Source organism: Streptomyces sp. NPDC097129 (assembly GCF_055668065.1).
Map to the genome: position 1 here is coordinate 395,604 of NZ_JBVOQE010000006.1, position 55,606 is coordinate 451,209.

The 55,606-nt window shown below is 71.7% G+C and carries 53 protein-coding genes and 1 pseudogene (1 of these 54 running past the window's edge); 26 read left to right on the forward strand and 28 right to left on the reverse strand.

Annotation, left to right across the window (positions count from 1 at the left end):
- Together AC0B9F_RS20240 and AC0B9F_RS20245 are read right to left on the reverse strand one after the other, a co-directional pair.
- On the reverse strand, positions 1-451 hold the start of the coding sequence (locus AC0B9F_RS20240) for a ricin-type beta-trefoil lectin domain protein (RefSeq protein WP_472004456.1). 1,079 nt of this gene lie to the left of the window's left edge; only the first 451 of its 1,530 coding nucleotides appear in the window; the start codon lies at positions 449-451; its stop codon lies beyond the left edge, outside the window.
- 132 nt (positions 452-583) lie between these two features.
- Positions 584-1,453, reverse strand: coding sequence for an RNA polymerase sigma factor SigF (locus AC0B9F_RS20245; protein WP_472004460.1), 870 nt, complete (start codon positions 1,451-1,453; stop codon positions 584-586).
- 249 nt (positions 1,454-1,702) lie between these two features.
- Between AC0B9F_RS20245 and AC0B9F_RS20250 the strand changes: the two genes are divergently transcribed.
- Entirely contained in the window at positions 1,703-2,104 is a 402-nt protein-coding gene (locus tag AC0B9F_RS20250) for an STAS domain-containing protein (RefSeq protein ID WP_472004463.1), read from the forward strand.
- A gap of 217 nt (positions 2,105-2,321) precedes the next feature.
- Positions 2,322-2,804 (forward strand): ATP-binding protein, encoded by a 483-nt coding sequence (locus tag AC0B9F_RS20255; protein ID WP_472004465.1) that lies wholly within the window; start codon positions 2,322-2,324, stop codon positions 2,802-2,804.
- 680 nt (positions 2,805-3,484) lie between these two features.
- Here the strand turns inward: AC0B9F_RS20255 and AC0B9F_RS20260 are convergent.
- Entirely contained in the window at positions 3,485-5,023 is a 1,539-nt protein-coding gene (locus tag AC0B9F_RS20260; protein WP_472004467.1) for a peptide MFS transporter, read from the reverse strand.
- Between the two features lie 657 nt (positions 5,024-5,680).
- Here AC0B9F_RS20260 and AC0B9F_RS20265 point away from each other — a divergent pair.
- Complete coding sequence (locus tag AC0B9F_RS20265; RefSeq protein WP_020940464.1) at positions 5,681-6,358, forward strand: response regulator transcription factor; 678 nt, start codon at positions 5,681-5,683, stop codon at positions 6,356-6,358.
- Between the two features lie 146 nt (positions 6,359-6,504).
- Positions 6,505-7,782, forward strand: a complete 1,278-nt coding sequence (locus AC0B9F_RS20270; protein ID WP_472004469.1) for an ATP-binding protein — start codon at positions 6,505-6,507, stop codon at positions 7,780-7,782.
- A gap of 108 nt (positions 7,783-7,890) precedes the next feature.
- Here AC0B9F_RS20270 and AC0B9F_RS20275 read toward each other — a convergent pair whose 3' ends face one another.
- The gene (locus AC0B9F_RS20275) at positions 7,891-8,388 is read right to left on the reverse strand and encodes a GtrA family protein (RefSeq protein WP_472004470.1); all 498 of its coding nucleotides are present in this window, start codon (positions 8,386-8,388) and stop codon (positions 7,891-7,893) included.
- A gap of 174 nt (positions 8,389-8,562) precedes the next feature.
- Here AC0B9F_RS20275 and AC0B9F_RS20280 point away from each other — a divergent pair, with 174 nt between their 5' ends.
- From AC0B9F_RS20280 to AC0B9F_RS20305, 6 genes are all read left to right on the forward strand, one after another.
- Positions 8,563-9,702 carry a 5-(carboxyamino)imidazole ribonucleotide synthase gene (locus tag AC0B9F_RS20280; protein ID WP_472004472.1) on the forward strand — a complete coding sequence of 380 codons (1,140 nt, stop codon included), beginning with the start codon at positions 8,563-8,565 and terminating at the stop codon, positions 9,700-9,702.
- A gap of 20 nt (positions 9,703-9,722) precedes the next feature.
- Complete coding sequence (gene purE / locus AC0B9F_RS20285) at positions 9,723-10,220, forward strand: 5-(carboxyamino)imidazole ribonucleotide mutase (protein ID WP_472004589.1); 498 nt, start codon at positions 9,723-9,725, stop codon at positions 10,218-10,220.
- Positions 10,221-10,224: 4 nt separating this feature from the next.
- Entirely contained in the window at positions 10,225-11,403 is a 1,179-nt protein-coding gene (locus AC0B9F_RS20290; RefSeq protein WP_472004474.1) for a dipeptidase, read from the forward strand.
- A gap of 79 nt (positions 11,404-11,482) precedes the next feature.
- Positions 11,483-11,755 (forward strand): type II toxin-antitoxin system Phd/YefM family antitoxin, encoded by a 273-nt coding sequence (locus tag AC0B9F_RS20295; RefSeq protein WP_472004476.1) that lies wholly within the window; start codon positions 11,483-11,485, stop codon positions 11,753-11,755.
- The gene (locus AC0B9F_RS20300) at positions 11,752-12,015 is read left to right on the forward strand and encodes a Txe/YoeB family addiction module toxin (protein WP_472004477.1); all 264 of its coding nucleotides are present in this window, start codon (positions 11,752-11,754) and stop codon (positions 12,013-12,015) included. Before AC0B9F_RS20295 ends, AC0B9F_RS20300 begins: the two co-directional genes overlap by 4 nt.
- A gap of 116 nt (positions 12,016-12,131) precedes the next feature.
- Entirely contained in the window at positions 12,132-13,253 is a 1,122-nt protein-coding gene (locus tag AC0B9F_RS20305; RefSeq protein WP_472004478.1) for a dipeptidase, read from the forward strand.
- Positions 13,254-13,350: 97 nt separating this feature from the next.
- Here the strand turns inward: AC0B9F_RS20305 and AC0B9F_RS20310 are convergent, their stop codons facing one another.
- Together AC0B9F_RS20310 and AC0B9F_RS20315 are read right to left on the reverse strand one after the other, a co-directional pair.
- A complete protein-coding gene (locus AC0B9F_RS20310; RefSeq protein ID WP_472004479.1) occupies positions 13,351-13,743 on the reverse strand; it encodes a VOC family protein in 393 nt (130 codons plus the stop codon).
- Between the two features lie 41 nt (positions 13,744-13,784).
- Complete coding sequence (locus AC0B9F_RS20315; protein WP_472004591.1) at positions 13,785-14,144, reverse strand: VOC family protein; 360 nt, start codon at positions 14,142-14,144, stop codon at positions 13,785-13,787.
- A gap of 105 nt (positions 14,145-14,249) precedes the next feature.
- On the opposite strand from AC0B9F_RS20315, the gene AC0B9F_RS20320 reads away from it, so the two are divergent.
- Positions 14,250-14,756, forward strand: coding sequence for a CGNR zinc finger domain-containing protein (locus tag AC0B9F_RS20320; RefSeq protein WP_472004481.1), 507 nt, complete (start codon positions 14,250-14,252; stop codon positions 14,754-14,756).
- An 85-nt stretch (positions 14,757-14,841) separates the two neighbouring features.
- On the opposite strand, the gene AC0B9F_RS20325 is transcribed toward AC0B9F_RS20320, so the two are convergent.
- Positions 14,842-16,185, reverse strand: coding sequence for a UDP-glucose dehydrogenase family protein (locus tag AC0B9F_RS20325; protein WP_472004483.1), 1,344 nt, complete (start codon positions 16,183-16,185; stop codon positions 14,842-14,844).
- Positions 16,186-16,385: 200 nt separating this feature from the next.
- Between AC0B9F_RS20325 and AC0B9F_RS20330 the strand changes: the two genes are divergently transcribed.
- Positions 16,386-17,543 (forward strand): acyl-CoA dehydrogenase, encoded by a 1,158-nt coding sequence (locus AC0B9F_RS20330; protein WP_472004485.1) that lies wholly within the window; start codon positions 16,386-16,388, stop codon positions 17,541-17,543.
- A 221-nt stretch (positions 17,544-17,764) separates the two neighbouring features.
- On the opposite strand, the gene AC0B9F_RS20335 is transcribed toward AC0B9F_RS20330, so the two are convergent.
- The 7 genes from AC0B9F_RS20335 to AC0B9F_RS20365 form a co-directional block, all read right to left on the reverse strand.
- Positions 17,765-18,232 carry a hypothetical protein gene (locus tag AC0B9F_RS20335; RefSeq protein WP_472004487.1) on the reverse strand — a complete coding sequence of 156 codons (468 nt, stop codon included), beginning with the start codon at positions 18,230-18,232 and terminating at the stop codon, positions 17,765-17,767.
- An 85-nt stretch (positions 18,233-18,317) separates the two neighbouring features.
- Positions 18,318-18,542, reverse strand: coding sequence for a DUF397 domain-containing protein (locus AC0B9F_RS20340; RefSeq protein WP_472004489.1), 225 nt, complete (start codon positions 18,540-18,542; stop codon positions 18,318-18,320).
- 512 nt (positions 18,543-19,054) lie between these two features.
- On the reverse strand, positions 19,055-19,885 hold the full coding sequence (locus tag AC0B9F_RS20345; protein WP_472004491.1) for a helix-turn-helix domain-containing protein: 831 nt from the start codon (positions 19,883-19,885) through the stop codon (positions 19,055-19,057).
- Positions 19,882-20,415, reverse strand: a complete 534-nt coding sequence (locus AC0B9F_RS20350; protein ID WP_472004493.1) for a DUF6879 family protein — start codon at positions 20,413-20,415, stop codon at positions 19,882-19,884. Before AC0B9F_RS20350 ends, AC0B9F_RS20345 begins: the two co-directional genes overlap by 4 nt.
- On the reverse strand, positions 20,399-20,590 hold the full coding sequence (locus AC0B9F_RS20355; protein ID WP_472004592.1) for a hypothetical protein: 192 nt from the start codon (positions 20,588-20,590) through the stop codon (positions 20,399-20,401). Before AC0B9F_RS20355 ends, AC0B9F_RS20350 begins: the two co-directional genes overlap by 17 nt.
- Positions 20,591-20,678: 88 nt before the next feature.
- The gene (locus AC0B9F_RS20360; protein ID WP_472004496.1) at positions 20,679-20,873 is read right to left on the reverse strand and encodes a DUF397 domain-containing protein; all 195 of its coding nucleotides are present in this window, start codon (positions 20,871-20,873) and stop codon (positions 20,679-20,681) included.
- A gap of 11 nt (positions 20,874-20,884) precedes the next feature.
- Complete coding sequence (locus tag AC0B9F_RS20365) at positions 20,885-21,739, reverse strand: helix-turn-helix domain-containing protein (protein WP_472004500.1); 855 nt, start codon at positions 21,737-21,739, stop codon at positions 20,885-20,887.
- Between the two features lie 232 nt (positions 21,740-21,971).
- Between AC0B9F_RS20365 and AC0B9F_RS20370 the strand changes: the two genes are divergently transcribed.
- Entirely contained in the window at positions 21,972-22,415 is a 444-nt protein-coding gene (locus tag AC0B9F_RS20370) for an ATP-binding protein (RefSeq protein ID WP_472004503.1), read from the forward strand.
- Between the two features lie 231 nt (positions 22,416-22,646).
- On the opposite strand, the gene AC0B9F_RS20375 is transcribed toward AC0B9F_RS20370, so the two are convergent.
- Complete coding sequence (locus AC0B9F_RS20375) at positions 22,647-23,204, reverse strand: acyl-CoA thioesterase (protein ID WP_472004506.1); 558 nt, start codon at positions 23,202-23,204, stop codon at positions 22,647-22,649.
- Between the two features lie 119 nt (positions 23,205-23,323).
- Here AC0B9F_RS20375 and AC0B9F_RS20380 point away from each other — a divergent pair, with 119 nt between their 5' ends.
- Positions 23,324-24,610 carry an LCP family protein gene (locus AC0B9F_RS20380; protein ID WP_472004509.1) on the forward strand — a complete coding sequence of 429 codons (1,287 nt, stop codon included), beginning with the start codon at positions 23,324-23,326 and terminating at the stop codon, positions 24,608-24,610.
- A gap of 67 nt (positions 24,611-24,677) precedes the next feature.
- Here AC0B9F_RS20380 and AC0B9F_RS20385 read toward each other — a convergent pair whose 3' ends face one another.
- Complete coding sequence (locus AC0B9F_RS20385; RefSeq protein ID WP_472004511.1) at positions 24,678-25,037, reverse strand: four-helix bundle copper-binding protein; 360 nt, start codon at positions 25,035-25,037, stop codon at positions 24,678-24,680.
- Between the two features lie 158 nt (positions 25,038-25,195).
- Positions 25,196-26,698: an LCP family protein gene (locus tag AC0B9F_RS20390; protein ID WP_472004513.1), complete on the reverse strand. Its 1,503-nt coding sequence runs from the start codon at positions 26,696-26,698 to the stop codon at positions 25,196-25,198.
- Between the two features lie 127 nt (positions 26,699-26,825).
- Here AC0B9F_RS20390 and AC0B9F_RS20395 point away from each other — a divergent pair, with 127 nt between their 5' ends.
- On the forward strand, positions 26,826-27,884 hold the full coding sequence (locus AC0B9F_RS20395; protein ID WP_472004515.1) for a glycosyltransferase family 2 protein: 1,059 nt from the start codon (positions 26,826-26,828) through the stop codon (positions 27,882-27,884).
- A 33-nt stretch (positions 27,885-27,917) separates the two neighbouring features.
- Here the strand turns inward: AC0B9F_RS20395 and AC0B9F_RS20400 are convergent, their stop codons facing one another.
- The 5 genes and pseudogenes from AC0B9F_RS20400 to AC0B9F_RS20420 all read right to left on the reverse strand — a co-directional run bounded on the left by AC0B9F_RS20400 (position 27,918) and on the right by AC0B9F_RS20420 (position 35,190).
- Positions 27,918-29,645 carry an LCP family protein gene (locus AC0B9F_RS20400; protein ID WP_472004517.1) on the reverse strand — a complete coding sequence of 576 codons (1,728 nt, stop codon included), beginning with the start codon at positions 29,643-29,645 and terminating at the stop codon, positions 27,918-27,920.
- A 135-nt stretch (positions 29,646-29,780) separates the two neighbouring features.
- Entirely contained in the window at positions 29,781-31,352 is a 1,572-nt protein-coding gene (locus tag AC0B9F_RS20405) for an LCP family protein (RefSeq protein ID WP_472004593.1), read from the reverse strand.
- A gap of 141 nt (positions 31,353-31,493) precedes the next feature.
- On the reverse strand, positions 31,494-33,311 hold the full coding sequence (locus tag AC0B9F_RS20410) for an LCP family protein (protein ID WP_472004519.1): 1,818 nt from the start codon (positions 33,309-33,311) through the stop codon (positions 31,494-31,496).
- A 240-nt stretch (positions 33,312-33,551) separates the two neighbouring features.
- Positions 33,552-34,021 (reverse strand): annotated as a pseudogene (locus AC0B9F_RS20415) (LCP family protein); the annotation flags it as partial.
- 410 nt (positions 34,022-34,431) lie between these two features.
- On the reverse strand, positions 34,432-35,190 hold the full coding sequence (locus tag AC0B9F_RS20420) for a TIGR03089 family protein (RefSeq protein WP_472004521.1): 759 nt from the start codon (positions 35,188-35,190) through the stop codon (positions 34,432-34,434).
- Between the two features lie 150 nt (positions 35,191-35,340).
- Between AC0B9F_RS20420 and AC0B9F_RS20425 the strand changes: the two genes are divergently transcribed.
- Together AC0B9F_RS20425 and manB are read left to right on the forward strand one after the other, a co-directional pair.
- Positions 35,341-36,732 carry a peptidoglycan recognition protein family protein gene (locus tag AC0B9F_RS20425; protein WP_472004523.1) on the forward strand — a complete coding sequence of 464 codons (1,392 nt, stop codon included), beginning with the start codon at positions 35,341-35,343 and terminating at the stop codon, positions 36,730-36,732.
- A gap of 67 nt (positions 36,733-36,799) precedes the next feature.
- A complete protein-coding gene (gene manB, locus AC0B9F_RS20430) occupies positions 36,800-37,882 on the forward strand; it encodes a mannose-1-phosphate guanylyltransferase (protein WP_472004525.1) in 1,083 nt (360 codons plus the stop codon).
- 189 nt (positions 37,883-38,071) lie between these two features.
- Here manB and AC0B9F_RS20435 read toward each other — a convergent pair whose 3' ends face one another.
- Genes AC0B9F_RS20435 through AC0B9F_RS20450 form a run of 4 tightly spaced genes read right to left on the reverse strand, consistent with a single transcriptional unit; the run spans position 38,072 to position 41,931 of the window.
- Positions 38,072-39,076: a DNA-3-methyladenine glycosylase family protein gene (locus AC0B9F_RS20435; RefSeq protein WP_472004526.1), complete on the reverse strand. Its 1,005-nt coding sequence runs from the start codon at positions 39,074-39,076 to the stop codon at positions 38,072-38,074.
- Positions 39,077-39,124: 48 nt separating this feature from the next.
- The gene (locus tag AC0B9F_RS20440; protein WP_472004527.1) at positions 39,125-40,435 is read right to left on the reverse strand and encodes a coenzyme F420-0:L-glutamate ligase; all 1,311 of its coding nucleotides are present in this window, start codon (positions 40,433-40,435) and stop codon (positions 39,125-39,127) included.
- Positions 40,432-41,391, reverse strand: coding sequence for a 2-phospho-L-lactate transferase (gene cofD / locus AC0B9F_RS20445; protein ID WP_472004529.1), 960 nt, complete (start codon positions 41,389-41,391; stop codon positions 40,432-40,434). The genes AC0B9F_RS20440 and cofD overlap by 4 nt, the downstream gene beginning before the upstream one ends.
- A gap of 33 nt (positions 41,392-41,424) precedes the next feature.
- The gene (locus tag AC0B9F_RS20450; RefSeq protein ID WP_472004531.1) at positions 41,425-41,931 is read right to left on the reverse strand and encodes a cysteine dioxygenase; all 507 of its coding nucleotides are present in this window, start codon (positions 41,929-41,931) and stop codon (positions 41,425-41,427) included.
- A 700-nt stretch (positions 41,932-42,631) separates the two neighbouring features.
- Between AC0B9F_RS20450 and AC0B9F_RS20455 the strand changes: the two genes are divergently transcribed.
- The 3 genes from AC0B9F_RS20455 (at position 42,632) to AC0B9F_RS20465 (ending at position 48,290) form a co-directional block, all read left to right on the forward strand.
- Positions 42,632-42,895 (forward strand): WhiB family transcriptional regulator, encoded by a 264-nt coding sequence (locus AC0B9F_RS20455; RefSeq protein WP_361639037.1) that lies wholly within the window; start codon positions 42,632-42,634, stop codon positions 42,893-42,895.
- A gap of 203 nt (positions 42,896-43,098) precedes the next feature.
- Entirely contained in the window at positions 43,099-46,779 is a 3,681-nt protein-coding gene (locus tag AC0B9F_RS20460) for a glycosyltransferase family 2 protein (protein ID WP_472004532.1), read from the forward strand.
- The gene (locus AC0B9F_RS20465) at positions 46,776-48,290 is read left to right on the forward strand and encodes a DUF5719 family protein (RefSeq protein ID WP_472004534.1); all 1,515 of its coding nucleotides are present in this window, start codon (positions 46,776-46,778) and stop codon (positions 48,288-48,290) included. Before AC0B9F_RS20460 ends, AC0B9F_RS20465 begins: the two co-directional genes overlap by 4 nt.
- A 69-nt stretch (positions 48,291-48,359) precedes the next feature.
- Here the strand turns inward: AC0B9F_RS20465 and AC0B9F_RS20470 are convergent, their stop codons facing one another.
- On the reverse strand, positions 48,360-48,809 hold the full coding sequence (locus tag AC0B9F_RS20470) for a metallopeptidase family protein (protein ID WP_472004594.1): 450 nt from the start codon (positions 48,807-48,809) through the stop codon (positions 48,360-48,362).
- 295 nt (positions 48,810-49,104) lie between these two features.
- Here AC0B9F_RS20470 and AC0B9F_RS20475 point away from each other — a divergent pair, with 295 nt between their 5' ends.
- From AC0B9F_RS20475 to AC0B9F_RS20500, 6 genes are all read left to right on the forward strand, one after another.
- Positions 49,105-49,527 (forward strand): DUF3499 domain-containing protein, encoded by a 423-nt coding sequence (locus AC0B9F_RS20475; RefSeq protein WP_363263239.1) that lies wholly within the window; start codon positions 49,105-49,107, stop codon positions 49,525-49,527.
- Positions 49,528-49,682: 155 nt separating this feature from the next.
- Complete coding sequence (locus tag AC0B9F_RS20480) at positions 49,683-51,047, forward strand: phosphomannomutase/phosphoglucomutase (RefSeq protein WP_472004536.1); 1,365 nt, start codon at positions 49,683-49,685, stop codon at positions 51,045-51,047.
- A 515-nt stretch (positions 51,048-51,562) separates the two neighbouring features.
- Entirely contained in the window at positions 51,563-51,733 is a 171-nt protein-coding gene (locus tag AC0B9F_RS20485) for a Trm112 family protein (RefSeq protein ID WP_007382472.1), read from the forward strand.
- A gap of 52 nt (positions 51,734-51,785) precedes the next feature.
- Positions 51,786-52,913, forward strand: coding sequence for an SIS domain-containing protein (locus AC0B9F_RS20490; RefSeq protein ID WP_472004538.1), 1,128 nt, complete (start codon positions 51,786-51,788; stop codon positions 52,911-52,913).
- A 72-nt stretch (positions 52,914-52,985) separates the two neighbouring features.
- On the forward strand, positions 52,986-54,137 hold the full coding sequence (gene manA, locus AC0B9F_RS20495; protein WP_472004540.1) for a mannose-6-phosphate isomerase, class I: 1,152 nt from the start codon (positions 52,986-52,988) through the stop codon (positions 54,135-54,137).
- 159 nt (positions 54,138-54,296) lie between these two features.
- Entirely contained in the window at positions 54,297-55,277 is a 981-nt protein-coding gene (locus tag AC0B9F_RS20500) for a cation diffusion facilitator family transporter (RefSeq protein WP_472004541.1), read from the forward strand.
- A 7-nt stretch (positions 55,278-55,284) separates the two neighbouring features.
- Here AC0B9F_RS20500 and AC0B9F_RS20505 read toward each other — a convergent pair whose 3' ends face one another.
- Positions 55,285-55,473 (reverse strand): hypothetical protein, encoded by a 189-nt coding sequence (locus AC0B9F_RS20505; protein ID WP_472004542.1) that lies wholly within the window; start codon positions 55,471-55,473, stop codon positions 55,285-55,287.
- Between the last annotated feature and the right edge of the window lie 133 nt (positions 55,474-55,606).

Below are 55,606 nucleotides of genomic sequence, written 5' to 3' on the forward strand. Positions count from 1 at the left end.
CCGTCTCCCGCTCCAGGACGCCGTACCAGATCAGCCCCTGGGCGCGCGGGGGCAGGGAGCGGAAGGCGGGGAGCATCGCGGGGGCGGGCCCGTGCGGGCCGGAACTGCTCACGACGAGCAGGAAAGAGGGGTCGAGGCCGCCCGCGCGTTCGTCCGCGGACCAGGCGCCGGCGAGCCGGACGGTGAGCAGCAGCAGGTGGTGCCGCCACGGTACGGCGGGGTCGATGCCGCGCGCGGTCTCACGGGCCGCGTGCGCGAACGCCTCCGCCGCCAGCTGCCGGGCCGCCGCGTCACCGGCCGCGCACAGGCGTGCGTAGTCCAGGACACGGGCCAGATGGCGGTGGCGCAGCTCCCGCAGGGCGGGGTAGGCGGTCGCCGTCCCGGTGCGCAGCAGCTCCGTCAGACGTGCGTCGGACGCGTCCGCGTACCACTCCGCCCCGGCCCGAGCCATCCGCCGCCTCCTCGCGCACGTTCGCGACCTACCGTCCGGTAGGGGGCGACCGTAGTGCATGGAGAGGGCGCAGGGGACCCGGGGAGAAGAAGTTTCCCCGGGTAACCCCTGTGAACGCCGTGGAAGGTCCTGTCACTCCTCGACGGTGAGGCCCTTGCGCAGCCGAACCAGCGTCCGCGACAGCAGACGCGAGACGTGCATCTGGGAGATGCCGAGTTCCTCGCCGATCTCCGACTGGGTCAGGCCGGCGACGAACCGCAGGGAGAGGATCTGCCGGTCCCGCGGCGCGAGCTCGGCGATCAGCGGCTTCAGCGACTCGATGTACTCGATGCCCTCGAGCCCGTGGTCCTCGTAGCCGATGCGGTCCGAGAGCGAGCCCTCGGCGTCGTCGTCCTCCGGCTGGGCGTCCAGCGAGGAGGCGGTGTACGCGTTGGACGCGGCCATGCCCTCGACGACCTCGTCGTTGGACAGGCCGAGGCGCTCGGCCAGCTCCGCGACCGTCGGGGCGCGGTCCAGCTTCTGGGCCAGCTCGTCACCGGCCTTGGCCAGGTCGAGGCGCAGTTCCTGGAGCCGCCGCGGAACGCGCACGGACCAGGACGTGTCACGGAAGAAGCGCTTGATCTCCCCGATGATGGTTGGCATCGCGAAAGTCGGGAACTCCACGCCCCGGGACATCTCGAAGCGGTCGATCGCCTTGATCAGGCCGATGGTGCCGACCTGGATGATGTCCTCCATCGGCTCACTGCGGGAGCGGAAGCGGGAGGCGGCGAACTTGACGAGCGCGAGGTTCAGCTCGACGAGAGTGTTGCGTACGTACGAGTATTCGTGCGTGCCTTCTTCGAGGGACTCCAGCCGCTCGAAGAGGGTCTTGGACAGGGCCCGCGCGTCGACGGGACCCACCTCGTCGTAAGGGGGGATCTCCGGGAGTGCGGAAAGAATGTCCTCCGGAGGGGGTGTCGACGTCGTCGTCCGGGTATGCGAGGCGTCGAGCCGGGGTGACATGTGGTCCTCCATCGTTCTCGGCATATGGCTGCCGAAGCCAGTACGTGCACTGCGGTGTGCGGCGCCTCCAAAGCCGGCCGTGTCGGTTGCGTGTTCCCACTAGGCCTACCCGGTCCTGAGGAACGATCGCAAGTGCGTTTCGTTGGGGTATGTCCGTTTGTGTGCGGTTGTTCGGGTGTCGGGTCCCGTGGAGAAGGCGTAATGTTCGAGGTCGTCAGTCAGCAGCCACGACCTCGGGAGTAACACGGCATGGACCGCGGGACGGTCGGCAGCGCACAGTCGGGCCGGCTTCTGGTGGAGGTGCGGGAAGAGGGCTCCAGTGCCGTCGTGACGGCGGCGGGTGAACTGGACCACCACACCGCCGAACTGCTGCGCGAGCCCCTTGAGGACTGCCTCGGGAAGGGCTTCAGCAGGCTGGTCGTCGACTGCTCGCGCCTGGAGTTCTGTGACTCCACGGGCCTCAACGTGCTCCTCGGCGCCCGCCTGAAGGCGGAGGCCGCCGGGGGCGGAGTACATCTGGCGGGAATGCAGCCGGTGGTGGCCCGTGTGTTCGAGATCACAGGAGCGGAAGCGGTCTTCACCGTGCACGACTCGGTCGAGGACGCGCTGGCCGGTGGCAGCGGCTCCGCGCCGCCGGGCGCCGCCGACTGACCGACCCTCCCGCGCGGTGCCGTCCGGGCCGCGACCCGGGGTACGTGTACGCCACACCCGCCGCGCCGAACCGGGGGGTGTTCCGTCCGCCGGCTCGGGCAGGAGACATCCTGAACCTGTCGACCGCTCGGCGGAACCATCCCCCGCCGAGCCACGTAGTGAGTCGTGAACCGAAGTCTTGAATCCTGAACTGGTGAATCGGTGAGGTGAAGCGCTGATGAGCACCACCCGGCCTTGTTCGCCGGGCGACCGCGGCCCGGAGCCCAGCGGCGCTTCCGGGGCGTCGGCGGGCCGTCAGGTCCGCACGCTGAGCTTCGACGACCAAAGCGGCGTCGTCCCGCTCGCCCGTGATTTCGCCCGCCAGGCGCTGTACGCGTGGGGGTGGCTGCCGGCCGCGTCCGCGGACCAGCGGGCCGCGGCCGAGGACGTGCTGCTCGTCGTGTCCGAACTGGTCACGAACGCGTGCCTGCACGCCGAGGGGCCGGACCGGATGGAACTCACCTGCGACAACAAGGTGATCCGCATCGAGGTGGCCGACCGGGGGACGGGCCAGCCGGCCCCCCGCACCCCCCACCGCGCCGGCCGCCCGGGCGGCCACGGCATGTTCATCGTCCAGCGCCTGTGCCTCGACTGGGGCGTCGTCCGCCTCCCGGGAATCTCCGGCAAACGAGTCTGGGCAGAACTGGGCGCCCCAGCGTAGGGCTCCGCCGACCTGCCCTTCCCCCACCGTCGGCTGCCCGCCGGGCGTCGCCGCGGGCTGCGCGCCCGGCGTTTCCTGGCACCCGGCGCTGTGCCCGGCCGGGGCTGAGCCACGCAGCCGGGCGCTGACGGGGCACCACCCGCGCTGAGTCCCCCCTGCTCAAAGAGCTTGGGGAAGGCACGCATGCCCGCGGCTCAAGCGGACGAGCGGCCCGCCGACAGCTAGCTACGCAGAACGGCGCCCGCGGCTGCGCACGCACGCGTGGCGGCCCGCACCCGCGGGGGAAGGCACGACGGCCCGCCCCCCGCAACGCACGCGCGGCGGTGCGCACCCACGGGCGGAAGCGACGACGGCCCGCACCCGCTGACGGCGGGAAGGGGACGGGGTGGGGGGTGTCCGCCCGCAGCGGCCGGCACCGGGCAACGGCATGCTCGTCGGGAACGGGCGGCCGGACCGAGGACGGACACCCCCCACCCCGGCCCCGACTCACAACGAACGGCAGGCGCGACGCACGCCACGACGAGACCGCAACGGGCCGCCGCAGGCACCAAGGGGGCGCGGGGAACTGCGCGACCAGCCACAACGAAACCCGCAGACGAAACCCGCAGACGAAACCCGCAGACGAACAACAAACGCCGAAGGCCGCCGCAGGATGCGACGGCCCTCGGCAGACGAAGACGTCAGCGAACGTCCCCCATCAGCGCCTTCACCTTGCGCCGGTACATGTACACCGCGACCCCGGCCAGCGCAGCGAGAACCGCCTCGCCGAGCACCGCACCCGTGCCACTCAGGTCCACACCCGCCACCGCCGGGTTGGACAGCAGCGACGTGATCGAGTCGCCCGCGGTGACCGCGAGGAACCACACGCCCATCATCTGGCTGGCGTACTTCGCCGGCGCCATCTTCGTCGTGACCGACAGGCCGACCGGCGAGATGCACAGCTCACCCACGGTCTGGATCAGGTAGATCCCGACCAGCCACATCGGCGTGACCTTGGTGCCGTCGGACGCCATGCCCAGCGGCAGCAGGAAGAAGAAGAACGACACACCGATGAAGAACAGCCCCGCCGCGAACTTCGCGACCGTGCTGGGCTCCTTGTCCTTCCGGTTCAGCCACAGCCAGAACCAGGCGATGACCGGCGCCAGCGCCATGATGAACACCGGGTTCAGCGACTGGTACCAGGAGGACGGGAAGCTGAAGCCGAACAGCGAGTCCGCCGCCTTGGTCTCACCGAAGGCCTGGACCGTGGAACCACCCTGGTCGTAGATCATCCAGAACGCGGCGGCCGCGACGAAGAACCAGATGTACCCGGTCATCTTCGACTGCTCGACCGTCGACAGCTCCTTGTCCCGCTTGATGCGCAGCAGCACACCCGCCGGGATGATCAGACCGATGACGGTGAGCGGGATCATCGCCCAGTTCAGCGTGAAGTGACCGGTGAAGCCGACGATGCCGTAGAAGACGGCGGCGACGGCCAGCCACATCAGGCCCTTGCGCAGCCAGGTCGCGCGCTCCTCGGCCGCGAGCGGCTTGGGGACGACGTTGCTCTCCGGGCTGAGGTTGCGGGTGCCGAGCAGGAAGGCGGCGAGGCCGATGGCCATGCCGACGGCGGCGAGGCCGAAGCCGATGTGCCAGTTCACTTCCTGGCCGACCGTGCCGATGATCAGCGGCGCGAAGAAGGCACCCATGTTGATGCCCATGTAGAAGATCGTGAAGCCACCGTCCCGGCGCGGGTCGTCCGGACCGTCGTAGAGGTGGCCGACCATCGTGGAGATGTTGGCCTTCAGCAGACCGGAGCCGAGGGCCACCAGCGCGAGGCCCGCGAAGAACGGCGCCTGGCCGCCGGGCAGCGCCAGCACGAGGTGACCGGCCATGATGGTGACCGCCGCGATGGCCACCGTCTTGCGGGGGCCCCAGACGCGGTCGCCGAGCCAGCCGCCGGGCATGGCGAGCAGGTACACCATCGACAGGTAGACGGAGTAGATCGCCGTCGTCGTGGCCAGGTCCATGCCCAGGCCACCGCCCATGCTGCCCTTCTTGGCGTCGGGGCCGCCGGAGAGCAGATAGACGACGAGCAGAGCCCTCATGCCGTAGAAGCTGAAACGCTCCCACATCTCGGTCATGAAGAGAGTGGCCAGTCCGCGGGGGTGGCCGAAGAAGGTCTTCCCGGAACCGGGGGTACCCGGCTGGACCGAGGCCTTCGTCAGGCTGGACGCCATGGTCGTTCCTTGCTGGTCGGGACGCGCGGTTGGGGGTCCCCGCTGCTCGGCGGAGCCGAACGTGGGGGAGTTGCGCGCCCGGTGGGGGCAGGCCGGCACCGGCGCGGTCGGCCCGCCACCCCCACGCCCAGGGGGAGCCCGCTCCGGATCACGGAGCGGAGACGGCGACCACCGGGATCCACGCCTCGACACGCGTTGTCGCGCCCGAGGCCCGGCCACAAGTCATTCCTTTCAAGGCCGGCCGCAGCCGACCCGCACACAAAGAAGACCTTCAGCGTCAAATGCCGCCAAAGGTCCCCGCAGTGCTACAGGCGTTGATTCACCATACGGCAGGACACCGCCCGGTATGGAAGGACTTGAGACGCGGATCACAGACGACCGAGGAACCGCAAGCCCCGTCTCGGCAGTCGATACCAGGATGGCATCCGCAGGTCGCAGGCACTGACACCGGGTCCGACCCGCCGGGAACCACACCCGAACCCACCCGGACCCCGCACCCGGAAACCACCCGGACCCCGCACCCGGAAATCACCCGAACCCCGCACCCCGAACCCGCCCGGACCCCCGCAGCCGGCCCGTGTCCGGGTTGTCCGAAGGTAAGAGCTTCGCATGGCGATCTCACCTCGGGCGTTGCGCCGGGCGGACTACCATCACCTCATGACCCGTGTACTGCTCGCCGAGGACGACGCGTCCATCTCGGAGCCGCTGGCCCGTGCCCTGCGCCGGGAAGGGTACGAGGTCGAGGTGCGCGAGGACGGACCCACCGCGCTCGACGCCGGAATGCAGGGCGGCGTCGATCTGGTCGTGCTGGACCTCGGACTGCCCGGCATGGACGGCCTGGAGGTGGCGCGCAGACTGCGTGCCGACGGGCACACCGTGCCGATCCTGATCCTCACCGCCCGCGCCGACGAGGTCGACACGGTCGTCGGCCTCGACGCTGGCGCAGACGACTACGTCACCAAGCCGTTCCGCCTCGCCGAGCTGCTCGCCCGGGTCCGCGCCCTGCTGCGGCGCGGCGCCGCGGAGCCGCAGCAGCCGCCCGCCACGCACGGCGTGCGCATCGACGTCGAGTCGCACCGCGCGTGGATGGGCGACGAGGAGCTGCAGCTCACGGCGAAGGAGTTCGACCTGCTGCGGGTGCTGGTGCGCGACGCGGGCCGGGTCGTCACGCGTGACCAGCTGATGCGCGAGGTCTGGGACACCACCTGGTGGTCGTCGACCAAGACCCTCGACATGCACATCTCCTGGCTGCGCAAGAAGCTCGGCGACGACGCGGCGAACCCGCGGTACATCGCGACGGTGCGCGGCGTGGGCTTCCGCTTCGAGAAGAGCTGACCGCACCGCTTCGAGAAGAGCCCGCACCGCTTCGAGCAGAGCTGACCCGCACAGGACGCAGTCGCACGCGCCGAGCCGCACCGGACTCAGCCCGCCCCGGACCCAGCCGCCCGCCGCACCGCTATGACCAGGTGAGTTAAGAGGACATGCGCCGCCGACTGATCCAGTCCACGCTCGCCGTGGTGCTCGTCGTGATCGCCGTCTTCGGCGTGTCACTCGTGATCGTCGAGACGCGGACGATCAGCAACACCGCGCAGGAGCGGGTGGACTCCGAGGCGCTGCGGCTGGCCAGCGTGGTGGACAGCCGGCTGCTCAGCGCGGCGGACGTCACCCCGCAGATCCTCCACGGCCCGGGCATGCAGGACCGCTACGCCGTGGTCCGCATCCCCGGGCGGGCGCCGATCGAGATCGGCACCAAGCCCGAGGGTGACGTCATCCGCTCCAAGGAGCAAAAGGGCGAGGAAGGCGAGACCGTCGTCGTCGAGGAGCCGCGCTCCACGGTGACGAGGGAGGTCGGCCGCACCCTGCTGATCATCGGCCTGGTCGCGCTGCTCGCGGTGGTGGCGGCGGTGCTGCTGGCGATCCGCCAGGCGAACCGGCTGGCGTCCCCGCTGACCGACCTCGCCGAAACGGCCGAGCGGCTCGGCTCCGGTGACCCGCGCCCGCGGCACAAGCGGTACTCCGTGCCCGAGCTGGACCGGGTCGCCGATGTGCTGGACTCCTCCGCCGAACGCATCGCCCGGATGCTCACCGCCGAGCGGCGGCTGGCCGCGGACGCCTCCCACCAGCTGCGTACGCCGCTGACCGCGCTGTCGATGCGGCTGGAGGAGATCACCCTCACCGACGACCTGGACACGGTGAAGGAGGAGGCGAACGTCGCGCTGACCCAGGTGGAGCGGCTGACGGACGTGGTCGAACGGCTGCTGACGAACTCCCGCGACCCGCGCACCGGGTCCGCCGTCGCCTTCGACCTGGACGAGGTCATCCAGCAGCAGGTCGCCGAGTGGCGCCCCGCCTACCGCAGCGCCGGCCGGGCCATCGTCAGCTCGGGCAAGCGGCATCTGCAGGCGGTGGGCACCCCGGGTGCGGTGGCGCAGGTGCTGGCGGCGCTGATCGAGAACTCTTTGATGCACGGCGGCGGCACGGTCGCGCTGCGCACACGGGTCACCGGCAACCAGGCGGTGATCGAGGTGACGGACGAGGGTCCGGGCGTCCCGTCGGAGCTGGGCGCGCGCATCTTCGAGCGCACGATCAGCGGCCGCAACTCCACCGGGATCGGCCTGGCCGTCGCCCGCGATCTCGCGGAGGCCGACGGCGGCCGTCTGGAGATGCTGCAGGCGTCCCCACCGGTCTTCGGCCTGTTCCTCTCCCGCAGCCAGCCCCACAAGAAGCCGGCCCCGGACGACGAGCCGACGGTCCGCTGACGTACCCGCCGACCGGTGACGTACGCCGCTGACCGGTGACGTACCCGGCCGACCGTTGACGTACCCCGCCGACCGTACGCCGCCGACCGTTGACGACCCCGGGCGGGGTCAGGCCCGCTGGCGGGGGCGCGGCGGGTGGGTCTGCTCCAGGAGGGCGTCCGCGTCGGTGGCCGCCTCGGGGGCGGGCAGGGCGCGGAAGACCCAGCTGCGGTAGGACCAGAAGCGGAACAGGGTCGCGACGCCGATGCCGAGGAACTTGAAGATGTTGCTCTGCAGCGGGGTGTCCCAGCCGAATCCGTAGGTCGCCGCGTAGAGCACGCCGTTCTCGATCACCATGCCGACCAGGCTGAACAGCAGGAACAGCGTCAGTTCCCGGGTGCGCCCGTTCTTGTCGGCGTCGCGGTAGGTGAAGTACCGGAAGCCGACGTAGTTGAAGACGATCGACACGGCCGTCGCGATGACGCTGGCCCGCACGACCTGCAGATCGGTCGTATGCCGGACGAGGTTGAACACGCCGAGGTTCACGAGCACGCCCGCGGCGCCCACGGCGCCGAACTTGGCGATCTCGCGGACGAGCCGTTGCAGAGGCGAGGTACCGCTTCCCATGGTCGAGCAGGCCCCCGTCCGATACGGTTTCGTCAACCCAGCCATGCTAACCACCCCTAACGGTGGATGCCTGCCAAGTACCCGAGGTGCCCGGTGTGAGGCCCGACCCACAGGTGAGGAGCGGGTGAGAGGCGCGGGATCCGGCCGCCTCCGAGTGGCCGATACCCTAGGGGTGTGACGTTCCCGGTAGTCGGCATGGTCGGCGGGGGGCAGCTCGCGCGTATGACGCACGAGGCGGGCATCCCGTTGGGCATCAGGTTCAAGCTTCTCAGTGACACCCCTCAGGATTCCGCGGCGCAGGTCGTGAGCGATGTCGTCATCGGCGACTATCGCGATCTCGACACGCTGCGCGAGTTCGCGCGCGGGTGCGATGTGATCACGTTCGATCACGAACACGTTCCGACCGAGCACCTCCGGGCCCTGGAGGCGGACGGCATCCCCGTGCGCCCGGGGCCGGACGCGCTCGTGCACGCTCAGGACAAGGGGGTGATGCGCGCCAGGCTCGACGCGATCGGCATCCCGTGCCCACGGCACAGGATCGTCAGCGATCCGCAGGACGTGGCCGACTTCGCGGCGGAGGGCGACGGATTTCCGGTCGTCCTGAAGACCGTCCGCGGCGGCTACGACGGCAAGGGTGTGTGGGTCGTCGACAACGCCGAGGAGGCGCAGGAGCCCTTCAAGGCGGGCGTCCCGGTCCTCGCCGAGGAGAAGGTCGACTACGTCCGTGAGCTGGCCGCCAACGTCGTGCGTTCCCCGCACGGCCAGGCCGTCGCCTACCCGGTGGTCGAGTCGCAGCAGGTGAACGGCGTGTGCGACACGGTCATAGCCCCGGCGCCCGACCTGGAGCAGGGCCTCGCCCTCCAGGCCACCGAGATGGCCCTGACCATCGCCAAGGAACTCGACGTCGTCGGCCACCTCGCCGTCGAGCTGTTCCAGACCCGCGACGGCCGCATCCTCGTCAACGAGCTGGCGATGCGCCCGCACAACTCGGGCCACTGGAGCATGGACGGCGCGGTGACGAGCCAGTTCGCCAACCATGTCCGCGCCGTCCTGGACCTCCCCCTCGGCGACCCGCGCCCGCGCGCCCCGTGGACGGTGATGGTCAACGTCCTCGGCGGCGACTTCCCGGACATGTACTCGGCGTACCTGCACTGCATGGCCCGCGACCCGCAGCTGAAGATCCACATGTACGGCAAGGACGTGAAGCCCGGCCGCAAGGTCGGTCACGTCAACACCTACGGCGACGACCTGGACGACGTGCTGGAGCGCGCCCGTCACGCTGCCGGCTACCTGAGAGGCACCATCACCGAATGAGCCCTGTTGTTGGCATCGTCATGGGGTCGGACAGCGACTGGCCCGTCATGGAGGCCGCCGCGAAGGCCCTCGACGAGTTCGAGATCGCCTACGAGGTCGACGTCGTCTCCGCGCACCGCATGCCCCGCGAGATGGTCGCGTACGGCGAGCAGGCCGCCGACCGCGGTCTGAAGGTGATCATCGCCGGTGCGGGCGGCGCCGCCCACCTGCCGGGCATGCTCGCCTCGGTCACCCCGCTGCCGGTCATCGGTGTGCCGGTGCCGCTGAAGTACCTCGACGGCATGGACTCCCTGCTGTCGATCGTGCAGATGCCGGCCGGGGTGCCGGTCGCCACGGTCTCCGTCGGCGGTGCCCGCAACGCCGGTCTGCTCGCGGCCCGCATCCTCGCCGCGCACGACGAGGACCTGCTGGGCCGCATGCGCGACTTCCAGCAGGACCTCAACGACCAGGCCACCGAGAAGGGCAAGCGCCTGCGGTCCAAGGTCGAGGGAAGCAACGGCTTCGGCTTCGGGAAGTGACGCGATGACGTCCCTGGAGGCAGCCCGGGAACTCCTCGCCGAGTTCCCGGTCGTCGACGGCCACAACGACCTGCCGTGGGCCCTGCGCGAGCAGGTCCGCTACGACCTCGGCGCCCGCGACATCGCCGCCGACCAGTCCGCCCACCTGCACACCGACCTGCCCCGGCTGCGGGCGGGCGGTGTCGGCGCGCAGTACTGGTCGGTGTACGTCCGCTCCGACCTGCCGGACGCGGTGCCGGCCACGCTGGAGCAGATCGACTGCGTACGGCGGCTGGTCGACCGGCACCCCGCCGAGCTGCGCCTGACGCTGAGCGCGGCCGACCTGGAGGCGGCGCGCGGTGAGGGCCGTATCGCCTCGCTGATGGGCGCGGAGGGCGGGCATTCCATCGCCAACTCGCTCGGCACCCTGCGCGGCCTGTACGCGCTCGGGGTGCGGTACATGACGCTCACCCACAACGACAACGTGGACTGGGCGGACTCCGCGACCGACGAGCCGAGGGCGGGCGGGCTGACCGCGTTCGGCCGCGAGGTGGTCCGCGAGATGAACCGGCTCGGCATGCTCGTCGACCTCTCCCACGTGGCGGCGACGACCATGCGGGACGCGCTCGACGCGAGCCAGGCGCCGGTGATCTTCTCGCACTCCTCGTCCCGGGCGGTGTGCGACCACCCGCGCAACATCCCCGACGACGTCCTCGAACGCCTGCCCGCCAACGGCGGCGTGGCGATGGTGACGTTCGTGCCGAAGTTCGTCCTCCAGGCGGCCGTGGACTGGACGGCGGCCGCGGACGAGAACATGCGCGCGCACGGGCTGCACCACCTGGACACCTCGCCCGAGGCGATGAAGATCCATCGCGCGTTCGAGGAGCGCAACCCGCGCCCCGTCGCCACGGTCGCCACGGTCGCCGACCACCTGGACCACATGCGCGAGGTGGCCGGCGTCGACCACCTCGGCATCGGCGGCGACTACGACGGCACGGCGTTCACCCCCGAGGGCCTCGACGACGTCTCCGGCTACCCGAACCTCATCGCCGAACTGTTCGACCGCGGCTGGTCGAGGCCCGACCTGGCCAAGCTGACCTGGCAGAACGCGGTCCGGGTGCTGGGCGCGGCGGAAGACGTGGCCCGCGACCTGCAGACGGTGCGCCCCGCGTCCCACGCGACGATCGAGGCGCTGGACGGCTGAGCGCGAACCTCGTCCGGTACCGGAAAGTCGTACCGGAGCAGTACCATGCTCCCGTACGACTGGACGGAGGGTGCGGCAGATGACCATAAGCGCCAGCGAGGCACGCCGGGATCTGTTCCCGTTGATCAAGCGCGTCAACGACGATCACACCCCGGTCCGCATCAGCTCCAAGGGCGGCGATGCCGTCCTCATGTCCGCCGACGACTACGAGTCCTGGCAGGAGACGGTCTACCTCCTGAGGTCCCCGGCGAACGCCCGGCGCCTCATGGAAGCGGTCGCGCGTGACCGGGCGGGCACCGCCACCGTCGGCAAGTCGCTGGAGGAACTGCGGGACCTGGCGGGCGGCGAGTGAGGAGCGTCCCCTTCGACCCGGACGCCTGGGAGGACTTCCTCTTCTGGCTCGGCTCGGACCGCGGCATGGCGCGCCGTATCACCCGCTTGATCGGCGAGATCCAGCGCGACCCGTTCACCGGCATCGGCAAGCCGGAGCCGCTCAAGGGCGACCTGGCCGGCTACTGGTCCCGCCGTATCGACGACGAGCACCGGCTGGTCTACCGGGCCGACGACAAGGAAGTGAAGATCCTCAAGGCCCGCTACCACTACCACGACTGACCGGGGAAGTCGCCGGCGTACCCCCGAACGCCCCGTCCACCAGGAAGGACGCCCCGCTCCGTGCGACGGTGACCGTACTGCCGTTCTGCCGCCGAGCACGACGTACGGAGACCGTCATGGCCGACCTCCAGGACGAACTGCACGACACGACCGAGATCGGCGGCCTGCCTGTCGAAGACCCCGGCGGCGCCCCCGTCGACGACCCCTTCCCGAAGGCGTACGCCGCCGCGCTGGACGCCGTCGACCGCGTGCGCGCGCTGCTCGCCGAGCACCCCGTCGCCGACGGCTACAGCGCGCTGTCCTGGGTCCTGCGCACGCTGTCCTGGTACGACCTCGAACTGGGCGACAGCTCCGTCGACACGGACGTGCCCCGGCTGCGCGAGGGCCACGTGGGCGCCCTGCTGTGGTCCCTGCACCTGCCCGGGGAGCCGGACGCCGGCCGCGCGCTCGGCGCCACGCTGGAGCAGCTCGACCTGGTCCGCTCCGTCGTCCGCGGCCACCCGGAGGGCCTGCGCCTGGCCCGCACCGCCGGGCAGGTCATCGACGCCCGCAACTGCGGCCGCGTCGCGGTGATCGCCGGCCCGGCCCCGGCCGCCGCCCTCGGCGACTCCGTCGCGATCCTGCGCGTGCTGCACTCCCTCGGCGTCCGCGTCGTCACCCTGGCCGGCACCAGCTGGGCCAGCGAGGCGGGCCTGAGCCGGTTCGGCGAGGAGATCGTCCGCGAGATGAACCGGCTGGGCGTGCTCGCCGACCTCTCCGGCGCGTCCGACGCCACCATCGCCCGCGCCCTGACGCTGTCCCGTACGCCGGTGCTGTGCACCCGATCCGGCGCCCGGGCGCTGTGTCCGCACCCCGACAACCTGCCCGACGAACTGCTCGCCCGGCTCGGCGCGGCCAAGGGGCTGTGCATGGTGCCGCTGGCCGCCGACCGGACCGGGCCGCGGCTGAAGGACGTCGCCGACCACCTCGACCACGTCCGCTCCGTCGCCGGCCCCGAATGCGTCGGCCTGGCCGGCACCTACGACTCCGGCGCGGACCACCCGCAGGACCTCGCCGACCCCTCCAGCTACCCCCGGCTCATCGCCGAGCTGCTCCGCCGCGGCTGGCCGGAAGCCGACCTGGCCCTGCTGACCTGGGGCAACGTCCAGCGCGTGCTCCGCAGCGCCGACTTCGCCGCGCGGACCGCGCAGGAGCGCCGGGAGCCGTCGGCGGCGACGATCGAGGAACTGGACGGGTAGGCCCTGTCGTCCAGACGACAGGGCCCAGGCCCTGCCGCGCGGCCGGAACGACCGCACGGCAGGGCCCCGGCCCCGGTCGGTCCTCGTCGGTCCTCGGTCACTCCTCGGGGATCAGGCACAGGCAGAAGGGATGGCCTGCCGGGTCGGCGTACACCCGGAAGTTGTCGTCGTCGCCCTCCTCCCGCTTCAGCAGCCGGGCCCCCAGATTCAGGACCCGCTTCTCCACGTGGTCGACCTCGTCCCAGGTCGAGCCGGCGTCCAGGTCCAGGTGGAACTGCTGGGCGTTGCGGTCGGAGCGCGGCCACTCCGGCGGGGTGTGGCCCTCCGAACGCTGGAACGCCAGCCGGGGCCCGTCGGGCACCCGGAGCACGACCCAGTCGGCGTCCTGGTCGTCGGGTTCCCCGCCGACGATCTCGGCGTAGAAGCGGGCCAGCGCCCGCGGGTCGGGACAGTCGACGACGACGGAACGCAGACGTGCCACACGGGGCATGGAGACCTCCCTGGTCGGTGGTGCCTCAGCAGGCGCGCAAGTCAGCAGGCGCACAGGCAGAACGGGTGCCCGGCCGGGTCGGCGTAAACCCGGAACGTGCGCGCCCGGTCCTCGGTGTCCAGCGGCCGCGCGCCCAGCTCCAGCACGGCCTTCTCCGCCGCGTCCAGGTCCGGCACGGTCAGATCCAGGTGGAACTGCTGCGAGCGGTCGGCGGACGGCCACTCCGGCGGGACGTACCCCGGCGCTTCCTGGAAGGCCAGCTGCTTCCCGCCCGGCAGCTTCAGGTCCACCCACTCGCCCTGGTCCTCGACGGTGCCGCCCAGCACGGCGGCGTAGAAGCCGGCCAGGGCGCGGGGATCGGGACAGTCCAGAACGACGACTCCCAGCTCGGCGACGGCCATGACGTCCTCCTCGGCATCGGTGACGTTACCCATCTGGTTACTTGTAGAGGCGAGTAACCAGTAACGGTTACTGCATGCTGCCGCACAGGAGGTAACGTCGCAAGCATGAGTGGGAGATCGGTCGCGCCCGGAGGGCTCGCCCTGGTGGAGTCCCTGGTCAACACCCTGGACCTCGCCTCGGGCGGCGACACGCTCGACACGGCCGAGGGCCGGGCGCGCTTCGGGCTCACCGAGGACGACCTGCCGCGCGCCCGCGAACTGCGCGAGTCGCTGCGCGCGACCCTCCTCGCGCACGCCGGGCACCCTCCGCACCGCGAGGTCACCCCGCTCGGCGAACTCCTCGCCGCAGCCCCGCTGCTGGTCGCCGTGGACGAGCGGGACGGCTCCGCCCGGCTGGCCCCGGCGGACTCCGCCCCGCTGCTCTCCCGGGTGGCCGTCGCCGTCGCCGAGGCCCTGGTCGCCGGCACCTGGGGCCGCCTCAAGGCGTGCGAGGCCGTCACCTGCCACTGGGCGTACTACGACCGCAGCCCCGCCGGACGCGGGCGCTGGTGCTCGATGCAGGTGTGCGGAGCGCGCGCGAAGATGCGGCGCTACCGGGCGAAGGGAACGTGAGGGGGCGGCGCGGTGGTGCAGAATGCGACAGGACGCCGGTTCGGCCGACTGAGCCTCGGCCGAACCGGCGTCCTTCGCGCGCGGGCTATGCGGTGGGGCGGCCCATCGCCCGGTACGTCCACCCCGCCCGCCGCCACAGCTCCGGGTCGAGGGCGTTGCGGCCGTCCAGGATCAGCCGGTCCGCCGCGACGGCGCCCAGCTCGTCCGGGTCCAGCTCCCGGAACTCCTGCCACTCCGTGAGGTGCAGCACCACGTCGGCGCCGCGCACCGCGTCCAGCGCGGTGCCGGCGTACCCGAGAGTGGGGAAGATCCGGCGGGCGTTGTCCATGCCCTTCGGGTCGTAGACGGTCACCTGGCCGCCCTGGAGGTGGATCTGCCCGGCGACATTCAGCGCGGGCGAATCGCGTACGTCGTCCGAGTCCGGCTTGAAGGTGGCGCCGAGCACCGCGACCCGCTTGCCCAGGAACGGGCCGCCGCCCAGCGCCTGCCGGGCCAGTTCGACCATCTGCCCGCGCTGGCGCATGTTGATCGAGTCGATCTCGCGCAGGAACGTCAGCGCCTGGTCGGCGCCCAGCTCACCGGCGCGCGCCATGAACGCCCGGATGTCCTTGGGCAGACAGCCACCGCCGAAGCCGATCCCGGCGCGCAGGAACTTCCGCCCGATCCGGTCGTCGTAGCCGATCGCCTCGGCCAGCTTCGCCACGTCGCCGCCGGCGGCCTCGCACACCTCGGCCATGGCGTTGATGAAGGAGATCTTGGTGGCGAGGAAGGAGTTCGCGGAGGTCTTCACCAGCTCGGCCGTCGGGAAGTCGGTGACGACGAACGGGGAGCCCTCGGCGACCGGCGTGGCGTACACCTCGCGCAGCAGCTTCTCCGCGCGCTCGCTGCGCACCCCGACCACGATCCGGTCCGGGTGCAGCGTGTCCTGCACGGCGAAGCCCTCGCGCAGGAACTCCGGGTTCCAGGCCAGCTCGGCGTCCCCGCCGGCCGGCGCGTGCTCCACGAGGTAGGCGGCGAGGCGGTCGGCGGAGCCCACGGGCACGGTCGACTTGCCGACGACGAGCGCGGGACCGCGCAGATGGGGAGCGAGGGAGGCGATCGCGGAGTCGACGTAACTCATGTCACAGGCGTACTCGCCGTGCCGCTGCGGGGTGTTCACGCACAGGAAGTGCACCTCGCCGAACGCGCCGGCCTCGGCCCAGTCCTGGGTGAAGCGCAGCCGCCCGGTGGACCCCTCGATCCCGGCGACGTGCTTGCGCAGCAGCTCTTCCAGCCCCGGCTCGTACATCGGGACCTCGCCCCGCTGGAGCTTGTCGATCTTCTCGGGGACGACGTCGAGGCCGAGCACCTCGAAGCCCAGTTCCGCCATGGCCGCCGCGTGCGTGGCACCGAGATAACCGGTGCCGATCACGGTGATCTTGAGGGCCATGCGTGCTCCCGGGTCGAGGTCGTTCGGTGCGCGTGCCGAGCATAGCCGGGGCGCGCCCGTGGCCCTCACCGGGCGGTTTTCCCTCTGTCGTCCAGGTCACGTTCCCGTGCGGCGTCCAGAGCTCTAAAATTTGAGTTACTTAACGGTAATTAGCGTTGCTATCGCGTCAGTATCACAGCGTCTTTGGAGCGTGAGAGACCTTGGCCGGATCGGCTGACTTCGACCTGTACCGCCCGTCCGAGGAGCACGACATGCTCCGCGACGCCGTCCGCGCGCTGGCCGAGGCGAAGATCGCGCCGCACGCCGCCGCGGTGGACGAGGAGGCGCGCTTCCCGCAGGAGGCGCTCGACGCCCTCGTCGCGAACGACCTGCACGCGGTGCACGTACCCGAGAGCTACGGCGGCGCGGGCGCCGACGCCCTCGCGACGGTCATCGTGATCGAGGAGGTCGCCCGCGTCTGCGCGTCCTCCTCCCTGATCCCGGCCGTGAACAAGCTCGGCTCCCTCCCGGTGATCATCTCCGGCTCCGAGGAGCTGAAGAAGAAGTACATGACCCCGCTCGCCAAGGGCGACGGCATGTTCTCGTACTGCCTCTCCGAGCCGGACGCGGGCTCGGACGCGGCCGGCATGAAGACGCGCGCGGTCCGTGACGGCGACCACTGGGTCCTCAACGGCGTGAAGCGCTGGATCACCAACGCGGGCGTCTCGGACTTCTACACGGTGATGGCGGTCACGGACCCCGCCAAGCGCTCGAAGGGCATCTCCGCGTTCGTCGTCGAGAAGTCCGACGAGGGCGTCTCCTTCGGCGCGCCGGAGAAGAAGCTCGGCATCAAGGGCTCGCCGACCCGCGAGGTCTACCTGGACAACGTCCGCATCCCCGCCGACCGCATGATCGGCGAGGAGGGCACGGGCTTCATGACGGCCATGAAGACCCTGGACCACACCCGCATCACCATCGCCGCGCAGGCCCTCGGCATCGCCCAGGGCGCCCTGGACTACGCCAAGGGCTACGTCCAGGAGCGCAAGCAGTTCGGCAAGCCGATCGCCGACTTCCAGGGCATCCAGTTCATGCTGGCCGACATGGCCATGAAGATCTCGGCCGCCCGCGCCCTGACCTACCAGGCCGCCGCCGCCTCCGAGCGCGGCGACGCCGACCTCACGTACCTGGGCGCCGCCGCCAAGTGCTTCGCCTCGGACGTGGCGATGGAGGTCACCACGGACGCCGTCCAGCTCCTCGGCGGCTACGGCTACACCCGCGACTACCCGGTGGAACGCATGATGCGCGACGCCAAGATCACCCAGATCTACGAGGGCACGAACCAGGTCCAGCGCATCGTCATGGCGAGGAACCTTCCCTAGCAGGGTTTTGCAGGTCAGGCGCTGTTGCGACGGCCCGGCCAGAAAGGCACCTGACCTGCGAAGACACAACGGCCCCCGGTATCGCGCCGGGGGCCGTTCGCATGGGAGCCGCGCTGGGCCACCTCGGTCCGCTCTCGCTCCGCGGGGTCGTGGGCGCCAGGTGCCGGCATCGAGGCGAAGAGGCGCAGCCGGCCGGCGCCCAAGCACGCGCCGGAACCGAATCATGCAACTGGGCAGGCCAGTCCAGCGTTCGCCCGATTCGGGGAACAGGCCACCACTGCCAGGGACAGATACGAGGGACGTTCCAGGTAGAAGCCGTATGACACATCAGAACCCGAGTGCAGTTGCCCAGCAGCAGCGTTTACCAGCCGGGCCAGGAGCGTAGGGTCACGGTCCCTGTCTGACGCGTACCGAGGCGCGTACTCGGCCAGCCGCTCACCGAGCCATGACGCGGCCTCCTTCGCCTCCTCCCATGTGCCACGAACCAAGGAGCGGGGCTTGATCAGCCAGTACGCCGTCTCCAGTGGCGGCAGATCGGAAGCGGGGAACTCTGCGGCTACCTCGCGGTACCGCTGAATCAGTTCCGGCCTGCTTCCGGCAGGGGGCGGCTCAGGATGCGGGGGCCGTCGTAATGCTTCCTGGTCGAAGCGCTCTTTCGGGCCGGTCCATAGATAGCCGTGGTGGTGCACGAGTCGTTCCCGTCCGAGAGGTGCCAGCCGGGCCGGACCCAGGGACTTGGGATGGACCCGGCCCGACTGGCGGGAGGGGGGAGGCTCAGACGTTCAGACTGAAGCGCGCCGGGTCGATACCGGCCGCGTCCAGCTCCTCCGTGGTGAACCGAAGGGGCTGCGCGTCCGGCCGCTTGCTGTCTCCGAGCGCCCAGAGGCCGTCACCGATCCGGGCCAGGGTCACGCACCCCTCCGTACAGGGGCCGCCGCACGCCTTCGCGAACGAGGCCCCGCTGATGTCGAGCGCGTACAGGCCGGTTCCGTTCTGCATCACTGCACCTTCCTGCTCAACTGATCGCGGCCATGACTGACCGCCGCCCGCCCGTTCGGGCGGGAGTTCATGGGACTGGGCGCGCTTCAGCGCTGGGACCAATTGCCGTACTCCGCGCACCCCGCTCACTGGCAGGGCGGCCAGGCTGAAGAGATCAGAGGCGCCAGGTCGTCACTTGCGGACACAGCCGGCCCGACCAGAGTCGAGGGACACCCGTATCGTCATCAGCGGCCGGTCAGCGAAAGGATGCCGGGCCGCTCTCGCCCATCATGCGTGCGTCTCCGCCTGGTGGCGACGAAGCCGCACGTTGCAGTCCGAGACCCCGCTGAAGTCCCCTGTGGATCGCGCGTTGTCACGAGAGACAGACAGGGAGAGACAGAAACGGCAACCAGGCTTGGGAGACGGCTCGCTCGCCACGTCCACCAGGCTGATCACCATTGCGGTCGGCACTGAACCGGTAGTTCTCTCTTCGCTCCTCATGGCGCCATCTTCGGCTGGCCCTGGGTGAGTTTCTAGCCTGTTTCCTGTTCGCGCAGAAACCCGTCGCGGATCTGCTTAACCAGACTCCGCATGTCGTCACCGGACAACGCCACCCGTTCGAACCCCTCGAATTTTTCGACGTACATCGCTACGTCTCGAGGGTCGGACACAGTTAGTTCCGCATGGATGGTTTCTACCGTCACCATACGGTCGTCCTTGATGGAGAACGAATGGCTGGGAAAATCCGTCTGCGGTGTCGACCACGGTACGATCCGGAGGTCAACGCTCGGAAGTCGGGAAACGGAGAGGAGCTTGTCGAGCTGCCCGGCCATCATGAGGGGCGGCAGGACTTTCCATCGCAACACCGATTCCGTGACCACGAAGCGAAGTTCCCTTCCTGGCTCATAGAGAATGCGCTGCCTGGCCAGCCTTGCCCCGACGGTGCGTGCAAGCTGCTCTTCACCGAGTTGCTTCCGTGCAAGCACCGCCTGTACATATTCAGGTGTCTGGAGAAGCCCAGGGACAAGGGCGGGCTGAAAAAGTCGCAGAAGGGTGGTCCTGGCCTCGATGGCCTGAATCTGTTGCTGCTTTCTGTGGTATCCGAGCCGTCGGTACAACCGCCACGCCGTTGCCTCGGTCGCCGCTGCACGAGCCACCGACATGTACTCGGCCTTGACGTCCTGGGAGACCCCTATGGCTGTGAGGATCTGCTCCACGTCCACGACGCTCGGCATGACATTGCCGGTCTCGATCTTCGAGAGCTTCGAGCTGGACATGGCAGCGTCACGGGCCACGGCTTTGGCCTCCTTCCCGGCTGCCCGCCGCAGTGCCCGTAGCGCGGAACCCAGTTCAGCTCTGTTCACTCCCCGTACCGTGCCCACCAATCAGGAAAGGGGATGGCATCGGCGAGTGCCGTGTCGCGGTAGTCCCGGAATGTGGCCAGCCGATCGTGTTCCTCAAGAAGCTCACTGCCGAGGTACTTCCCGGCCTCGTCGTACGACATGACCCCTACCACCCGGTCGTCGAACATCCAGAAGTCAGGCGCACTCGGGATCGGGTTCTGCTGCTCGGTGGTGTCGAGAATGAAGAATTCTTCACCCGCGACCAGGTTCCGCCGATAGCCCCAGGACAGCTCGAACCGGAGGTAGTCCGTCAGCGGGCGGGAGAGAAGGTGGACGCGGTAGACACGCTTGCCGGCTGCAGTGGCATTTCCCACCGTCGTCAGCCATGACGCTGTTTTGAACGATTCCGGAGGTTCCTGGCCCGCCAGGAACGACCGGTAGGCGTCGACTCCACCCGACTGACTGTAGTCGTCCAGTGTTTCCAACCGGAAGGCCTCTCGCTCGAACGAGGTGAACCAGTCGCTCAGGGTGCGCTTAGATGACGTTGTCACGGACCGCCTTCCTGATCAGCTCAACGGGAATTTCGACGAGTGCCTCGTGTGCCGGGATCTCTGCGTGGTGCTCGGTCAGAAGGGCGCCCTGCACGACAAGGGTCCCGCGGTCGGTGGCGTAGAGCGTGGGACATTCGCCGTCTTCACACTCACCCACCAGCCGTGTCAGTTGCACCACTGTCCACTCCTTCTGTCTGTGGGTCAGGTGTCATGTGTGATCGTCCCGTTCGGCAGGGGCTACTCACAAGAGCTTCGAGTTTCCGTTACTGGAAACCGTCACGGCTTGCTTTCGCCGTGTGCGAGAGGAAGTACGTCCAGGCGGCGGGCCCCAGGGCGACGTGGGGGCCGGCCGGGTCTTTGGAGTCGCGGATGTGGATGGTGGCGGGGGTGGTGGCTATCTCGACACAGTTGGAGCCGTCGCCGCTGTAACTGGACTTCCGCCAACGGAGGCGCTGCATGGTCGGTTCCTTCACAGGTCTTGGATTCGGTGGTGGATGAGGTCGCGCGTCCCGGCCGGGTCCAGGGCGCAGGACTCCATACGGTCCAGTACGGCGCGGTACTTACTCAATTGCGCTTCTGCGTCCAGGAACTCGCAGGCGCCATGGTGTGAGTCCAACTGGACCGTGTCGAGCTGGGGGACGGGGCCCTCGACGTAGTCGAAGGACTGCCCGGTGGTCGGGAAGTGGTCCGTGCCGAAGGGGATCACCCGCACGGTGACGTGGGGCAGTTCACTCATGTCGAGCAAATGCTTGAACTGACCACGGGCGACAGCCGGACCGCCGAAGTTCATGCGGAGGGCGGCTTCGTGCACGATCGCCGTGTACGGGGGCGGGTCCACCCTGTGCAGGACGCCTTGCCGTTTCATCCGGTGTGTGAGGCGGTGCTCGATTTCGTACTGACGCATCGTGGGCACCACAGCACGGAAGAGTGCGCGGGCGTGGTCCGTGGTCTGGAGCAGTGCCGGGATGTGGATCAGGAGCGCCACACGGAGCCCGGATGCATGATGCTCGAGTTCAGCCAGGTCGACCAGGGCGATCGGTACGTGGTCGCGGTACTCCTCCCACCAGCCACGGGTGCGTCGGCCCGTCATCGCGGCGAGGGCGTCGATCAAGTTCTCGTCGTCACAGTCGTAGACGCGCGCCATGGAGCGGAGCCGATCTGCGCTGATCGGCGTGCGGCCGGTTTCCATCATGCTGACTCGCGCCTGGTTGACGCCGAGGAGTTCGGCGGCGCCGGTGGCGGTGAGTCCTGCACGCTCGCGGAGTTTACGCAGCTCTGCCCCCAGTCTTCGCTGCCGGAGCGTGGGGCTGTTGGTGGGCGGCACGACGTCTCCTTCCTGACTGCGACGCGGCGTCGCGCTCCCTCACACGAGTGAAGCGTGGATGCTTTTAGGGGATTCCGTTAGATGCATCTAACCATCGGCTCTACTGTTGTCCCGTACCGCCCAACTCGCCCCGCCCATAAGCCGGAAGCGCACCAACCCAGGCAATGCCACCGCCCAGTACGGCAGTTGAGCGAGACCACACCCCCTTCCCTGTCTGCTCCCGGAGGTTTCCATGCGCACCGTATCCCTGCCGGACACCTGGGTGTACGCCCTCCGTCTGCCGCACGACCCGCGCGCGGCACATGTCGCACGTGTGACCGTGCGGGCGGCGCTCGGCATCCACGGCAGGCACGAGATCCTTGACGCCGTCGAGCTGCTGGCGTCCGAAATGGTGGCCAACGCCTATCTGCACACCAACGGTCCGGCGTCCCTCCGGCTGACCGCGCTCGCCGACGGGCGCCTCCGGGTCGGGGTGTGGGACAGCGACCCCCGGGTTCCGGCGCCCTTCGGCCGGCCGCCCCATGACCGCGTCCCGCCGGTTCCCCTCGACGCGGAGGGAGGGCGCGGGCTCAGGCTCGTACAGGAGTACGCCGACTGCTGGGGCGGTGTCGCGCTCGCGGACGGCCCCCTCGACCGGCGGGCAGGGAAGCTGCTGTGGTTCGAGGCGGGTGGATGAGCCGGCGTCGCGATACCGCTGGGGCGAGGTGCGCCGTGTGCCGGCCCCTCACCGCCGGCCGCGGCCCCGTCCGAAGCCGTTCGCGGCGTGCGCGGAGGACTCGAAGACGGCCAGTCCGCCGTCGCGCGGTCGAAGACGAGGACGACGGCATCGGGAGGGAGATCGGCAGGAAGGGGCATGCCGACACGGTGCCAGGCCGGCGGCTGTGGCAGCACCGGCATACGGCGGGCGTCAGTCCTCGAAGCCCTCTGCCGCGCGGCGCTCGCGGAGGTCCATGATCGCCCGGCGGCGGGCCAGGCGGTGGGTGCGGCGGATCTGGGCCTCCTGGTAGCGGCGCTTGTCGCGTTCCGTCTCCGGGATCACCGGCGGCACCGAGCGCGGCTTGCCGTCGGCGTCGACCGCGGCGAAGACCAGGTAGGCCGAGCCGACCTGGGTGGGGGGCGTGGACTCGTTCCAGCGTTCGGCCAGGACCCGGACGCCGACCTCCATGGAGGTCCGGCCGGTCCAGTTGACCTGGGCCTTCACATGAACCAGGTCACCGACCCGGACAGGTTCGAGGAACGCCATCTCGTCCATGGACGCGGTGACCGCGGGCCCGCCCGAGTGGCGGCCGGCGACCGCGCCCGCGGCGTCGTCGACCAGCTTCATGATCACGCCACCGTGCACCGTACCCAGCAGATTGGTGTCGCTGTGGGTCATGATGTGGCTCAGCGTCGTGCGGGACGCCGACGTCGGCTTGCCCGGGATCTCCGGAGTGTCCGTATCTGCGGCGGGGGCCTGATCTGTCATGCCGTCCACCTTATGCCGAGCCGACATCCAGGGGATTTGTGTCAGCTTCGCAACAGCGCTGACCTTATTTACCGACGGCCCTTGTAAGGCACACCGCCGGGCCCGGCACACTGGGGCCCATGAATGACTGGCCCGAGGGATGGTCCGACGACAACCGCGGCACCCGCTACGGACGCGGCAGCGCCGGCGCGCAGCCGGAGGGCGCCCGCGTCATGCGGCAGGTCCGCCGGCCGGCGCCGGGTGCCCGTCCGGGCCCCGGGCCGTCCGCACCGCAGTACGGCGGGGTGCCGCCGCAGCCGTCGTACGTCGACGGCGGCGAGGTCCACGACGGCGGGTACGACTCCGGCTACAACACCGGCCAGGTCTACGGCGGCGCCGGAGGCGGCCGCGGCCCCGCCGGCCCGTCCGGCCGCGGACCGCGCCCCGCGCCGAACTGGCGCCGCCGGATCAAGTGGACGGCGATCACGCTCGCGACCGTGCTCGTGGTCACCGGCGTCGCCACCTACTTCTGGGCCGACTCCAAGCTGCGCCGCGAGGTCGACCTGTCCAAGGTCATCGACCGGCCGTCGTCCGGTGACGGCACGAACTACCTGATCGTCGGTTCGGACAGCCGCGAGGGCATGTCCAAGGACGAGAAGAAGAAGCTGCACACCGGGTCCGCCGAAGGCAAGCGCACGGACTCGATGATGATCCTGCACGTCGGCGGCAACGGCGACACGCTGATCTCGCTGCCGCGTGACTCCGACGTGGAGATCCCCTCCTACAAGGGGTCCCAGTCCGGCAAGACCTACCCGGCCACCGGCCGGCACACCAAGCTCAACGCCGCCTACGCCGAGGACGGCCCGGAGCTGCTGGTGCGCACCGTCGAGTACAACACCGGGCTGCACATCGACCACTACGTGGAGATCGGTTTCGCCGGCTTCGCGAACATCGTCGACGCGGTCGGCGGGGTCGACATGACCATCGACAAGCCGTTCAAGGACAAGTACTCGGGCGCCGACTTCCAGGCCGGCAAGCAGACCCTCAACGGCGAGCAGGCCCTCGCCTTCGTCCGCACCCGGCACGCCTTCGCCGCCTCCGACCTGGAGCGCACGAAGAACCAGCAGAAGTTCCTCGCCGCGCTCGCCCACCAGGTGGCCACGCCCGGGACGATCATGAACCCGTTCAAGCTCTACCCCACGATGGGCGCGGGCCTGGACTCCCTGATCGTCGACAAGGACATGGGCCTGTACGACCTGGGCTCGATGTTCTTCGCGATGAAGGGCGTCAACAGCGGCGACGGCACCTCGATGAACATGCCGATCTCGGGCTCCCGGGGCGGCAACCTCGTCTGGGACAAGTCCAAGGTGAAGACCCTGGTCGACGAACTGAACAACGACGAGAAGGTCACGGTCGCGGGCAACTGACAGGACCGGCACCTCGACACGGCCAGGGCGCCCGAGGGGGGTGTCCTGGCCGTCGGCCGGGGCGGGGTCACATCGTCGCGCCCGCCATCGTGCGGCACATGCCGGCGCAGTGGCGGCAGGACTCGGCGCAGCGCATCATCTGCGGGTCGTCCGGCACGCCCGTACACGCCTCCGCGCACATGTCACAGGCGCGGGCGCACATCGCGCAGACCGCGACGGCCAGCGGCGAGCGCCGCATCATCATGTCGGCGCACATCCGGGTCATCTCGGAGCAGTCCATCAGCGCGCGCATGACCTGCATCTGAGCCTGCCCGCCCAGCTGCAGGCAGGAGCTCATCGTCTCCTCGCACACGGTGTGGCAGGACATGCACGCTTCGACGCAGTCCTGTGTCTCCTTGTTCATGGGGGTCGCGGCGGACTCGGTCATGGCTCCTCCTGGGGTGCGAGGGGCCCCGGGGCGGGGCCCCGTTGCGTGCCCTTCCGTGGTACGCCTCACACGGCCCCGCGTCCATCGGACATCCCTACGACGCCCCTACGACGTCCCGCCTCGGCGTCTCTACGACGTCCCGCCCCGGCGTCCCCGTCTCAGGCGCAGCCGACCTCGTTGCCCCGCACCACCGCTGTGTCCGCCTGTTCCGGCTGTTCGGCGCGCACCGGGTGGACCTGGCGGAAGTCGGTGCCGGCGATCACCTTCATCAGCGGGCCCCGGCCGGGCGCCGGGCGCAGTTCGCTGCCGGGCAGGGCGGCGGCCAGCGACCGGGCGGAGCGGTCCCAGCGCGGGTCGTACAGGATGACCGTGCGGCGCGCGGGGGGTGTGGTCGCGTTGCCGGCCGGGGCCGCGTTGCTGGCCGGGGCCGCGTTGCCCGGCGTGCCGGTGGTGCGGAAGCCGGCCGCGGCGAGGGCGGCGTCGACGCGGCGGCCGAGGCCGGACGTCGCGGTGCCGTTCTCCACCTGCACCTGGATCTGCTGCGGGGCGACCTCCACCTGCGCGGGGGCGGTGCCGCGCGGGCGCTGCGCGGCGAGCGGCTTGTCCTCGCGCAGCGCCTCGAACAGCTTCGCGGCCTTGGCGTCGTCCCACTTCAGTGTCGAGCCGATGCCCTTGACCTGGTAGCCGAGCTGCCCGACGGGCACCGTGGTGAACTCCGACGACGACGGCGAGAAGGTGCGCATCGCGCGCCCGAGGTCCAGCAGCTCGTCGGCGCCGAAGCCCTTGTCCGCCCGCACCGAGCCGAGCACCGCCCGGGTCACGTCGCGGAACCGCAGCGGGTTCAGCAGCACCCCGGAGGACGTCGCCCGGTCCACCAGCGCCGCCAGGAAACGCTGCTGCCGCTTCATCCGGCCGAGGTCCGAGGCGCCGTCGATGTGCCGGGAACGCACGTACTGCAGGGCCTCGCCGCCGGTGAGGGTGTGTGTGCCGGCCGGCAGGTCGAGGCCGGTGTAGGAGTCCTTCAGCGGCTCGGCGGTGCAGATCTGCACCCCGCCCAGCTCGTCGACGGTCTTCATGAAGCTGGTGAAGTCGACCTCCAGATAGTGGTCGATCTTCACGTGGGTCATCTGCTCGACCGTGCGCACGGTCAGCTGCGGCCCGCCCTCCGCGTACGCCGCGTTCAGCTTGATCGGGTGCCCGCTGTGCCGCTCACCCGTGGTGGCGTCGGTGTGCGCGGGCGTCTCCGCGTAGGAGTCGCGGGGGAGGCTGACCACGCTCGCCCGGTCCCGGTCCTCGGAGATGTGCACGATCATGATGGTGTCGGTGCAGTGGCAGGGGGCGCCGCCGAGGTGGTACTTCTTCCGCTCCTCCGGCGTGATCTTGTCGCGGCCGTCGGTGCCGACCAGCAGCACGTTCATGCCGTGGCCCGCGCGGGGCCGGTTCTTCATGTCCTTGAAGGGGTCGACCCGCGCGATGTCCGCGTCCAGGCTGGAGATCACGGCGTGCCCGATCCCCGCGGAGGCGAGGACGACGACGGACAGCGTCGTCACCGCCCGCATGGCCCAGCGCGGCCTGCGGCGCCCGGCGGGCTGCCGGGACCTGCGGGGCGGCTGCGGGCGGCGCTGCGGCCGGGACGGGGCGGGACGGAGCGGCGTGGACAAGAAGGACACCTCCGGACGAGGCCGTACGCGGGATCCGTGAGCACGGTAGGTCCATACGATCTGCAGCCCGGTGACCCGCTCACGCGGCGCGCAACGGTGTCCCCCGTTCGCGGTAACGTGAGCACCGATGAACGCCAAGTCCGACGTGCAGCTCCCCGCCGTATCCGTGATCATGCCCGTCCTCAACGAGGAGCGGCATCTGCGCGGGGCCGTCCAAGCGATCCTCGTGCAGGAGTACGCCGGCGAGATGGAGGTCGTGATCGCCCTCGGTCCGTCCACGGACCGCACGGACGAGATCGCGGCCCGGCTCGTCGCCGAAGACCCCCGCGTGCACACCGTGCCCAACCCGACGGGCCGTACGCCCGCCGCCCTCAACGCGGCGATCAAGGCGTCCCGGCATCCGATCGTGGTCCGCGTCGACGGGCACGGCATGCTCTCGCCGAACTACATCGCCACCGCCGTGCGGCTGCTTCAGCAGACCGGCGCGCAGAACGTCGGCGGCATCATGCACGCCGAGGGCGAGAACGACTGGGAGCACGCCGTCGCCGCCGCGATGACCTCGAAGATCGGCGTCGGCAACGCCGCCTTCCACACCGGAGGCGAGGCCGGCCCTGCCGAGACCGTCTACCTCGGGGTGTTCCGCCGCGAGGCGCTGGAGCAACAGGGCGGCTACAACGAGGAGTTCATCCGCGCCCAGGACTGGGAGCTGAACTTCCGCATCCGTGAGGCGGGCGGCCTGATCTGGTTCTCGCCCGAGCTGCGGGTGTCGTACCGGCCGCGTCCCTCGATGCGCGCGCTCGCCAAGCAGTACAAGGACTACGGCCGCTGGCGGCACGTCGTCGCCCGCTACCACGCCGGCTCGATCAACCTGCGCTACCTCGCCCCGCCGACGGCGGTGTGCGCCATCGCCGCCGGCATCGTCGTCGGGGCGGCCCTGACGCCGTGGGGCTTCGTGATCCCGGGCGGCTATCTCGCGGCGATCGCCGCCGGGTCGCTGCCGGCCGGCAAGGGGCTGCCGCTCAAGGCGCGGCTGCAGATCCCGCTCGCGCTGGCCACCATGCACATGTCGTGGGGCTGGGGCTTCCTGACCAGCCCGAAGTCGCTGGCGAAGCGCGTCATCGCCTCCCGCCGCCCGGCGGTGCTCAGCGGCGCGCGCACCGCCGAGCAGCCGCACGAGCCGGCCTGAGCCCGACCCGGCGGCACCACCGGACCCGGCCTCTCACCAGGTGAAGGCCGGGTTCACGTGCATGCACTGGCTGTCGTCGGAGGCGTTCATCGCCTGCGCCGACTCCGGGACCTTCCCGTCGTCCTTCGGCGCCCGGTACGCCGTACCCGTGCGCCAGTCCGCGCCCACGACGAGGGTGACGCCGGAGACGTCGGTGGACTTCTGCACCGCGCTCGCCGGCAGGCCGAGCACGTGCGCGACCCGGCGGGCGTCGCCCTCCAGATCGGCGCTCGGGTAGCGGACCACGGTGCTCTCCTCGGTGAGGGCCGAGGAGGGGTCCGACAGGGCCTGTGTGAAGCCCTTGTCCGTCAGCAGCCGCGCCACCTCGGACGCCCGGCCGCTCGCCGGGGCGAGGGTGTCGGTGCGCGTGCCGTTCACGACCTGTACGGCGATCTCGGCATCCGGGGCCGCCTGATCCGCCGTTGCTGTCGCCGTCGCCGTCGCCGTCGCGCTGGGCTCGGCGGCGGGCTTCGCGGCGTCCTTGCCGTCGAGGGCGACGTCGTCGCGGACCATGCGGAACAGCTTCGCCGCGTCCGAGGTGGGCTCCACCCGGGCGCCGACGTAGCGGTTGGGCATCGTCGTCATGGTGATGCGGTCGGTGGGCACCTTGCGCAGCTCGACGGCCAGGTCGTACATCTTCTTGATGGTGCCCAGGCCGTCGTCGACCGTGATCGCCTTCGTGGCCGCCTCGGCGAGGGCGCGCAGCGCGCCCGGGTTGCCGAGGGTGGCGTTGCGGCGCAGCTGACGCACCATCGCGTTCATGTACATGTGCTGCGCCTTGGCGCGGGCGAGGTCGCTGCCGTCCTCGAAGCCGTAGCGGGTGCGCAGCCACTGCAGGGCCTGCTCGCCCTTGACCGGGGTGGTGCCCTCGGGGAGCTTCAGGCCGGAGCCGTGGCCGTCGGCGGTGTGGGAGCGGATGTTGGCGTCCACGCACACCGGGACGCCGCCCACGGCGTCCGCCATCGACACCACGCCCGAGAAGTCGATCATCATGAAGTGGTCGATGTGGATGTCGGTGAGCTTCTCCCAGGTCGCCACCGTGCAGCCGGGCCCGCCGCGGCCGAGGGAGGTGTTCGTCATCACCCGGCCGGTGGTGGCCCGGTAGACCGTGCCGTCGTGCGGGTCGGTGCACTTGGGCAGCTTCAGCAGCGTGTCGCGCGGCATGCTGACGACCGACATGTTGGAGCGGTCGGCGGAGACGTGGACGAGCATCTGGACGTCGGCGAGCGGGACGCCGCCGAAGGTGTCCTTCGCCCCGCCCAGTTCCTGGTTCTCCTTGGTGTCCCGGGCGTCCGAGCCGATCACCAGGATGTTCAGCGGCTTCTGCCCGGCGGCGTTCGGCGTCGGCACGCTCGCCCGGTCCTTGGCGTCGCCGAGGTTGAGGTGGTCCTTCTTGATGTTGTGGTTCAGGTGCCGGTAGTAGAGGTAACCGGCGCCGGCCGTGCCCAGCAGCAGCAGCGCGAGCACCGTCGCGATCCAGCGCAGCACCCGCCGCCGCCGGCGGCGCGGGCGCACGGCGGCGTGTCTGCCTTCCTTCACGGCGGGTCCGGGCGCCCGTGCGCTGTCGTCCGGGTCCCGTGCGCGGTCGTCGGCATCCCGTGCGCCGCCGTCCGGCGCTTGTTCGCCGCCGTCCGGTGCTTGTCCGCCGTCGTCCGGTTCCGGGCGCCGGCGCTCGCGTATGTCCGTGAGCGTGCCGTCCCCCTGCCCCTCGTTCTGTGCCACTTCCCGTCCTCCCCACCCCTGGGCCGTGCACCCGACCGGCCCCCCTCGGCCGGATTTCCGCGACATCATCGTGCAGTCGGGTAAGAGTTCCCTTTGTGTCACCGGCGCCCGTCGGCCCGCCGGGAAGGCCCCGCGCTACCAGCGGTACGGCTTGTACACATCCATGCAGGTGCCGCTGTCGGAGCCGCTCAGCGCGTCCGCGTCCGAGGGCAGGTCCCCGGCCTGCGGCGGCGGCTGCACCGGATACGTCGTGCCGGAACGCCAGTCCGCGCCGACGACGACGGTGACGCCGGAGACGTCCGTGGACTTCTTCACCGCGCTCGACGGGATACCCAGGGCCTTGGCGACCTGCTGGGCGTCCCCCTCCAGATCGGCGCTCGGGTAGCGGACCACGGTGGCGGACTCGGCGACCGGCGGCGCGGTGTCCCTCGCCGCCCGCGCGAAACCCTTGCCCACGAGTGCCTGCGCGATCGTACCCGCCCGGCCCGGGACGGCGGCCTGCGCGTCGGACCGGGTGCCGTTGCGTACGACGACCCCGATCTGCGCGTCGGGCGCGGCCGGGTCGGCGGACGCCCCCTGCCGGGCGTCAGGCTTCCCGGCGCCGCCCCGCGCGCCCTTGTCGTCGAAGGGAACGTCCTCGCGGACCATCCGCCAGATCTTCTCCGCCCGGTCCCCGGCAGCGACCAGGTGCTCGTCGTTTCGCGGGTCCTGCACCGTGGGCAGCGTCGCCATGGTGATCCGGTCCGGCGGCACCGTCTTGAGCTGCATACCGAGGTCGTACAGCTTCTTCACCGTGCCGATCTCCTCCGACACCTGCAACGACTTGGTCGCCGCCTCGGCCAGGTCCATCAGCCGGCCGGTGTCGGTGAAGACGTTCTGCTGCCGCAGCGTGCGCAGCATCGAGTTCAGGTACATGTGCTGGGCGCGGGCGCGCAGCGGGTCGCTGCCCCAGGCGTGCCGGGTGCGCAGCCACTGCAGGGCCTGGACGCCCTTCACCTGGTGCCGGCCGGCCGTCAGCTTCAGACCCGAGCCGCCCTTCTGGGCGGGCAGCGGGCGGTCCCACACATTCTGTTTGACGCAGACATCGACCCCGCCGATCGCGTCCGCCATGCGCACCACACCGGCGAAGTCGATCATCATCCAGTGGTCGATGTAGACCCCGGTGAGGTTCTGCCAGGTGGCGAGGGTGCAGCCGGGGCCGCCGCGGGCCAGCGACTCGTTGATGATCGTGTTCGTCGCCGGGAAGCGCCGGCCGGTCTTCGGGTCGGTGCACTGGGGGATCGGGACGCGGGTGTCGCGCGGAATACTCACCACCGATGCGCTCTGCCGGTCCGCGGAGAGATGGATCAGCATCTGCACATCGCCCAGCGGCGGGTTGCCGCGGTTGTCCCGGCTGCCGCCGAGCGCGACGTTCTCGTCGGAGGCACGGCTGTCGGAGCCGATCAGCAGGATGTTCAGCGGGGTCTGCCCGGCGGCGTTCGGATCGGCCTTGCGGGCCTTGGAGTCGCCGCTGTCGCGCTCACCGCTGCGGAGATTGCCGTTGAGGTGCTCGTAGTAGAGGTAACCGGCGCACGCCGTGCCCAGTATGACCACGGCCAGAACGGTCGCCGACCAGCGCAGCGCGCGCCGTCTCGGCCGTCTGCGGCCGGTGCCGTGACCACCGCCGGAGCCGCCCCCCGCGGCCCCGGCCCGCGAGGTCAGGGACATGGTGTCCTCGACCGCCGGCGCCTCCCCCCGGACACTGCTGCGCGCCACAGCTGCCCCTCCCCACCCTCGTCGGTCATCGAACGGGCCTGTCGCCCCGTCCTGTTAGACGTACGACAGGCCCGTTCGGTGGCCCCGCTGTGCTCAACTCGCGCACTGAACCTTGTCCGCCGTGGACTGGTTGTCCACCTCCGGCGCCTTCACCGGTGCGGTCAGGGACACCCCCGCGCCCTTGAAGTCCTTGCCCAGCGTCAGCGTCATCGTGGGCAGACCCTGGGCGTTGGTGACGCTCTGGCCGGGCTTGAGCGCCGAGCCCGGCAGGCCCATCAGCGCGGCCAGCTTGCGGGCCTGGGCCGCCTGGTCGGGGGCGTACTCCAGGGTCGTCTTCGCCGCCGCGGCGGGCGCGTTGCCCGCGTTCTCCGACTTCAGCACGCCCTGGTCGTTCTGCAGCCAGTTCAGCGTCTCGTAGGCGGAGCCGGCCTTCGCGCCGCCGTTGAGGATGCGCACCCGCACCTCGTCGGCGGGCGCCTGCGGGCCCTTGAGGCGGGCGGCTTCGGCGTCCTTGGCGGCCTTCTCCTTCTGCTTCACCGCGGTGAAGGAGACGTCGCCCTTGATGGCGTCGAAGACCGCCGGAGCCTTGTTCGGGTCCGGGACGACCGTGGCGTGCACCACCTTCTCGGCGGGGTTGTCGATCACCGGCAGGGTGAGGAAGGTGATGTTCTTCGGCGGGACCTTGTTCAGCTCCAGGGCGACGTCCTTGAGGGTGCTGACCTTCTTGATTGCGGAGTCGACGGTCAACGCCTTCGTGGCTGCGTCCGCCAGGTTGTACAGCTTGGCCGGGTTGGTCAGCGTGTCGCTGGAGGACATCTTGCGGGCCAGCGAGCCGAGGAACTGCTGCTGCACCTTGATGCGGTCCAGGTCGCCCGCGTTGCCGAAGCTGTGCCGGGTGCGGACGAAGGCGAGCGCCTGCTCACCCTCGATCTTGCTCTCGCCGGCGGGCAGCTTGAGATGTGACTTCGGGTCGTCGACGGCGTGCTTGAGGCATACGTCGACGCCGCCGACCGCGGACGACAGCGTCTTGACCGCGTTGAAGTCCGCCATCATGAAGTGGTCGACGTGGATACCGGTGACCGCCTGCACCGTGCGCATGGTGCAGCCGGGGTCGCGGCCGTCCTGGCCGAGGCTGGTGTTGAAGCGGACGTTGTCCGTGCCCGGGATGACCTTCTCGGAGCCGTCGCTCTGCTTGGTCGGGCAGTCCGGGACGTCGACGATCATGTCGCGCGGGATGCTCATCGCGGTGGCGTTGGTCCGGTCCTTGGCCACGTGCAGCAGGATGTTGGTGTCGGCGTGGCCCACGCTGCCCTTGTCGCCGTAGCCCTCGTTGCCCTTGCCGGTGCGCTTGTCCGTGCCGATGATCAGGATGTTGAAGGCGTCGTCCTTGCTGAAGCCCTTCGAACCGGCGTCGCCGACGTCGGTGCTGCTGACGTTGCCCTCGAGGTGCTTGATGAAGAGATAGCCCGCGGTGCCGACGGCGACCAGCACGAACGCCATCGTGCCGCCGGTCCACATCACGGCCTTCTTCGCCTTCGACTTCTTCTTCGCCGGGCGCCGTCCACGGCGGCCCGCCACCGGCTCCGCAGGAGCGCCGCGGCGCCGCCGGGGTGACGGCACGTCACCTTCCGGGGTGCCTCGCCCGGGCGCCGCGGGCGTGCGGGTACGGGAGCGCGCCGCGGTGTCCGGTGCCGCGGCGCGCGCTGCTGCGTCGGATGCCGGCGAGCCCGGCCCGCGGTTCCCCTGCGGGGTGCGGGGTCTGCGCGGCGAGGGAACCCCCGACTGCGGCGCGACCGTCGACTGCGCAGCGGAAGGAGTCAGTCGCAGTTCGTATTCGCCGGTGCTCGGATTGAGCACCCACTGGTCTGCGGGATCGATGTTCTCCGCCCGCCCACGGCCTTGCGCGTCCACGGTTGCTCAAATCCTCCGTCGGGGCCACGCCGCGCCTTTCCCCCTCGAGGCGCTCCGGTCTCGGTCTCACAGTGCACGATCTGCACGACCCCAGGACGGACCTCGTGGTTGGGTGCACCGGATCGCTCACCCTATCCGCCTCGTTCGGCATCGGGCGACGCCGGTGACAGATCCCACTTCCCTACAAGCGGGCAATTGCCTCATTTACTGGAACGGGCGTTCGCCGTCTTGGGTATCGCTTTACTCGCAGGTGCCGTGGGCGGCGGTGTTCCCGCGGAACGTGGGCTCGGGGGAGGCGGATTGGGGGGAAGCGGGCCCGGTGGCGGAGTCGGACGGCTTTCCGTCACCCGTTCCGTACGGCGGGTAATCGGAGGAGGCGTTCTCGGTGACTTTTACCGGCTTGTCTTCGCGCGGGAGGCCGAACAGTTTTTCCGCTTCCGGTTCCACCAGGTGGTCACGATCGGCGTTGTGGGCGTATGGCTCCCGTGGAACGGTCAAAAATTGGACCCGTTCGGTGGGGATGTCTCGCAATCCGCGCACGAGTTGGTACAAACCGGGCTTAGGGGTACGCCGTTGCTGCGGATCTTGTTGACGAGCGCCGCGAGGAATCGTTGCTGCCGGTCCATGCGGTCGGTGTCGCTGGCGTTGCCCAGGGGCGTGCGGGCGCGGACGTAGCCGAGGGCCTGCTCGCCGTTCAGGGTGACGCGGCCGGTCCTGTGCGGGTTGCCTGCGGCGCTGGGTGCGTGGTCGTCTGCGGGTGCGTTGTGGCTGGTCGCGCAGTTCCCCGCGCCCCTTATATGCCTGCGGCGGCCCGTTGCTGTCCGGTGGCCGGTTGCGGTAGCGCCTACGGCCGGTTTCTGGGTCGGGGACGGGGTGGGGGGTGTCCGTCCTCGGTCCGGCCGCCCGTCCCCGACGAGGGCGCCCTTGCCCGGTGCCGGCCGCTGCGGGCGGACACCCCCCACCCCGGCCCCTTCCCGCCGTACGCGGGTGCATCAACGCCGTGGCGCGCGCCTCCGACGGCAGAGCTGCGGGCGTCGTGCCGCTGGGGGTACCCGCTGCTCGAACTGTCACGGCGTCTGGCGTCAGGTAACGCCGGGCGCGCAGCCCGATGGCCAGGGTGTCAGCGGGCCGTGGAGGACACCCGTTCCGTGTCGATTCGCTTGGCCAGTTCTTCCTCCCCGAGCAGGGGCAGGTTCCGGCACAGCACCACCGAGCCGCCGCTGGCCAGCGGGGCGTACAGGCCCGCGCTCAGGCCCTCCCACGTGTCGTACGGCAGCCCGGACAGCAGTCGGGAGCCCGGTCCCGTCAGGCCCAGACGCGCCGCGTCCCCGACCGCCCGCTCCACGATCTCCGCGCCCGTCAGCTCCGCGCCGGCCACGATCAGCGCCGGCTCCTCCGGGTCCACCGGCGCGTACGGCACGAAGCGGTCGCCGAAGGCCGGCACGTCGACGGCGTAGTCGGCGTATCCCTCCGGGGGAGCCGGGACGAAACGCCGGCCCAGGGGTGCGAGGGGCAGGGCGTAACGGTCGCCGCCGCACGCCAGGCCCCGTTCGAACTCGCCGGGGCCCGCCACCACGAAGTCCGCCCGGGCCGGGTCGCCGTCGACGTCCGCGACGGCCCCGACCGAGGCGCACGCCAGCAGCCAGACCGCCGTCTGCCAGTGGGCGGGCAGGAGGAGGGCGATCCGGTCGCCGGGCTCGACGGACCACCCGTCCTGGAGGAGGTTCGCGGTCTTGGCCACCCAATTGGCGAAGGTGGCCACGGACAATTCGACTCGTTCACCCGTGGCGTCGTCGTAGAAGGTCACCAGCGGGCGCGCGGCGTCCGCGGCGAGCGCGGAACTCAGCAGGTCGGCAGGGGTGCGATCGGTGGCGTTCACCCGCATCAGCGTACGCGCGCCCCATCCCGCGCACCCACCGCCGCCCCGGCCCGGGGCCGGTCGCATGCCACCGGTTTGGCGCAACGGCAGTCGACGGCCCGTCAATTCCCCGATGGACAGATAAGTCTGACTATGTCCAGGATCGGTGGCATGCGTGGATTGCTTGCTTCTTCGATCGGCGTCACATGCGCAGCCGCACTCGCCCTTCCGCTGACCCCGCCCGCCACGGCGGCCCCGGCACCGGCCGGGGCTCCTACGGCCGCCGAGATCCCCGGCAGCACCGCGTCGCTGCCTCTCGTCCCGCTCGGCACGGACCGCGCCCCGGGCTCCGCCCTGCAGGGTGTGCCCCGTCGCGGCACCGGGCACTTCTCCCTCGTCGGCGTCATCTGGGACGACCCGGACGCCGTACTCCAGGGCCGTGTCCAGGTCCGCACCCGCGCCGCCGGCAGCCACACCTGGTCCGGCTGGCAGGACCTCGACACGCACAACGCCGACCACGGCGCCGACCCCGGCACCGTCGAACGCACCTCCGGCCATGTCCGCGGCGCCACGGCCCCGCTGTGGGTGGGCGACTCCGACGGTGTCGAGGTCCGCGTACGGGCCGAGACCGTCTCCGGCAGCCATGTCGAGGAGACCGGACGCGGCGTCAGGAACGTCACCTCCTCCCCGCTCCCCTCCGGGCTGCGCCTGGAACTGGTCGACCCCGGCCGCGACACCGCCCCGCACCGGCGCACCCCGGTCGCCGCAGCCCACGACGAGCCGGAGGAGGAGAGCGAGGACACCACCGAGGTGCGGGAGGTCGCCGACGCCAACGCCGGCCTGACCGGCGTGGCCCCGGGCGCCGCCGAGATCCCCGCCCTCGACCGCGCCGGGACCGAGCAGGAGCTGGCCACCCTGCGCGGCGCCGAGATGAGCCAGCAGGAACGCGCGAAGCCGTACATCGGACCGCGTCCGCGGATCGTCACCCGGGCCGGCTGGGGCGCGGACGAGAACCTGCGCGAGAAGGGCTTCGTGTACACGAAGTCGGTGAAGGCGGCCTTCGTGCACCACACCGCCACCGGCAACAACTACACCTGCGCGCAGGCCCCGTCGGTCATCCGCGGCATCTACCGCTATCACGTCAGGAGCATGGGCTGGCGGGACATCGGCTACAACTTCCTCGTCGACAAGTGCGGCACCATCTACGAGGGCCGCGCCGGCGGCGTCGCCAAGCCGGTCCTGGGCGCCCACACCCTCGGGTTCAACTCCAACAGCATGGGCGTCGCCGTCATCGGCACGTTCAGTTCGGCCAAGCCCGCCTCCGCCGCGGTCACGGCCATCGCCCGGCTGGCGGCCTGGAAGCTCGGTCTGTACGGGATGAATCCGACCGCCAAGACATACCTGAAGTCCGGCGGTGGCAACCTCTACGCCAAGGGCTCGAGCGTTCGCCTGAACGTGATCTCCGGTCACCGCGACGGCTTCGCCACCGACTGCCCGGGCAAGCAGCTCTACGGCAAGCTCGGCACCGCCCGCTCCAAGGCGGCGGGCTACCAGGGGCGCTGAGGCCGGGACATACACTGGCCGGTCGAAAGACAGTTCGGCCGGTCCCGGCAGGAAGCAGAGACGACAGGTGACAGAAGCGATCCTTCTGGTCGGCGGCAAGGGAACCCGGCTGCGCCCGCTCACGGTCCACACCCCCAAGCCCATGGTCCCGGCGGCGGGCGTGCCGTTCCTCACGCACCAGCTGGCGCGCGCGAAAGCGGCGGGCGTGGAGCACGTCGTCCTCGCCACGTCGTATCTGGCGGAGGTGTTCGAGCCGTACTTCGGCGACGGCTCGTCGCTGGGACTGCACCTGGAGTACGTCACGGAGGAGGAGCCCCTCGGCACGGGCGGCGCGATCCGCAACGTGGCCGCGCGGCTCCACTCCGGCCCCGACGACCCCGTCCTGATCTTCAACGGCGACATCCTGACCGGCCTGGACATCCAGGCCCTGGTCCGCACCCACGAGACGACGGGCGCGGACGTCTCCCTGCACCTGACGAAGGTCACGGACCCGCGCGCCTACGGCCTCGTCCCGACGGACGGCACCGGCCGGGTCCTGGCCTTCCTGGAGAAGCCGCAGACCCCGGAGGAGATCGTCACCGACCAGATCAACGCCGGTGCGTACGTCTTCCGCCGCTCGGTCATCGACACGATCCCGGCGGGCCGGCCGGTGTCGGTGGAGCGCGAGACGTTCCCCGGCCTGCTGGCGGCCGGCGCGCATCTCCAGGGGATGGTCGACTCCACGTACTGGCTCGACCTGGGCACCCCGGCCGCGTTCGTCCGCGGCTCGGCGGACCTGGTGCTGGGCCGGGCCCCGTCGCCGGCCGTGCCCGGCCGCTGCGGCGACCGCCTCGTCCTGCCCACGGCCACGGTGGCGCCCGACGCCAAGCTCACCGGCGGCACGGTGATCGGCGAGGGCGCCTTCATCGCGGAGGGCGCCCGTATCGCCGGCAGCGCGATCCTGCCGGGCGCCGTCGTCGAACCGGGCGCCGTCATCACCGACTCCCTCGTCGGCGCCCGCGCCCGCGTCGGCGAACGCACGGTCCTGACGGGGACGGTGATCGGCGACGGCGCGACCGTCGGCCCCGACAACGAGCTCCGCGAGGGCGTACGGGTGTGGTGCGACGCCCACATCCCGGCGGCCGCGCTCCGCTTCTCTTCGGATCAGTAGTCCGGCACGGGGTGCTTGCGGCGCGGGGTGCCTGCGGCGCGGCTGCTTGCGGCGCCGGGCCGTGTTTCGTCTGCGGGTGCGTGGACGGCTGGTCGCGCAGTTCCCCGCGCCCCTGCGCCCAATGCAGGACCGTCCGCCGACACGGGCACCAAGACTGCCGACGCCGCCCCCGCCGAACGTACCCGCCGCCTACAACCCCCGAATGTCGCCCACAGGAAAGCGGGGCGCACGCCGCGCCGGCACCCGCCCGCTCAGCAGGATCAGCCGCGCCGCCCGATGCCGCTGCCCGGCATATGGCTCCAGCAGGCGCAGCATCTCCGTGTCGTCGGCGTGCCGGTCGCCCGCCAGCGCCCACCCCACGATGCCCGGCAGATGCAGATCGCCGACGGTCACCGCGTCCGGCGCCCCATGACTGCGCTGCACGGTCTCCGCCGACGTCCACGGTCCGATCCCCGGCACCACCTCCAGCCGGGCCTGCGCCGCCGCCGGAGGCATCCGGGTCGCCTCCTCCAGCCGCGCGGCGACCCGTACGGCCCGCAGGACCGTCGACGCCCGCTTGTCGTCGACGCCGGCGCGGTGCCACTCCCAGGAGGGGATCAGCGCCCAGTCCCGGGCGGCAGGCATCACGTACATCCGGCCGGGAGCCGGTCCGGGCGCCGGTGCGCCGAAGCGCCGTACCAGCAGCCGCCACGCCCGGTACGCCTCGACCGTCGTCACCTTCTGCTCCAGCACCGACGGAATCAGCGACTCCAGCACCAGACCGGTACGGCCGAGCCGCAGCCCGGGCCGCCGGTGCCGGGCCAGCGCCACGATCTTGTGCCGGGGCGCGAAGGAGGACGGATCGTCCTCGGCGCCGCACAGCTGGGGCAGTTGGTCCAGCAGCCACTCGGCCCCAGGACCCCATGCCTCGCCCCGCACGACTCCGCCCCGCGTCGTCACGCGCAGCGTGCCCGGCCCGCCAGGCGTCCGGCTGGCCCGCCACACCGAGCCGTCGGGCAGGGCCCGGAACGTCGGGTCGCCGGGCCCGCGCCGCAGCGGGCCCAGGACCAGGCCGAGGTCGAGCGGCCCGTCCGGCGTCCACGTCCGCACCCGCCCCGGTGCCGTCGCCGGCCGGGGCACGGCGCCCGCGGGCAGGGCGACCTCGCCGCCGCGCATCGTCGTACGCGTCGGCCGGGGAGCGAACCGTCCAGCCACGAATGAGGTCCCGGGGTGAGGAGGGAAGGAGACGTTACGAGCGTACGGTCAGCGGACCTCGATGAAGGCCCCCGCGTCCCGCTCCGGCCGCGGCCGCGGCTCCTCGGCCGGGTGCCCGACGGCCACCGCGCCCATCGGATCCCAGTCCGCGGGCAGGCTGAGCGTCTCCCGGACGACGTCCCGGCAGAACATCGTCGAGGACACCCAGGCCGAGCCGAGCCGCTCCCCGGCCAGCGCGACGAGGAGGTTCTGCACACCGGCGCCGGTCGCGACGACGAACATCTCCCGCTCGGCCGCATCGCGCCGCGCGTCGCCGTAGGTGTGGGAGCCGTCCATCACCAGGCAGGGGACGACCAGGTAGGGGGCGTTGCGCAGGACGTCGCCGCGGCGCACCCGCTTGGCGATGGATTCCTCGCTCTTGCCGTCCCTGCGCAGGTCCGCGACCCACGCGTCCCGCATCGCGTCCAGCAGACGGGTGCGGGACTCCCGCGACTCCAGCAGGACGAAACGCCAGGGCGTGGTGTGGTGCGGGGCCGGCGCCGTGACCGCCGCGGCCACCGCTCTGCGCACCGCGCCCGGGTCGACCGGCTCGTCGGTGAACGCCCGCACCGTACGGCGCTGGGTGACCGCCTGCCGGATCGCCTCGGACGTGCCGAGGCGGAACATGTCGTCACGCGCGCCCCGCACCAGGGCGCGGGCTCCGTCCGTGTCGTCGTCCGCGACCACCTGGGGCAGGCCGCGGACGACGGCCACCGGCAGGCCGGCCGCCTTGCCCTTGACCAGGTCGCCGGCGGCGGCCAGCTCGTCCGCGGTCGCCACGACGGTCGCGCTGAGCGGATTGCCGTACGCGTCCGTGCCGCCGCGCAGATCGTCCAGCACGCGTACTCCGGCGGCGCCGATCGCGACGTCCGTGAGCCCCGAGCGCCAGGGCCGCCCGAAGGTGTCCGTGACGACGACGCCGACGGTGACGCCGAGCATGTCGCGCAGCCCGGAGCGGATCGCGCGTGCCGAGGCGTCGGGGTCCTCGGGGAGCAGCAGCACCGTGCCCGCGGGGGTGTTGGAGGCGTCGACCCCGGCCGCGGCCATGATCAGGCCCTGCCGGTTCTCCACGATGCGCAGGGTGCCGCGCCGGGCGACCACGCGCACCGTCTCGGCGTCGATCGCGGCTTCCCGGTCGGCGGCCTCGACGATCCGGCCCTCCGCCTTGGAGACGATCTTGGACGTGACGAGGACGACGTCCCCGTCGGCCAGGCCCGGCTCGGCGGCGGCGATCAGCTTGGCGAGGTCGTCGCCGGACCGGACCTCGGGGATGCCGGGCAGCGCCCACACCCGGTAGCCCTCGGCGCTCGGCGCGCTCACCGCCCCCGCACCTCCTCGGCCAGGGCCAGCGCCTCGCGGGCCATCTGCGCGGTGGCGTCGACGTCCGTCATCATCAGCGGCACGGCCCGGCAGCGGATGCCGGCCGCCTCGACCCGCTCGACCGCGTCGGTGTCGACGGTGTCGACGAGCCAGCCGTCCAGCAGCCCGGAGCCGTAGTGCTCGGCGACCGCCGTGGCGGTGGACTCGACGCCGACCGCCGCGAGCACCTTGTCCGCCATCCCGCGCACGGGCGCGTCCCCGACGATGGGGGACAGGCCCACGACCGGCACGCCCGCCTCGGCGATGGCCTCGCGGATGCCGGGCACGGCGAGGATGGTGCCGACGGAGACGACGGGGTTGGACGGCGGGAAGAGGATCACGTCCGCCTCGGCGATGGCCTCCAGCACGCCCGGCGCCGGCTTGGCCTGCTCGGCGCCGACCGGTACGACGGCCTCGGCCGGGACCGAGGCGCGCAGCTTCACCCAGTACTCCTGGAAGTGGACCGCCTTGCGCTCGCCGTCGATCTCGACGGCCACGTGCGTCTCGACGCGGTCGTCGGTCATCGGGATCAGCTTCACGCCCGGCTGCCAGCGGTCGCACAGCGCCTCGGTGACCGCGCTGAGCGGATACCCGGCGCCGATCATCTGCGTCCGCACGATGTGCGTGGCGAAGTCCCGGTCGCCGAGCCCGAACCACTTCGGCCCGACGCCGTAGGAGGCGAGCTCCTCCTTGAGGTGGAAGGTCTCGTCCGCTCTTCCCCAGCCCTGCTCCTCGTTGATGCCGCCGCCGAGCGTGTACATCACCGTGTCGAGGTCCGGGCAGACCTTCAGCCCGTAGAGGTGGATGTCGTCGCCGGTGTTGCCGATGACCGTGATGTCCGCGTCCGGCGCGGCCCGCTTCAGACCACGCAGGAAACGGGCACCGCCGATGCCGCCTGCCAGAACCACAATGCGCATGCGCCAAGTCTGGCAGGCGGGTACGACAACGCGTCAGACGGTCAGGGAACGCGGCCGTTCCCGGCCCTCGCAGTGCGGGGCGGTGTGCATCGGCATCTCGGTCAGACCCGGGAAGTACACGTGCAGGCTGACCGCCGGCTCGAGGGCGTCGTTGACGACCTCGTGCGCATAGCCGGGTGCGAAGACCCGCTGGGCGCCGGGCGCCAACGCGCGCGTGCCGCGCTCCGTGTGCTCGGTCAGGGTGCCGTCCAGCACGGTCAGCACACCGGAGGAGGGGCCGTGGTCGTGCCGTCCGCTGCCCTGCCCGGGCACCCAGGACAGCAGCCACACCTCGTAGCCGGGTCCGGTGCGCAGCCGGTGGTACCAGCGGCTCGTGGCGTCGTAGCGCACGAGGTGCTCCCACTGGGCGCGGTCGGCGGCGATGGTGCGGGCGAGGCCGACGAAGTCGGCGACGGTGGCCGGGTGCTCGCGCGGGGGCTGCAGCAGGTGCGGGACCTCGAGGAGGTCGCCGGCGATCTGGAGGTCGCTGTCGCTGTTCATGCGGTGGGGGGTTCCTTGGCGAAGGGTGCGGGAACGGGTGCCCCGTGGGAGAGGGCGGGGGAGCAAACGGCGGCCCCGGGACGGTGTCCCGGCGGGCGGCTGGAGCTACGGACGGCTCAACAGCTGGGACAGCAACAGCAACAGCAACAGCTACAGCGAACGCACGCAGCACCGAGGGACCCGGCGGTGCGGGTCGTCACGGATGCCAAGTTCGCGAGCATGCCCACAAGGACAGCGGTTCACACCTGCACTGTCAACTCGACGACCGGTATGTGGGACAAGCTTCACCTGTTCCGGTGCATGTGTGAGGTGAAAGGTTTGTGCACCCGCTCACCGGGACACATGCGGCACATCCGGGTGCGCAAGCCGCGTTGCGATCTCGTGATCCGAATGTGATCTTGTTCGCTTCGCCGTGTGCACAGGAACGGGATCGAACGCACGGGCGTCTTTCTCCGTACAGGCTCCGTGAGGGGTCCTCGAGGCGGAAGGCAGCCTTCCGGACCCCGTCTGTGTGTCAAGGTTTATGGCGATTTGAACACTTTCCGCACCGCCTTGGTTCCGCAGAGTGAATAAGGGGCCCAATAGCAGATCTCGGCTTGACTCGCCCGGAGCAGCACACTTGTAATTTCACTCGTGTCGTTCAGCCGAAATCGGTAACGGCTACATCACGGGGACGCGGAAAGACAGACGAGGGGCGCACATGACCGAGACGGTGCAGCAACTGCTGGTCGACGACGCGGGCGAGGAACTCGGCTGGCAGGAGCGCGCGCTGTGCGCCCAGACCGACCCCGAGTCCTTCTTCCCCGAGAAGGGCGGCTCCACCAGAGAGGCCAAGAAGGTCTGCCTCGCATGCGAAGTCCGCTCCGAGTGCCTGGAGTACGCCCTCGCCAACGACGAACGGTTCGGCATCTGGGGCGGACTGTCGGAGCGCGAGCGCCGGCGGCTGAAGAAGGCCGCGGTGTGACCGCCGTATGACCGGCTTCTGACCGAACAACCGCGGACTGTTCCGTACAAACGTGTCGAACGGCCCGTCGCGGGTGGGTTATCCACAGGCGGCGGGCCGCGGTCATGCCCAGCCGATAGTGTGGTCGCTCGTCCGAGACGCCCCACCGCCCGCAGGCGGCACAGGCGTCCACCGCAGTCCACCGAACCGGGGCCCGTACCTCGATGACCGTGCACAGCCACTCCGCAGCCCCGCAAGACGGGGCGGCGACAGCTGGGTTCGACCCAGCCCGCCCGCCCGAGTTCCCGCGTCACGTGGTGACCGCGGTCCTCGTCTCTCACGACGGCGCCCGCTGGCTGCCCGACGCGCTCGCCGGGCTGGTCGGCCAGGAGCGCCCCGTGCAGTACGCCGTCGCCGCCGACACCGGCAGCGCCGACGACTCCGCCCCGCTGGTCACGGCCGCCCTCGGCGCCGACCGCGTGCTCCACCTCGCCCGCCGCACCGGCTTCGGCCAGGCCGTCGAGGAGGCCGCCCGCACTGCCCCCCGCCTCACCCCCGAGGAACTGCCCTACCTCAAGCGGCCCAGCGGCTGGGACCCCGTCACGCGCACGTGGCGCGACGACGCCTACGACCTGCCCGAACTGCCGCACGGGGAACCCGTCCACTGGCTGTGGCTGCTGCACGACGACTGCGCCCCCGAACCCGACGCGCTCGCCGAACTGCTGCGCGTCGTCGACCGTGAACTGGAGCTCGGCCGCGACGACGTGGCCGTCGTCGGCCCCAAGCTGCGCGGCTGGTACGACCGGCGCCAGCTGCTCGAGGTCGGTGTCTCCATCGCCAACTCCGGCCGCCGCTGGACCGGCCTGGACCGCCGCGAACAGGACCAGGGCCAGCACGACCACGTGCGGGACGTGCTGTCGGTGTCCAGCGCCGGCATGCTCGTCCGCCGCGACGTCTTCGAACAGCTCGGCGGCTTCGACCGCCGTCTGCCCCTCATGCGCGACGACGTCGACCTGTGCTGGCGCGCCCACGCCGCCGGCCACCGCGTCCTGATCGCCCCGGAGGCCGTCGTACGGCACGCCGAGGCCGCCTCCCGCGAGCGCCGCGCCGTCGACTGCGCCGGCCGCACCACCGCCTCACCGCACAAGGTCGACAAGGCGGGCGCGGTCTACACCCTCCTCGTCAACGCCCGCACCGCCGTGCTGCCCTGGGTCGTGGTGCGCGTCGTCCTCGGCACCCTGCTGCGCACCCTCGCCTACCTCGTCGGCAAGGTCCCCGGACAGGCCGTCGACGAGATCCGCGGCCTGCTCGGCACCCTCCTGCGGCCCGAGCGGATCATCGCCGGCCGGCGCCGGCGCGGACGGCCCGCCGTCGACAAGAGCGAGCTGCGGCCCCTGTTCCCGCCGCCCGGCGCGACCGTGCGGGCCACCTTCGAACAGGTCGCCGGGAACCTCCTCGGCGGCTCCGACCCGGAGACCTCCTCGGCCGGCCGGCACGGCGGCGCCGTGGAGTCCGGGCCCGGCGGCGACGACGCCGAGTTCCTGGAGATCGAGCAGTTCGCGCGCCTGAAGCGCATCGCCCGCAAACCGGGCCCGGTGCTCTTCCTGATGCTGCTGGCCGTCTCCCTGATCGCCTGCCGCAACCTCCTCGGCGGCGGCGCCCTCGCCGGCGGCGCCCTGTTGCCCGCCCCGGCCGACGCCTCCGAGCTGTGGTCCCGCTACCTCGACGCCTGGCACCCGGTCGGCGCCGGCGGCGCCCCCTCCGCGCCGCCCTACCTGGCGATCGTCGCGCTGCTGGCGTCGGTGCTGTTCGGCTCGACCGGCCTCGCCGTCACCGTCCTGCTGGTCTGCTCCGTCCCGCTGGCCGGCTTCACCGCGTACTTCGCCTCCCGGCCGCTCGTCGAGTCCCGGCTGCTGCGCGCCTGGGCGGCCATCGTGTACGCCTTCCTGCCCGCCGCGACCGGCGCCCTCGCCGGCGGCCGCATCGGCACCGCAGTCCTCGCCGTCCTGCTGCCGCTGATCGCCCGCGCGGGCATCGCCGCGAGCGGCCTCGCGAACCCCTTGGGCGCACGCGGCGGTTGGCGCGCCACCTGGGCCTACGCCCTGCTGCTGACCCTGACCACCGCGTTCACACCGATCGTGTGGCCCATCGCGCTGATCCTGGGCATCGCGGTCCTCGCCCTGCGCCGGAGCGACCTGCCCGCCCAGGGTCTGCGCTTCCTGGCCCAGCTGGCGACCCCGCTGCTCGTCCTCGCTCCCTGGTCGCTGTCCCTGCTGCCGTTCGGCTTCTTCACCGAGGCCGGCCTGGGCTACGGCCCGTCGTCCGCCTCCGCGCTCGACCTGCTGGGCGCAAGCCCCGGCGGCCCCGGCACCGTCGACGGGCTGATGCTCATCGGCATCGTGCTGGCCGCGCTCGCCGCCCTGATGCGCTCCGATCGCCAGCGGGGCATCTGGACCGCGTGGGCCGTCGCCCTCGTGGCCCTCGTCTTCGCCGTCCTGTCCAACCGCTCCACCTGGGCCGGCCCCGCCACCCTCGTCTACGGCCTCGCCCTGCTCGCCGCAGCCGTCCTCGGCGCCGACGGGGCACGCACACGCGTGGCCGAGCAGAGCTTCGGCTGGCGCCAGCCGGTCGCCGCACTGATCGCCTTCGCCTCCGCCGCGGGCCCGCTGCTCGTCGCCGTCGGCTGGATGATCGGCGGCGCCGACGGGCCGCTGGAGCGCCGCGACCCGGTGCAGGTGCCCGCGTTCGTCGCCGAGGAGAGCAACACCCGCGACCAGGCCCGCACCCTCGTCCTGGACAGCGACTCCGCCGCCCACGTCAGCTACATGCTGGTCCGCGGCTCCGGCGCCCGCCTCGGCGACGCCGAGCTCGCCGCCGCCGACGGCGCGAACGACCCGCTCGACAAGACCGTCGCCAACCTCGTCGCCGGCTCCGGCGCCGACCAGGCCGACCAGCTCGGCGCGTTCGCCGTTCGCTATGTCCTCGTCCACAAGGGCGCGCCCCGCGAGATCACCCGCGTCCTGGACGCCACCCCCGGCCTGAGCCGGCTCAGCGAGCAGAACGGCAGCGCGCTGTGGCGGGTGGACCGGGAGGTCTCCCGCGCCGCCGTCGTCCCGGCCTCCGGCACCGGCACACCGCAGGCCGTCGCGGCCGGCCCCGTGGAGATCCACACCACGATCCCGGCCGGCCAGGGCACGCGCGTGCTGCGTCTGGCCGACGCCGCCGCCGACGGGTGGAGCGCCACCCTGGACGGCAAGCCGCTCAAGGCCACCACCGTCGGCGGCTGGGCCCAGGGCTTCGAACTGCCCGCCTCCGGCGGAAAGCTCGACGTCGTCTACGACGACCCGTTCGGCCACACCGCCTGGCTGTGGGCCCAGGGCGCCCTCGCCGTCGTCCTCGTCGTCCTCGCCCTGCCCGGACGGCGCCGCGACGTCGACGACGACCTGCCCGAGGAGCCGGTGATCCCCGCCCAGCCGGTCGCCGGCGAGGGCCGCCGCGCCCGCCGCCTGCGCGCCCAGGCCGAGACGGAGGCCGCGGCCGGGCAGGAGCAGCCCGCGCCCGCTCCGGCCGAGCAGCCCCCGGTGCCGGCCGGGCAGCAGCGGTCCTACGGCCAGTGGGACACCCCCGCCCCCGCGTCCACCGAGTACGGCGGCTACGACCCGTACCAGGCAGGCGGACAGCCGTACCCGGCGGACGGCGGCTACGACCAGGCGTACCAGGCCGACCCGTACCAGTCCGGCGGCTACGACCCCTACGCCTACGGCGGCCAGACCCCGGCCGGGACCTACGACCCGACGGCCTATCAGCAGCCGTACGACCAGGGGTACGACGCGACCGCGTACGGCCAGGCACCGCCGCAACCGCACGACGGCGGCCATGAGCGCCCCGACGGGAGCCAGCAGTGAACCGCACGACCCTGTCCCTGATCGCCGGCGCGACCGCGCTCGCCGCCGTGACCGGCTTCGCCGCGCTCAGCTCCCCGGACGCCTCCGGCGCGGACACCGCGCGGGCCGCCGCCCAGCGGCCCGTGGAGCGCACCACGCTGCTGTGCCCGGCGCCCAGCCAGTCCGACCTCGCCGACACGGCGTACACGTCCTTCACGCCCGTCACCCAGGGCGTGCCGGGCGCCGGCTCGGCCGAACTCAAGGCCGCCACCGAGCAGTCGGCGGACGGCGCGAGCGGCAAGGACAAGAAGGGCGGCAAGAAGGGGTCCGCGCAAGGCGGCGCCCCGGGCCTCGCACCCAAGCAGCCCGGCACCCCCGCCACCGGCGAGGCCTCCGGCGCGGACGTGCCCGCGCTGATCGGCACCGCGCAGGGCAGGTTCGCGCCCGGCTGGACGGTCCAGCAGACCACCGAGGTCGCCGCCGGCAACGGGCGCGGCCTGCAGGGCGTCAACTGCACGGCTCCGGACACCGAGTTCTGGTTCCCCGGCGCCAGCACCGCCGCCGACCGCACCGACTACGTGCACCTGACCAACCCCGACGACTCCGCCGCCGTCGCCGACATCGAGCTGTACGGGAAGGACGGCGCGGTGAAGTCGACGGTGGGGGAGGGCATCACCGTCCCGCCGCACGCCGGCGTGCCGATCCTGCTGTCCACGCTCACCGACGACCGGCAGGACGACCTCACCGTCCATGTCACCGTCCGCAGCGGCCGGGTCGGCGCCGCCGTCCAGGCCCTCGACGAGAAGCTCGGCGGCGACTGGCTGCCCGCCGCGGCGGACCCGGCCCCGAGCCTCGTCCTGCCCGGCATCCCCAAGGACGCGGTCTCCGTCCACCTGGTCGCCTTCACACCCGGCGGCTCCGACGCCGACCTCAAGGTGCGCCTCGCCTCACCCTCCGGGCAGATCACCCCGGCCGGCAACGAGACGCTGCACGTGAAGTCCGGCATGACCACCGTCCTCGACCTCGGTGACGTCACCCGCGGCGAGGCCGGATCGCTCGTGCTGACGCCGACGGATCGCGCCGTGCCGGTCGTTGCCGCGCTGCGGGTCGTACGCGGCAAGGGTGACCGGCAGGAGACGGCGTTCATCCCGGCGACCGCGTCCGTGGGCACGCGCGCGACGGTCGCCGACAACAGCGCCAAGGGCACCACGCTGTCCCTCACCGCGCCGACGGCGAGCGCCCAGGTCAAGGTCACGGCGTCGGCCGGCAGCGAGGGCGGCACGGCGGCGACGCAGACGTACACGATCAAGGCCGGCACCACCCAGGACGTGCGGTTCCCCGTCCCCAGCGGTCTGAAGGGCACGTACGCGCTGACGGTCGAGGAGGTCTCCGGCGGCCCGGTCTACGCCTCCCGCATGCTCGCGGCGACGGAGGACGGCGTTCCGGCCTTCACGATCCAGACCCTGCCCAACGACCGCGGCACGGTCGCGGTGCCTCAGGCGGACGAGGACCTGACGGTACTGCAGAAGTAGGGCGCGGGCCGGGCGGTACTGCGGAAGTAGGCGCGGGCCGGGCGCGGCCGGGTGCTCGGGGCGTGCGGCTCAGTCCTCGCCGTAGCGGGGATCCACCGTCTCCGGCGTCAGGCCGAGCAGCTCGGCGACCTGCTCCACGACGATCTCGTGGACCAGCGCCGCCCGCTCGTCGCGTCCCTTGGTGCGGATCTCCACGGGCCGCCGGTACACCACCACGCGCGCCCGCCGGCCGTCGCGCGCCGGGACGATCCCGCCCAGCGGCACCGCCTCGTCGTTCCACGGCTGTCCCGGGCCGTCCAGCCGCGGCACCTCCAGCACCAGGAAATCGATGTCGGTGAGCTGCGGCCAGTGCCGCTCGAGACGGTCCACGGAGTCCTGCACCAGGTCCGCGAACACCTCGGCGCGGCTCGCCGCGAGCGGCACCTGCGGCGGCGCGATCGGCCCGCGCATCCCCCGGCCGTGGCGATCACGGCGGCGGGGCCCGGGGCCCGTGGCACGGGGCGGTACGGCGTTGTCCATCACTGGTGCAGCGTAGTCCCCGGCGCCCTGCCGCGCCCGACCTGCGGGTGACGGTTCAGCCACGGTGAGTCGGCACCGCGTGACCTGTCACGGGCTGACCATTCCAGCCAACTTCGGCTCGTTTCCGTATCTCTCCATGACCGCGGACCTCAAGCCGATTGGTGGTGTTTGTACTGAGAAATGACCGGATCGCGATCCGGCGCAGGCCAGGGAGCCGGACGTCGGCGCAGGTCAGCGACGCCGCTCTGGAAAAGTGTGTGCGACGTTTCACAGCCCGACACGGGGGAGTGACCTGGTGGAGAGTCGTCGCGGCCCGCTCAAGAGTGCGGTACCGTCCAACATCGTGAGCCCTGTACGTCGCTGTTCGCGCACCGCCTGCGGCCGACCCGCCGTCGCGACGCTGACGTACGTCTACGCCGACTCGACCGCGGTCCTCGGCCCGCTCGCCACCTACGCCGAACCCCACTGCTACGACCTGTGCGCCGAGCACTCCGAGCGCCTCACCGCCCCGCGCGGCTGGGAGGTCGTCCGCCTGCTGGACGGCTCCGCTCCCGCGCGGCCCAGCGGGGACGACCTGGAAGCGCTGGCCAACGCCGTCCGCGAGGCGGCCCGCCCCCAGGAACGGGCCGCCGGGGCCGGCGGCGGGGCACGCTCGGCGGACCCCATGGAGGTCGCCCGCCGCGGCCATCTGCGGGTCCTGCGCTCACCCGACAACTGAGCCGCAGCTCCTTCCAGGACTGAGCCGTAGCTCCTTCCAGGACTGAGCTTGACCTGAGGTTACGGCTCGCCGTCCACTCGGTGTCCGCCCCTTCCGCAGCCGATACGGGCGGGTAGGTTGGGGCGACCGACGGGGACGTTCAGGAGGAAGTGGCCGTGGCTGGTGATCTGTCGCAGCTCGTGAAGGCGTACGACGTGCGCGGGGTGGTTCCGGACCAGTGGGACGAGTCGCTGGCCGAACTGTTCGGCATGGCCTTCGCCCAGGTGACCGGCGCCGACGCGATCGTCGTCGGCCACGACATGCGGCCCTCCTCGCCCGGCCTGTCCCGCGCCTTCGCACGCGGCGCGACGGCACGCGGCGTGGACGTCACCGAGATCGGCCTGTGCTCGACGGACCAGCTGTACTACGCCTCCGGCGCGCTGAACCTGCCCGGCGCGATGTTCACGGCCTCGCACAACCCGGCCCAGTACAACGGCATCAAGATGTGCCGGGCGGCCGCCGCGCCCGTCGGCCAGGACACGGGGCTGGCCGAGATCCGCGCGCTGGTGGAGCAGTGGAGCGGCTCCGGCGCCCCGGAGCCGGCCGCGGCGCCGGGAACCGTGGGTGCGCGCGAGACGTTGGAGGATTACGCGGCCCACCTGAAGTCCCTCGTCGACCTGACCTCCATCCGGCCCCTGAAGGTCGTCGTCGACGCGGGCAACGGCATGGGCGGTCACACCGTGCCCACGGTGCTGGACGGCCTGCCCGTGGAACTTGTCCCGATGTACTTCGAACTGGACGGCTCTTTCCCCAACCACGAGGCCAATCCGCTGGACCCGGCCAACCTGGTCGACCTTCAGCGGCGCGTGCGCGAGGAGGGCGCCGACCTCGGCCTGGCCTTCGACGGCGACGCCGACCGCTGCTTCGTCGTGGACGAGCGGGGCGAGCCGGTGCCGCCGTCGGCGATCACCGCGCTGGTCGCGTCGCGGGAGCTGGCGCGCAACGGGGGCAAGGGCACGATCATCCACAACCTGATCACCTCCTGGTCGGTGCCGGAGGTCGTCGAGGAGCACGGGGGCACGCCGGTGCGCACCCGCGTCGGTCACTCCTTCATCAAGGCGGAGATGGCACGGACCGGGGCGATCTTCGGCGGCGAGCACTCCGCGCACTACTACTTCCGCGACTTCTGGAACGCGGACACGGGGATGCTGGCGGCGCTGCACGTCCTCGCGGCCCTCGGGGAACAGGACGGTCCGCTGTCGGCGCTGGTGGCCCAGTACGACCGTTACGCCGGCTCCGGCGAGATCAACTCCACCGTCGCTGACCAGGGGGCCCGCGTGGCGGCGATCCGCGCGGCGTACGAGGGGCGCGCGGGCGTGACCCTGGACACGCTCGACGGGCTCACGGTCAGCGCGGCCGACTGGTGGTTCAACGTCCGCCCGTCCAACACGGAACCGCTGCTGCGGCTGAACGCGGAGGCGCGGGACGCTGCGCTGATGGCTGAGGTGCGGGATGAGGTGCTCGGGATCATCCGGGGGTGACGGTGCCTGCGGCGCCGGGTGCCTGTGGCGCTGGGTCGTCGTTTGTCTGCGGGTGCGTTGTGGCTGGTCGCGAGTGCCTGCGGCGCTGGGTCGTGTGTCGGGTGCGGGTTGCGTTGTGGCTGGTCGCGCAGTTCCCCGCGCCCCTTAAATGCCTGCGGCGGCCCGTTGCGGTCCGGTGGCCGGTTGCTGTCGCGCCTGCGGTGCGTTGTGAGTCGGGGCCGGGGCGGGGGGTGTCCGTCCTCGGTCCGGCCGTCCGTTTCCGACGCGGGTGCCCTGTGCCGGTGCCGGACGCTGCGGGCGGACACCCCCCACCCCGTCCCCTTCCCGCCGTCGGCGGCTGCACCAACACCGTGGCGCGCCTTCAACCCCGAGAGCTGCGGTGAGGGCCCCAACCCCCGGCCGGCCACGGCGCCGGGCACGCCGGGCGGGTTGTCCACAGCCCACCGCATGGGGCCCTTCCCGGCGGTACGCTGACCAGGCACTACCCCACACCGCCGTATCCGAAGGGACAGCCCATGCCGCTCGAAGCCGGCCTCCTGGAGATCCTCGCCTGCCCGGCGTGCCACGCCCCCCTCAAGGAGCAGGACACCGAGCTGATCTGCACCGGTCAGGACTGCGGCCTGGCGTATCCGGTCCGCGACGGCATCCCCGTGCTGCTCGTCGACGAGGCCCGCCGCCCGGCGTAACACCGCCGCGAAAGCCCGCGTACCGACGACTCGGCGATCGGAGACTGCCGCCATGCTCGACGAATCGCTGCTCGACAGGCCGGAGGCCCTGGCCGAGGCGGACCGCCGCGCCCTGCTGCGCGGGGCCGCCGAGGCCGGCGCCCGCGTCCGCACCGCCGCCCGGCACGCCGCCGAGGCCGGCATCAACGGGCTCAAACCCGACGGGCGCCCCCGCGCCGTGCTCATCGCCGGGCCCGGCGCCGCCGCCACCCACGCCGCCGACCTGCTCGGCACCCTCGCCGGCCCCGGAAGTCCCGTCATCCGGCTCGCACCCACCGGCGTCGCGCCCGCCGCGGGCGCGCTGCGCTGGGAGCTGCCCGGCTGGGCCGGATCCGTCGACCTGCTGCTGATCGCCACCCCGGACGGCACCGAGCCCTCCCTCTCCCAGCTCGCCGAGCAGGCCTACCGCCGCGGCTGCACGGTCGCCGCCGTCGCCCCCGGCGGTACCCCCCTCGCCGAGGCCGCCGCGGGCGCCCACGGACTGTTCCTGCCGATGGCGACCGCGCCGTACGACCAGGACGAACCGCTCGCCGCCTCCGCGCCGGGCGTCCTGTGGGCGCTGCTCACCCCGCTGCTCGCCCTGCTGGACCGCATCGGCCTGCTCGCCGCGCCCCCCGGCGCCCTGGAGAAGGTCGCCGACCGCCTCGACCACGTCGCCGAACGCTGCGGCCCCGCCATCGCGACGTACAGCAACCCGGCCAAGACCCTCGCCGCCGAACTCGCCGACGCGCTGCCCCTCGTCTGGACCGAGGGGACCTCCGCGGGACCGGCCGGCCGCCGCTTCGCCGCCGCGCTCGCGGAGCTGTCCGGGATCCCCGCGGTCGTCGCCGAACTGCCCGAGGCGCTCGCCGCGCACAGCGCCCTGCTCGCCGGCCCGCTGGCCGCCGGTTCGGACCCGGACGACTTCTTCCGCGACCGCGTGGAGGAGCCGCCCGCGATGCACGCGCGCGTGGTGCTGCTGCGCGACCGTCCCATCAGCAGCCTCACCGCCGCCCCGGCCGCCCGCGACCTGGCCCTCAGCCATGACACGCCGATCAGCGAACTGGAACCGGAGGAGGGCGACGAGCTGGAGACCCTCGCCGAGCTGATCGCCATCACCGATTTCGCCGCCGTTTACCTGGCCGTCGCGTCAAGAGCCTGATCTTTTCCCGGGCACGCCGGCCCGCGCCGAACGCCCCGTCCTCGGCCCGCACGCATCCCGCAGGAAGACCCCATGGACCGCCTCGCCAACACCGTCCGCCCCTACGCCTGGGGTTCCACCACCGCGATCCCGCACCTGCTCGGCGTGGAGCCGACCGGCGAACCGCAGGCGGAGATGTGGATGGGCGCGCACCCGGGCGCTCCCTCGCGCACCGGGCGCGGCACCCTCGCCGACGTCATCGCGGCCGCCCCCGAGCGGGAACTGGGCGCCGCGGCCGTGGCCAAGTTCGGCCCGCGCCTGCCGTTCCTGCTCAAGCTGCTCGCCGCCGGCGCGCCGCTCTCCCTCCAGGTCCACCCGAACCTGGCACAGGCCCAGCAGGGATACGCCGACGAGGAGCGCCGCGCCATCCCGCTCGACGCCCCGCACCGCAACTACAAGGACGCCAACCACAAACCCGAACTGATCTGCGCGCTCACCGAGTTCGACGGCCTGTGCGGCTTCCGTGACCCGGTCCACACGGCCGACCTGCTGGCCGGTCTCGGCGTCGACTCCCTCAAGCCGTACGTCGACCTGCTGCACGCCCACCCCGAGGACGCGGCCCTGCGTGAGGTGCTCACCGCCATCCTCACCGCGGACCGCGAGGAGATGGCCCACACCGTCGCCGAGGCCGCGGCCGCGTGCGACCGGCTCGGCGGCGACTACGCCCCCTACGCAGGTCTCGCCCACCACTACCCGGGCGACCCCGGCGTCATCGCCGCGATGCTCCTCAACCACGTCCGGCTCCAGCCCGGTGAGGCCCTCTACCTCGGCGCCGGCATCCCGCACGCCTACCTCGACGGCCTGGGCGTGGAGATCATGGCCAACTCCGACAACGTCCTGCGCTGCGGCCTGACCCCCAAGCACGTCGACGTTCCCGAACTGCTGCGCGTCGTCCGCTTCGAGGCGAGCGACGCGGGTGTGCTGCGCCCGGAGGCCTCACCGGACGGCGAGGAGGTCTACGAGACCCCCATCGACGAGTTCCGCCTGTCCCGTTACGTCCTGCCGGAGGGCGGCGCCGTTCACGACGTCACCCGGCCCACCCCGCAGATCCTGCTGTGCACCGCGGGCGCCGTCCGGGCCGGGGAGCACGAGCTGACCGCGGGTCAGTCCGTCTTCGTGCCGGCGGGGGAGAAGGCCGAGGTGTCCGGCGCGGGCACGCTGTTCCGGGCGACCGTGATCGCCTGACAGCGGCTCCCCGCACCCGTTCCGTGTGATCGTATGACCGCCCTTGTGGACACTCGGGACGCCTGAGCCGGGCAGGCTGCAAGAATGGCCCACCGGCAAAGGGCGGGCAAAGGCCCGGGACGGGCATCACACACGCAGGCGAAGGGACAACGCGGACACATGAGCGCGTCAGGCGGCACCAGGGCGATCGTGGCGGCACTCGGCGCCAACCTCGCGATCGCGGTATCGAAGTTCGTGGCGTTCGCGTTCAGCGGCTCGTCGTCGATGCTGGCCGAGGGAGTGCACTCGGTCGCCGACTCCGGCAACCAGTTCCTGCTGCTCGTCGGCGGCAAGCGCGCCCAGCGCCAGGCCACCCCGCAGCACCCCTTCGGCTACGGCCGCGAGCGGTTCATCTACGCCTTCCTCGTCTCCATCGTGCTGTTCTCGGTCGGCGGCATGTTCGCCATCTACGAGGGCTACGAGAAGATCCGGCACCCGCACGAACTGGAGCACTGGTACTGGCCGGTGAGCGTCCTCGTCTTCGCGGTCATCGCCGAGGGCTTCTCCTTCCGCACGGCCATCAAGGAGTCCAACGAACTGCGCGGCAGGCTCTCCTGGGCGCAGTTCATCCGCCGCGCCAAGGCTCCCGAGCTGCCCGTCGTCCTGCTCGAGGACTTCGGCGCGCTCATCGGCCTGGTCCTCGCCCTCTTCGGCGTCGGCCTGTCCCTGCTCACCGGCGACGGCGTCTGGGACGGCATCGGCACGGTCTGCATCGGCGTGCTGCTCGTCCTCATCGCGCTCGTCCTGGCCGCCGAGACCAAGTCGCTGCTGCTCGGCGAGGCCGCCGGCGCCGAGGAGGTCAAGAAGATCGAGGCCGCGATCGTCGACGGCCACACCGTCAGCCGCATCATCCACATGCGCACGCTCCACCTCGGCCCCGAGGAATTGCTCATCGCCGCCAAGATCGCCGTCCAGCACGACGACACCGCCGCCGAGGTCGCCGGCGCCATCGACGCCGCCGAGGCCCGCATCCGCGCGGCCGTGCCCATCGCGCGCGTCATCTACCTCGAGCCCGACATCTACAGCGAGGCCGAGGCCGCCAAGGGCCCCGACCCCGAGGCCACCCCGGGCGGCCCGACCCCGCAGAGCGCCGGGCACTGACCCGCCGCTACGGCCGCGTCATCCACGGCGGCGCGGGCGGCACCAGCGCCCGCGCCCTGCGCCGCACAGCCACCGCGGCGATCCCGAGCCCGGCACCGGTCAGCACCAGCACCACCGCGACGATCAGCGCCGTCCCGAGCCGCCCGGGCACGGTGTGGTCGTCGATCACCCGGCCCCGCACCGCGGACAGCGGCACCGTCCCGCCCTGGTCGTCGAGGAACGCCCGCGAGTCCCGGGCGTCCCCCCGGTTGTCCCCCGCAGGAACAGCCGGCCCTGCGGCACCCGCACGTCGTAACGCTCGAAGACGATCCGGTCACCGGGACCGCACG

Excerpts from the sequence above, each read along its gene's own strand:
- AC0B9F_RS20340 (WP_472004489.1), bottom strand. The coding sequence starts at position 18,542 with ATGCAGAACGGAACCGGCCTGTACGCGCTCGACATCAGCGGGGCCTCG.
- AC0B9F_RS20255 (WP_472004465.1), top strand. The coding sequence starts at position 2,322 with ATGAGCACCACCCGGCCTTGTTCGCCGGGCGACCGCGGCCCGGAGCCC.
- AC0B9F_RS20500 (WP_472004541.1), top strand. The coding sequence starts at position 54,297 with ATGAGCGCGTCAGGCGGCACCAGGGCGATCGTGGCGGCACTCGGCGCC.
- AC0B9F_RS20245 (WP_472004460.1), bottom strand. The coding sequence starts at position 1,453 with ATGTCACCCCGGCTCGACGCCTCGCATACCCGGACGACGACGTCGACA.
- AC0B9F_RS20455 (WP_361639037.1), top strand. The coding sequence starts at position 42,632 with ATGACCGAGACGGTGCAGCAACTGCTGGTCGACGACGCGGGCGAGGAA.
- AC0B9F_RS20490 (WP_472004538.1), top strand. The coding sequence starts at position 51,786 with ATGCTCGACGAATCGCTGCTCGACAGGCCGGAGGCCCTGGCCGAGGCG.
- AC0B9F_RS20260 (WP_472004467.1), bottom strand. The coding sequence starts at position 5,023 with ATGGCGTCCAGCCTGACGAAGGCCTCGGTCCAGCCGGGTACCCCCGGT.
- AC0B9F_RS20305 (WP_472004478.1), top strand. The coding sequence starts at position 12,132 with ATGGCCGACCTCCAGGACGAACTGCACGACACGACCGAGATCGGCGGC.
- AC0B9F_RS20360 (WP_472004496.1), bottom strand. The coding sequence starts at position 20,873 with ATGCAGCGCCTCCGTTGGCGGAAGTCCAGTTACAGCGGCGACGGCTCC.
- AC0B9F_RS20375 (WP_472004506.1), bottom strand. The coding sequence starts at position 23,204 with ATGACAGATCAGGCCCCCGCCGCAGATACGGACACTCCGGAGATCCCG.
- AC0B9F_RS20295 (WP_472004476.1), top strand. The coding sequence starts at position 11,483 with ATGACCATAAGCGCCAGCGAGGCACGCCGGGATCTGTTCCCGTTGATC.
- AC0B9F_RS20450 (WP_472004531.1), bottom strand. The coding sequence starts at position 41,931 with ATGAACAGCGACAGCGACCTCCAGATCGCCGGCGACCTCCTCGAGGTC.
- AC0B9F_RS20485 (WP_007382472.1), top strand. The coding sequence starts at position 51,563 with ATGCCGCTCGAAGCCGGCCTCCTGGAGATCCTCGCCTGCCCGGCGTGC.
- AC0B9F_RS20370 (WP_472004503.1), top strand. The coding sequence starts at position 21,972 with ATGCGCACCGTATCCCTGCCGGACACCTGGGTGTACGCCCTCCGTCTG.
- AC0B9F_RS20275 (WP_472004470.1), bottom strand. The coding sequence starts at position 8,388 with ATGGGAAGCGGTACCTCGCCTCTGCAACGGCTCGTCCGCGAGATCGCC.
- AC0B9F_RS20270 (WP_472004469.1), top strand. The coding sequence starts at position 6,505 with ATGCGCCGCCGACTGATCCAGTCCACGCTCGCCGTGGTGCTCGTCGTG.
- AC0B9F_RS20320 (WP_472004481.1), top strand. The coding sequence starts at position 14,250 with ATGAGTGGGAGATCGGTCGCGCCCGGAGGGCTCGCCCTGGTGGAGTCC.
- manA (WP_472004540.1), top strand. The coding sequence starts at position 52,986 with ATGGACCGCCTCGCCAACACCGTCCGCCCCTACGCCTGGGGTTCCACC.
- purE (WP_472004589.1), top strand. The coding sequence starts at position 9,723 with ATGGGGTCGGACAGCGACTGGCCCGTCATGGAGGCCGCCGCGAAGGCC.
- AC0B9F_RS20310 (WP_472004479.1), bottom strand. The coding sequence starts at position 13,743 with ATGCCCCGTGTGGCACGTCTGCGTTCCGTCGTCGTCGACTGTCCCGAC.
- AC0B9F_RS20460 (WP_472004532.1), top strand. The coding sequence starts at position 43,099 with ATGACCGTGCACAGCCACTCCGCAGCCCCGCAAGACGGGGCGGCGACA.
- AC0B9F_RS20385 (WP_472004511.1), bottom strand. The coding sequence starts at position 25,037 with ATGACCGAGTCCGCCGCGACCCCCATGAACAAGGAGACACAGGACTGC.
- AC0B9F_RS20425 (WP_472004523.1), top strand. The coding sequence starts at position 35,341 with ATGCGTGGATTGCTTGCTTCTTCGATCGGCGTCACATGCGCAGCCGCA.
- cofD (WP_472004529.1), bottom strand. The coding sequence starts at position 41,391 with ATGCGCATTGTGGTTCTGGCAGGCGGCATCGGCGGTGCCCGTTTCCTG.
- AC0B9F_RS20470 (WP_472004594.1), bottom strand. The coding sequence starts at position 48,809 with ATGGACAACGCCGTACCGCCCCGTGCCACGGGCCCCGGGCCCCGCCGC.
- AC0B9F_RS20405 (WP_472004593.1), bottom strand. The coding sequence starts at position 31,352 with ATGTCCCTGACCTCGCGGGCCGGGGCCGCGGGGGGCGGCTCCGGCGGT.
- AC0B9F_RS20395 (WP_472004515.1), top strand. The coding sequence starts at position 26,826 with ATGAACGCCAAGTCCGACGTGCAGCTCCCCGCCGTATCCGTGATCATG.
- AC0B9F_RS20315 (WP_472004591.1), bottom strand. The coding sequence starts at position 14,144 with ATGGCCGTCGCCGAGCTGGGAGTCGTCGTTCTGGACTGTCCCGATCCC.
- AC0B9F_RS20250 (WP_472004463.1), top strand. The coding sequence starts at position 1,703 with ATGGACCGCGGGACGGTCGGCAGCGCACAGTCGGGCCGGCTTCTGGTG.
- AC0B9F_RS20325 (WP_472004483.1), bottom strand. The coding sequence starts at position 16,185 with ATGGCCCTCAAGATCACCGTGATCGGCACCGGTTATCTCGGTGCCACG.
- AC0B9F_RS20380 (WP_472004509.1), top strand. The coding sequence starts at position 23,324 with ATGAATGACTGGCCCGAGGGATGGTCCGACGACAACCGCGGCACCCGC.
- AC0B9F_RS20265 (WP_020940464.1), top strand. The coding sequence starts at position 5,681 with ATGACCCGTGTACTGCTCGCCGAGGACGACGCGTCCATCTCGGAGCCG.
- AC0B9F_RS20290 (WP_472004474.1), top strand. The coding sequence starts at position 10,225 with ATGACGTCCCTGGAGGCAGCCCGGGAACTCCTCGCCGAGTTCCCGGTC.